The sequence below is a fragment of the Cupriavidus alkaliphilus genome (assembly GCF_900094595.1).
Taxonomy (GTDB): Bacteria; Pseudomonadota; Gammaproteobacteria; order Burkholderiales; family Burkholderiaceae; genus Cupriavidus; species Cupriavidus alkaliphilus.
In genome coordinates this window covers 1-57,073 of the sequence record NZ_FMAD01000013.1, presented here as the reverse complement: position 1 = coordinate 57,073, position 57,073 = coordinate 1, and the positions used below count along the sequence as shown (strand labels likewise).

45 protein-coding genes and 1 pseudogene (1 of these 46 cut by a window edge) are annotated in these 57,073 nt (G+C 70.6%); 25 read left to right on the top strand and 21 right to left on the bottom strand.

Annotated elements, in window-relative coordinates:
- Both egtB and GA0116996_RS23400 read right to left on the bottom strand, forming a co-directional pair.
- Window positions 1–987: the 5' portion of an ergothioneine biosynthesis protein EgtB gene (egtB, locus tag GA0116996_RS23405; protein ID WP_092316368.1), read on the bottom strand. The gene continues 303 nt to the left of window position 1, outside the view; the window shows 987 of its 1,290 coding nt (coding positions 1–987); its start codon is at window positions 985–987; the stop codon falls past the left edge of the window.
- Window positions 988–1,171: 184 nt separating this feature from the next.
- On the bottom strand, window positions 1,172–1,792 hold the full coding sequence (locus GA0116996_RS23400; protein ID WP_092316366.1) for an FMN-dependent NADH-azoreductase: 621 nt from the start codon (window positions 1,790–1,792) through the stop codon (window positions 1,172–1,174).
- Between the two features lie 162 nt (window positions 1,793–1,954).
- On the opposite strand from GA0116996_RS23400, the gene GA0116996_RS23395 reads away from it, so the two are divergent.
- The 3 genes from GA0116996_RS23395 (at window position 1,955) to GA0116996_RS23385 (ending at window position 4,150) form a co-directional block, all read left to right on the top strand.
- Complete coding sequence (locus tag GA0116996_RS23395) at window positions 1,955–2,902, top strand: LysR family transcriptional regulator (RefSeq protein WP_092316364.1); 948 nt, start codon at window positions 1,955–1,957, stop codon at window positions 2,900–2,902.
- A 188-nt stretch (window positions 2,903–3,090) separates the two neighbouring features.
- On the top strand, window positions 3,091–3,510 hold the full coding sequence (locus tag GA0116996_RS23390) for a DoxX family protein (protein ID WP_092316362.1): 420 nt from the start codon (window positions 3,091–3,093) through the stop codon (window positions 3,508–3,510).
- A 49-nt stretch (window positions 3,511–3,559) separates the two neighbouring features.
- Window positions 3,560–4,150, top strand: coding sequence for a DUF4136 domain-containing protein (locus tag GA0116996_RS23385; RefSeq protein ID WP_375790514.1), 591 nt, complete (start codon window positions 3,560–3,562; stop codon window positions 4,148–4,150).
- Between the two features lie 18 nt (window positions 4,151–4,168).
- On the opposite strand, the gene GA0116996_RS23380 is transcribed toward GA0116996_RS23385, so the two are convergent.
- Entirely contained in the window at window positions 4,169–5,392 is a 1,224-nt protein-coding gene (locus GA0116996_RS23380) for an EAL domain-containing response regulator (protein ID WP_092316360.1), read from the bottom strand.
- A 269-nt stretch (window positions 5,393–5,661) separates the two neighbouring features.
- Between GA0116996_RS23380 and GA0116996_RS23375 the strand changes: the two genes are divergently transcribed.
- Window positions 5,662–9,000, top strand: coding sequence for a DNA translocase FtsK 4TM domain-containing protein (locus tag GA0116996_RS23375; protein ID WP_092316358.1), 3,339 nt, complete (start codon window positions 5,662–5,664; stop codon window positions 8,998–9,000).
- A gap of 26 nt (window positions 9,001–9,026) precedes the next feature.
- Window positions 9,027–9,368: a cupin domain-containing protein gene (locus tag GA0116996_RS23370; protein ID WP_092316356.1), complete on the top strand. Its 342-nt coding sequence runs from the start codon at window positions 9,027–9,029 to the stop codon at window positions 9,366–9,368.
- Between the two features lie 90 nt (window positions 9,369–9,458).
- On the opposite strand, the gene GA0116996_RS23365 is transcribed toward GA0116996_RS23370, so the two are convergent.
- The 4 genes from GA0116996_RS23365 to GA0116996_RS23350 are packed head-to-tail and all read right to left on the bottom strand — an operon-like array spanning window position 9,459 to window position 13,114.
- Window positions 9,459–10,055 carry a peroxidase-related enzyme gene (locus tag GA0116996_RS23365; protein ID WP_092316354.1) on the bottom strand — a complete coding sequence of 199 codons (597 nt, stop codon included), beginning with the start codon at window positions 10,053–10,055 and terminating at the stop codon, window positions 9,459–9,461.
- Window positions 10,052–10,582 (bottom strand): CMD domain protein, encoded by a 531-nt coding sequence (locus GA0116996_RS23360; RefSeq protein ID WP_092316352.1) that lies wholly within the window; start codon window positions 10,580–10,582, stop codon window positions 10,052–10,054. Before GA0116996_RS23360 ends, GA0116996_RS23365 begins: the two co-directional genes overlap by 4 nt.
- Before the next feature lie 44 nt (window positions 10,583–10,626).
- Complete coding sequence (locus GA0116996_RS23355) at window positions 10,627–12,102, bottom strand: FAD-dependent oxidoreductase (RefSeq protein WP_092316350.1); 1,476 nt, start codon at window positions 12,100–12,102, stop codon at window positions 10,627–10,629.
- Complete coding sequence (locus GA0116996_RS23350) at window positions 12,095–13,114, bottom strand: LysR family transcriptional regulator (protein WP_092316348.1); 1,020 nt, start codon at window positions 13,112–13,114, stop codon at window positions 12,095–12,097. The genes GA0116996_RS23355 and GA0116996_RS23350 overlap by 8 nt, the downstream gene beginning before the upstream one ends.
- Before the next feature lie 235 nt (window positions 13,115–13,349).
- Between GA0116996_RS23350 and GA0116996_RS23345 the strand changes: the two genes are divergently transcribed.
- Window positions 13,350–14,840, top strand: coding sequence for a glycine betaine ABC transporter substrate-binding protein (locus GA0116996_RS23345; RefSeq protein ID WP_092316346.1), 1,491 nt, complete (start codon window positions 13,350–13,352; stop codon window positions 14,838–14,840).
- Here GA0116996_RS23345 and GA0116996_RS23340 read toward each other — a convergent pair.
- The gene (locus GA0116996_RS23340) at window positions 14,837–16,255 is read right to left on the bottom strand and encodes an aminotransferase-like domain-containing protein (protein ID WP_092316344.1); all 1,419 of its coding nucleotides are present in this window, start codon (window positions 16,253–16,255) and stop codon (window positions 14,837–14,839) included. The two genes, GA0116996_RS23345 and GA0116996_RS23340, sit on opposite strands and share 4 nt — an antisense overlap.
- 156 nt (window positions 16,256–16,411) lie before the next feature.
- On the opposite strand from GA0116996_RS23340, the gene GA0116996_RS23335 reads away from it, so the two are divergent.
- The 3 genes from GA0116996_RS23335 to GA0116996_RS23325 are packed head-to-tail and all read left to right on the top strand — an operon-like array spanning window position 16,412 to window position 19,791.
- The gene (locus tag GA0116996_RS23335; RefSeq protein ID WP_092316343.1) at window positions 16,412–16,597 is read left to right on the top strand and encodes a DUF2970 domain-containing protein; all 186 of its coding nucleotides are present in this window, start codon (window positions 16,412–16,414) and stop codon (window positions 16,595–16,597) included.
- A gap of 13 nt (window positions 16,598–16,610) precedes the next feature.
- Window positions 16,611–17,936, top strand: a complete 1,326-nt coding sequence (locus tag GA0116996_RS23330; RefSeq protein WP_092316341.1) for a c-type cytochrome — start codon at window positions 16,611–16,613, stop codon at window positions 17,934–17,936.
- 7 nt (window positions 17,937–17,943) lie between these two features.
- Complete coding sequence (locus GA0116996_RS23325; RefSeq protein WP_092316339.1) at window positions 17,944–19,791, top strand: NAD(P)/FAD-dependent oxidoreductase; 1,848 nt, start codon at window positions 17,944–17,946, stop codon at window positions 19,789–19,791.
- A 7-nt stretch (window positions 19,792–19,798) separates the two neighbouring features.
- Here GA0116996_RS23325 and GA0116996_RS23320 read toward each other — a convergent pair whose 3' ends face one another.
- Together GA0116996_RS23320 and GA0116996_RS23310 are read right to left on the bottom strand one after the other, a co-directional pair.
- The gene (locus GA0116996_RS23320; RefSeq protein WP_092316337.1) at window positions 19,799–20,701 is read right to left on the bottom strand and encodes an acyltransferase; all 903 of its coding nucleotides are present in this window, start codon (window positions 20,699–20,701) and stop codon (window positions 19,799–19,801) included.
- A gap of 223 nt (window positions 20,702–20,924) precedes the next feature.
- Window positions 20,925–21,881: a SphA family protein gene (locus GA0116996_RS23310; protein WP_092316543.1), complete on the bottom strand. Its 957-nt coding sequence runs from the start codon at window positions 21,879–21,881 to the stop codon at window positions 20,925–20,927.
- 246 nt (window positions 21,882–22,127) lie between these two features.
- Between GA0116996_RS23310 and GA0116996_RS23305 the strand changes: the two genes are divergently transcribed.
- From GA0116996_RS23305 to GA0116996_RS23240, 14 genes are all read left to right on the top strand, one after another.
- Window positions 22,128–22,913: a hypothetical protein gene (locus tag GA0116996_RS23305; RefSeq protein ID WP_092316333.1), complete on the top strand. Its 786-nt coding sequence runs from the start codon at window positions 22,128–22,130 to the stop codon at window positions 22,911–22,913.
- 49 nt (window positions 22,914–22,962) lie between these two features.
- On the top strand, window positions 22,963–24,111 hold the full coding sequence (locus GA0116996_RS23300) for a BamA/TamA family outer membrane protein (protein WP_167355543.1): 1,149 nt from the start codon (window positions 22,963–22,965) through the stop codon (window positions 24,109–24,111).
- Window positions 24,112–24,239: 128 nt separating this feature from the next.
- On the top strand, window positions 24,240–25,484 hold the full coding sequence (locus GA0116996_RS23295) for a formylglycine-generating enzyme family protein (RefSeq protein ID WP_092316329.1): 1,245 nt from the start codon (window positions 24,240–24,242) through the stop codon (window positions 25,482–25,484).
- 58 nt (window positions 25,485–25,542) lie between these two features.
- Window positions 25,543–26,616 (top strand): HAD family hydrolase, encoded by a 1,074-nt coding sequence (locus GA0116996_RS23290; protein ID WP_092316327.1) that lies wholly within the window; start codon window positions 25,543–25,545, stop codon window positions 26,614–26,616.
- A 54-nt stretch (window positions 26,617–26,670) separates the two neighbouring features.
- Window positions 26,671–28,428, top strand: a complete 1,758-nt coding sequence (locus GA0116996_RS23285) for an arylsulfatase (RefSeq protein WP_092316325.1) — start codon at window positions 26,671–26,673, stop codon at window positions 28,426–28,428.
- A 69-nt stretch (window positions 28,429–28,497) separates the two neighbouring features.
- On the top strand, window positions 28,498–31,143 hold the full coding sequence (locus tag GA0116996_RS23280; RefSeq protein WP_092316323.1) for a fused MFS/spermidine synthase: 2,646 nt from the start codon (window positions 28,498–28,500) through the stop codon (window positions 31,141–31,143).
- Window positions 31,140–32,114, top strand: coding sequence for an AAA family ATPase (locus GA0116996_RS23275; RefSeq protein ID WP_092316321.1), 975 nt, complete (start codon window positions 31,140–31,142; stop codon window positions 32,112–32,114). The genes GA0116996_RS23280 and GA0116996_RS23275 overlap by 4 nt, the downstream gene beginning before the upstream one ends.
- A 19-nt stretch (window positions 32,115–32,133) precedes the next feature.
- Complete coding sequence (locus GA0116996_RS23270; protein ID WP_092316319.1) at window positions 32,134–33,156, top strand: DUF58 domain-containing protein; 1,023 nt, start codon at window positions 32,134–32,136, stop codon at window positions 33,154–33,156.
- The gene (locus tag GA0116996_RS23265; RefSeq protein ID WP_092316317.1) at window positions 33,153–33,668 is read left to right on the top strand and encodes a DUF4381 domain-containing protein; all 516 of its coding nucleotides are present in this window, start codon (window positions 33,153–33,155) and stop codon (window positions 33,666–33,668) included. Before GA0116996_RS23270 ends, GA0116996_RS23265 begins: the two co-directional genes overlap by 4 nt.
- Window positions 33,655–34,713 (top strand): VWA domain-containing protein, encoded by a 1,059-nt coding sequence (locus tag GA0116996_RS23260; protein WP_092316315.1) that lies wholly within the window; start codon window positions 33,655–33,657, stop codon window positions 34,711–34,713. The genes GA0116996_RS23265 and GA0116996_RS23260 overlap by 14 nt, the downstream gene beginning before the upstream one ends.
- Complete coding sequence (locus tag GA0116996_RS23255) at window positions 34,713–36,374, top strand: VWA domain-containing protein (RefSeq protein ID WP_092316313.1); 1,662 nt, start codon at window positions 34,713–34,715, stop codon at window positions 36,372–36,374. The genes GA0116996_RS23260 and GA0116996_RS23255 overlap by 1 nt, the downstream gene beginning before the upstream one ends.
- An 11-nt stretch (window positions 36,375–36,385) precedes the next feature.
- Window positions 36,386–37,762: a BatD family protein gene (locus GA0116996_RS23250; RefSeq protein ID WP_092316311.1), complete on the top strand. Its 1,377-nt coding sequence runs from the start codon at window positions 36,386–36,388 to the stop codon at window positions 37,760–37,762.
- A gap of 34 nt (window positions 37,763–37,796) precedes the next feature.
- The gene (gene aspT / locus GA0116996_RS23245; RefSeq protein WP_092316309.1) at window positions 37,797–39,494 is read left to right on the top strand and encodes an aspartate-alanine antiporter; all 1,698 of its coding nucleotides are present in this window, start codon (window positions 37,797–37,799) and stop codon (window positions 39,492–39,494) included.
- 112 nt (window positions 39,495–39,606) lie between these two features.
- Window positions 39,607–40,485, top strand: coding sequence for a class II glutamine amidotransferase (locus GA0116996_RS23240; RefSeq protein ID WP_092316307.1), 879 nt, complete (start codon window positions 39,607–39,609; stop codon window positions 40,483–40,485).
- 30 nt (window positions 40,486–40,515) lie between these two features.
- Here GA0116996_RS23240 and GA0116996_RS23235 read toward each other — a convergent pair whose 3' ends face one another.
- The 11 genes from GA0116996_RS23235 to GA0116996_RS23185 form a co-directional block, all read right to left on the bottom strand.
- Window positions 40,516–42,927, bottom strand: a complete 2,412-nt coding sequence (locus GA0116996_RS23235; RefSeq protein ID WP_092316541.1) for a spermine/spermidine synthase domain-containing protein — start codon at window positions 42,925–42,927, stop codon at window positions 40,516–40,518.
- A gap of 45 nt (window positions 42,928–42,972) precedes the next feature.
- Window positions 42,973–43,755, bottom strand: coding sequence for a protein-L-isoaspartate(D-aspartate) O-methyltransferase (locus GA0116996_RS23230; protein WP_092316305.1), 783 nt, complete (start codon window positions 43,753–43,755; stop codon window positions 42,973–42,975).
- 75 nt (window positions 43,756–43,830) lie between these two features.
- The gene (locus GA0116996_RS23225) at window positions 43,831–46,611 is read right to left on the bottom strand and encodes an Hsp70 family protein (protein ID WP_092316303.1); all 2,781 of its coding nucleotides are present in this window, start codon (window positions 46,609–46,611) and stop codon (window positions 43,831–43,833) included.
- Window positions 46,612–46,627: 16 nt separating this feature from the next.
- Window positions 46,628–48,475 (bottom strand): Hsp70 family protein, encoded by a 1,848-nt coding sequence (locus GA0116996_RS23220; RefSeq protein ID WP_092316301.1) that lies wholly within the window; start codon window positions 48,473–48,475, stop codon window positions 46,628–46,630.
- Window positions 48,472–49,068 carry a DUF2760 domain-containing protein gene (locus tag GA0116996_RS23215; RefSeq protein WP_092316299.1) on the bottom strand — a complete coding sequence of 199 codons (597 nt, stop codon included), beginning with the start codon at window positions 49,066–49,068 and terminating at the stop codon, window positions 48,472–48,474. The genes GA0116996_RS23220 and GA0116996_RS23215 overlap by 4 nt, the downstream gene beginning before the upstream one ends.
- A gap of 37 nt (window positions 49,069–49,105) precedes the next feature.
- On the bottom strand, window positions 49,106–51,073 hold the full coding sequence (rpoD, locus tag GA0116996_RS23210; protein ID WP_092316297.1) for an RNA polymerase sigma factor RpoD: 1,968 nt from the start codon (window positions 51,071–51,073) through the stop codon (window positions 49,106–49,108).
- Between the two features lie 329 nt (window positions 51,074–51,402).
- Window positions 51,403–51,861 (bottom strand): Lrp/AsnC family transcriptional regulator, encoded by a 459-nt coding sequence (locus tag GA0116996_RS23205; protein WP_092316295.1) that lies wholly within the window; start codon window positions 51,859–51,861, stop codon window positions 51,403–51,405.
- Window positions 51,862–51,917: 56 nt separating this feature from the next.
- Window positions 51,918–52,481 carry a cysteine dioxygenase family protein gene (locus GA0116996_RS23200; protein ID WP_092316293.1) on the bottom strand — a complete coding sequence of 188 codons (564 nt, stop codon included), beginning with the start codon at window positions 52,479–52,481 and terminating at the stop codon, window positions 51,918–51,920.
- Window positions 52,482–52,682: 201 nt separating this feature from the next.
- Window positions 52,683–53,447 carry a cell envelope integrity protein TolA gene (tolA, locus tag GA0116996_RS23195; RefSeq protein ID WP_092316291.1) on the bottom strand — a complete coding sequence of 255 codons (765 nt, stop codon included), beginning with the start codon at window positions 53,445–53,447 and terminating at the stop codon, window positions 52,683–52,685.
- Between the two features lie 128 nt (window positions 53,448–53,575).
- Complete coding sequence (locus tag GA0116996_RS23190) at window positions 53,576–53,944, bottom strand: VOC family protein (protein WP_092316289.1); 369 nt, start codon at window positions 53,942–53,944, stop codon at window positions 53,576–53,578.
- A 74-nt stretch (window positions 53,945–54,018) separates the two neighbouring features.
- Window positions 54,019–54,714: a TetR/AcrR family transcriptional regulator gene (locus GA0116996_RS23185; protein WP_092316287.1), complete on the bottom strand. Its 696-nt coding sequence runs from the start codon at window positions 54,712–54,714 to the stop codon at window positions 54,019–54,021.
- A 345-nt stretch (window positions 54,715–55,059) separates the two neighbouring features.
- On the opposite strand from GA0116996_RS23185, the gene GA0116996_RS23180 reads away from it, so the two are divergent.
- Window positions 55,060–56,784 carry an AMP-binding protein gene (locus GA0116996_RS23180; RefSeq protein WP_092316284.1) on the top strand — a complete coding sequence of 575 codons (1,725 nt, stop codon included), beginning with the start codon at window positions 55,060–55,062 and terminating at the stop codon, window positions 56,782–56,784.
- 57 nt (window positions 56,785–56,841) lie between these two features.
- Window positions 56,842–57,073, top strand: a pseudogene (locus tag GA0116996_RS23175) (methylcrotonoyl-CoA carboxylase); the annotation flags it as partial.

Genomic DNA, 57,073 nt, shown 5'->3' with positions numbered 1-57,073 from the left:
CCCGGTGGCCGGCAGGCGGCTGGCCGCGTGCTCCCATTCCGCCTCGGTCGGCAGCCGGCGTTCGGCCCAGCGCGCGAACGCATCGGCCTCATAGAAGCTGACGTGGGTCACCGGGCTGTCGGGGTCGACCGGATGCATGCCGCGCAGCGTCATCTGCCACCAGGTGCCTTCGCGCTCTTCCCAGTAGAGCGGCGCCTGGATGCCTTGCTCGCCGACCCAGCGCCAGCCGTCGGACAGCCACAGCCCGGTGCTCTGGTAGCCGCCATCCTCGATGAACTCGAACCATTGCCGGTTGCTGACCGGGTGCGAGCACAGCGTAAACGGGGCCAGGTAGGTCTTGTGGCGCGGGCCTTCGCAATCGAAGGCGAAGCTCTCGCCACGGTGGCCGACCTCGACCAGTCCGCCATCGAAACCGATCCAGTCCGGCGCAGGCCGCGGGTCGGCAATCACGGGGGCGGGCAGTTCCGGGGCAAAGGCGGGGCGCAGCGGGTTCTGCGCGAACAGGTGCAGCATGTCGGTCAGCAGCAGTTCCTGATGCTGCTGTTCGTGCTGCAGGCCGAGCGTGATCAGCGCCGCCTCGTCGTCGGTCTGGGCGCTGCCCAGCAGCGACAGCATCGCTTCGTCGACAGCCTCGCGGTACGCCAGCACCTCGTCCAGCGACGGGCGCGTCAGCAGCCCGCGCTGCGGCCGCGGATGGCGCGCACCGACCGCTTCATAGTACGAGTTGAAGAGATAGCGGTAGGCCGGGTCCACCGGCTCGTAGTCCGGGATGCGCGCGGCCAGCACGAATTCCTCGAAGAACCATGTGGTGTGCGCCAGGTGCCATTTTGCCGGGCTGGCGTCGTCCATGGACTGCACGGTGGCATCGGCATCGGACAGGTCGGCCACCAGGGTTTCGGTGGCGGCGCGTATATGCCGGTACTGCGAAAGCAGGGCGGGTTCGTGCGGCGGATGGAGGGCGGCTCCTGGCAACAGGGCTGAAGTCATGCGGGCTCCCGGGTTGGATCGGTCGATGACTGCAGGCGGTGCACCGCCGCGGCCAGTGGCCCGCGGCCGCGCGCCGCCCATGGCACGCGGGGCGCCGTAGCGCCCCGAACCATCATAGACCCGATCCGGCCCCGGGGCGAGCCGGCGCCGTCCTACAGCGCCGGCCCCTGGGCACCGGTCGGCTTCAGGCAGCCAGCCGGCTGGCGTCGTTCAGCGCCGCGATCTCGGTGCGGGCGCTGGCCAGCGCGGCCTCGCGGACCTGCGGACCCATTGCCAGGCCGTGGGCGCGCACGTAGGTGATGTCGGTGATGCCCAGGAAGCGGAACACGATGTCGACGGTCTTTTCGTGGAGGTCCAGCTCGCTGGCATCCTGGCGCACCCCGCCGCGCGACGACACCACGATCACGCGCTTGCCGCCGGCCAGGCCCACCGGACCGTTCTCGGTGTACTTGAAGGTGCGGCCGGCCTGCGCGATGCGGTCGATCCAGGCCTTGAGCTGGCTGGGGATGCTGAAGTTGTATTGCGGCACGCCCACCACCAGCACGTCGGCGGCGAGGAACTCGGCCAGCCACTGCTCGGTGCGCTCCAGCTCGGCTTGCTGCACCGCGTTCAGGCCGTCCTTGGGGCCGCCCAGCACCGGCAGCAGGTTGCCCGACAGGTGCGCCGGGGCGTCCTGGTCGAGGTCGCGCACGGTCACGGTGGCGCCGGGGTTGGCGGCGACCAGGTCGGCCACCACGCTGGCGGTCAGGCCGCGCGAAACAGAGTTGTCGCCGAGGACGCTGGAATCGATCTGCAGGATGTTCATGTCTTTCTCCACAAGGATGCGGTTGCGATGGAGGAAAGATAGCGGCTGGCCATTGGTATCGGTAGTGAGGCAAAATGCAAAGGATTGTTCTACCGATGCAACGCCATGCCGGGCGGCATCTCCGCGGGATCGCGGGGCGCCCGCGTGGCTCCGGAGCCACCCATGCAAGACCTCAACGACCTGTCGCTGTTCGCCCAAGTGGTCGAGCACGGCAGTTTTTCCGCGGCCAGCCGAGCCACCGGCGTGCCCAAGTCGCGCCTAAGCCGGCGCATCGCCCAGCTCGAGCGCGATCTCGGCGTGCAACTGCTGCGCCGGACCACGCGCCAGGTGCGCGTGACCCCGCTGGGCGAATCCTTCTACGAACGCTGCCGCGCCATGCTCAACGAGGCCGCGGCGGCGCGCGAGGTCATCGAGCAGGCGCGCGAGCAGCCCGGCGGCACGCTGCGGGTCAGCTGCCCGATCGCCATCGCCCAGATCCTGCTGGCGCCGGCGATCGGCCTCTTCATGCGCGCCAACCCGGCGGTGCGCATCGAACTGGAAACCACCAACCGGCGCGTCGACGTGATCGGCGAGGGCTTCGACCTGGCGCTGCGCGTGCGCGAGGTGATGGAAGACTCCAGCCTGGCGGTGCGCACCTTTGGCGAAAGCGAGCTGATGCTGGTGGCCAGCCCGGCGCTGCTCGACAGCATCGGCCGGCCGCGCACGCCGCAGGCGCTCGACGGCATGCCGGGCGTGGGCCAGCAGCCGCACGACGGCAAGCACGCCTGGACCTTACGCTGCAAGACCGGCGATTCGATCCAGATTGCCTACGATCCGCGCCTGGTCACGGATGAATTCGCGGTGCTGCGCGAGGCCGCCATTGCCGGGGTCGGCGTGGCCATGCTGCCGCGCATGTTCTGCCGCGAGGCGCTCGAGAACGGCGAGCTGGAACTGGTGCTGCCGCAGTACGACATGCCGGTCGGCACGCTGCACGCGGTGTTCCCGTCGCGCAAGGGTGTGACCCCGGCCACCCGGCGCTTCCTCGACTTCCTGGGCGAGGTGTTGCCCGAATGCGCGCACAAGGTCGGCATGCAGCAGCCGCGGCCGCCGTCGATGCACCGGGTGGTGTAGCGCTGCCTGCGCCACGTGCAACGGCGCTGCCGGGCCGTGTTCGGGCCGCGCCCGGGCCGGGGCGCGTCGCGCATTTGCGGCTTTACGTTCACGCCGGCTCGCACTAAGGTACAGGGGCGAACCACGCGCGTGAGGGCTAAGGCGCATGGTTCGATCACCTCTCATAGACAACGGCAAGGAGAATGGCCATGGGTGGCTCTCAGGGTTCCCAGGACTTGGGCAAGGCGCTGCTGCGCATCGTGCTTGGCGTGTTGATCCTGATGCATGGCATCGCCAAGCTGACCGGCGAGTCCGGCATCGGGTTCGTGTCGAAGGTCGTCGCCGATACCGGCTTGCCGGCCTGGGTCGCCTACGGTGTGTACATCGGCGAAGTCGTGGCGCCGATCCTGCTGATCATCGGGCTGTGGAGCCGGCTGGCGGCGCTGGTCGTGGCCATCAACATGCTGTTCGCGGTGGCGCTGGTGCACAGCAAGGAGCTAGCCCTGCTGTCCAAGACCGGCGGCTGGGCCCTCGAGCTGCAGGGCATGTTCCTGGCTGCGGCGCTGGCGGTGGCCCTGCTGGGGGCGGGCAGGTTCAGCGTGGGCGGCATCAACGGCAAGCTCAACTAGCGCCCGAGGCGGCGCGGCAGGGCGCGCCGCCGATCCCTGGAGATGTATCGTGAATGCGTTCCGGCAACTCTTCCCGTTTGCGGCCGGGGCTGCGGCCCCGATGGCGGTCGCGGCGCTGCTGCTGTCGGGCTGCGCCAGCGTGCCCGACATCAAGACCGACTACAACCGCGCCACCGACTTCAGTGCCTACCGCACCTTCGGCTTTGTCGAGCGTCCCGGCACCGACCGCGCGGGCTATGAAAGCCTGACCACCCAGTACTTCAAGACCGCGGTCCAGCGCGAACTGGGCGCGCGCGGCTACCGCTACGCGGCGCAGTCGCCGGACCTGCTGGTCAACTTCAATGCCAGGCTGCAGGAAAAGGTGGAGGTCAGCCCGGCACCCGCGCCGATGATGGGCTACTACGGCTATCGCGGCGGGCTGTACGCGCCGTGGCCGGGCTACGGCTTCTATAACGACGTCTACCGCTACACCGAGGGCACCGTGAACATCGACCTGATCGACCGGCGCCAGATGAAGCTGGTGTGGGAAGGCGTGGCGGTCGGCAGTGTCGACACCAGCGACAAGGCCAGCGCCCAGCAGCGCATCGACAAGACCGTGGCGCAGATCTTCGCCAAGTACCCGTTCCGGGCCGGGCAGTAAGGCCGGCGGCGCTGCCGCTCAGGCCGGCGGCGTTGCCGTCGCGTGCTCGATGGCGTCCGCGACGAAGGCCTCCGCCGGCCTGGGCGCCGACCACAGGTAGCCCTGGCCCAGCGGGCAGCCCAGTGCCGCCAGCGCGGCGCGCTGGGCATCGGTCTCGACGCCCTCGGCCACGCATTCCAGCCCCAGTTCCCGGGCCAGGCCGATCATGCTGCGGCAGATCGTGGCGCGCTGGCCGTGCCCGTCGACTTCGGCGACGAACGACCGGTCCACTTTCAGCTGCGTGAACGGCAGGTCCGCCAGCAGCTTGAGCGTGGCGATGCCCACGCCGAAATCGTCGATCGCCACGCCATAGCCGAGCAGCCGCAGCCGGTTCAGCGCGACCGACAGCGCCAGCGTGTCGGGCACCGGGTAACCCTCGGTCAGCTCCACCGTCAGCGCCTGCCTCGGCACGCCGCTGGCGGCCACCAGCGCCTCGAACGATTCCAGCACGCCCGGCCGGCACAGCGTCTGCGCCGACGCGTTGAGGCCTATCGAGATTCCGACCCCGGCGGCGCGCAGGCGCTGCAGCGCGGCCAGGCACTGGCGCGCGACCAGGAAGAACACCGGGTCGGCAGCGTCCAGCGCCTCGAGCTGCGGGATGAACTGGTCGGGCGGTACCAGGCCATGCTCGGGATGGCGCCAGCGCACCAGTGCTTCGGCCCCGACCAGGCGGCCGCTGGCGATATCGTGCTGGGGCTGCAGCATGACCAGCAGGTCCGTGCCGGCGCGGGTCGCGGCGAGCAGTTCGTCGGCGTCGGGGGTCCAGGCGGGTACGCCCGCCGCGGCATCCTGGCGCACCAGGGCATCGGCCAGGATCACTTCGAGCGCATCGCGCGACAGCGGCTTGCGCAGCGCGTGCACGCGCGGGATGCCGGCGGCATGCGCCAGGCCGCGGTTGGAATCGAGGATGTCTTCGGCCAGCGCCGTGACCCACACCCACACCGGCGGCGCGCCGGCGAAAGCGCGCGGGCCGCGCCGGTGCAGCTCGGCGATCAGCTCGGGGCCATTGCAGCCCGGCATCTCGATATCGCACAGCACCACGTCGAACGGCTCGCGCGCCAGCAGCTCGGCCGCCTGCATGCCGTTGTGCGCGCTGGTCAGGGCCTGCACGCCGACATGGCGCAGCAGGCCCTCGGCGGCGGCGCGCTGGAACGGATGGTCTTCAACGACGAGGATGCGCAGCCTGGCGTAACGGATTGGCATGGAGCGTGAGGAGAAGGGAAGGGCGGCGGGCCGCCGGCATGCGATGCGGCCGGGTTTGCCGAATGGTAGCGCGGCGCGGCTGCGCCAGGCGGCGGCGTGATGGCCTGGTAGTCAGCGTGGCCGTGAATGTGCCCGCGCTCGCCCTGGCATTGTGGCGCAATGGCGTTGATAAAGCGCCGCGTTACGAATATTTGCGCTTTCCGATTCAATCGCCGACTGTCATAACCGCTACAATCGCTGCCCGGTGTTTTGAAGATGGCATGTCGATAATGGGTTTGGGCTGGTTCGGGTTCTCGACTTTCTGGATAGTACCGCTGCTGTGGCGGCTGGTGACGCGCTGGCTGGCCGGCGAGCGCCGCCTGGCCGGGCCCGGCTCGCTGCGCGTGTGGCTGGGCACGCTGGCGGTGCTGTGCGCGAGCGCCTGCCTGGAAGCGCTGACCGGCGGAGACGATCCCGAATCGGGCGCGGGCGGCGCCGCCGGCCGCGCGCTGGCCGGCGGTTTCGGCAACCTGTTCGGCTGGACCGGCGCCTTGCTGCTGATGCTGGGCGTGCTGGCACTGGCCGCGCCGATGGTGTTCGGCGAAACCTGGCGCAGCCTGTTCGCACGCAAGCCGCGCCGCGCCGCCGCGCCCGCCGCGGTGCCCGAGGAGGCGCCGGTGACCTTTGCCGCCACCCAGCCGCTGCGCGAGGCCGAGCGCCGCGATGCACCGGCGGCGGGCAACGCCGGCTGGACCGCGCCCGCGCCGCGCCATCGCAGTTTTGAAGCCGTCTCCGCGCGCCGCCAGCCCGCCTGGCAGCCGCCGCGCCGCACCCGTGAATCGCCGCCGCAGCCGGGCGAGCTCTGGCTGCATCATGCCGACGCGCCGGGCGCGAACAAGCCGGTGCGTGCCCCGCAGCCAGCGCCGGCTCCCGCCGCGCCGGCAACGCGTCCCGCCCAGCCTGCGGCACGCAAGCCGGCCGCCGCTGCCGTGCCCGCACCGGCCCCCGCGCCGCGGCCGGCACAGCCGTTGCGCGGCACCGTGGTCAGCAGCCCGTTCCGCCAGCCGCAGCCGCTGGTCCGTTCGGCGATCACGACGCTGCCGGAAGCGTCCGCGAAGCCCGCCGCCGCATCCGCAGTGCCGACCGCCGCCGCCGCCGTCGCCGCCACCGACACGGCCACCGCTCCGGCCGAGATCGCTGTCGCCGCGCAGGCGGCCGCCAGTGCCGAACGGGATGTCGTCGCACCAGCGCAGGCAATCGCCGTACCCGAGACAGAGCCGACGCCAGGGCCGGAAATCGTGCCGGCCGCGCCGGCCACTGCTTCCGTTCCGGTCGACGACGCTGTTACCGCCGCCCCGGCCGAACCCCTTGCGCTGGATGGCGATGCCCCATCGCTGGCCGCGCTGCGGCAGGAAGCGCTCGACCTGCTCGCCGAGTTGCAGGCCCTGGCGGGCAAGTCCGCGACAGTGCAGTCGGCTGACCCGGCATCGGACCCCTTGCCGGTGGCCATGCCCGAAGCGGCCGCGGATCTGGCCATCGAGGCGAACGCAGCAGAGCCCGACCCGGTTGCGACACCGCCGCTGGCTGACGTCGCGGCGGAAGCCCTCATCGAAGCGCAAGCCGAAGCCCTGTTGGCCGACGTGCCGGACAGCACGGGCGAGACCGCTCGTGAACCCGAAGCAAGCGCGCCGGATCACGACGCCGACGCCGTAGCCCACGCCGTGGCAAGTTCCGCGATGGAGGAGGGCAGCGAGCCCGAGCCCGATGCCATGGCGCTGGTCCCGGCCGAAGACGCCGGCACGGAAAGCACCCTGATGGATGGCAACGATCTGGTCAGCGAAGCCGTTGAGCCGGAGGCGTTGCCGGCCATCGACTTGGCCGATGCAGCCGATGCAGCCGATGCAGTGGAAGCAGTGGAAGCAGTGGAAGCAGTGGAAGCAGCCGAGGCCGTCGAGTCTGCCGCGGCCACCGAACCCCAGGCCCCTGTCGGAGCCGCGGCAGCCACCCTGCCGTCGCCGCCCCCCGCCAAGCCCCGCATCGTGCTGCCCGCCGTGGTCGGGCGTACCGTGCCGCTGGCAGCCGCGACGCAGCCTGCGGCCGCCCCGGCGCCCGCACCAGTGGCGCCACCGCCGCCGCGCCCGGCGGTCGACTACCGCCTGCCGCCGGCGGACTTGCTGGAAAGCGAAGTTGACAGCGCCGAGCAGGTGTCGGAAGAACGCCTGCGCGAAACCGGCGAACTGATTGCCCAGCGGCTGGCCGAGTTCAAGGTGCCGGTCGCCGTGGTCGGCGCCGGCGCCGGCCCGGTGATCACCCGCTTCGAGGTCGAGCCCGCCATGGGCGTGCGCGGCGCGCAGGTGGTGGGACTGATGAAGGACCTGGCGCGCGCGCTGGGCGTGACCTCGATCCGCGTGGTCGAGACCATTCCCGGCAAGACCTGCATGGGGCTGGAGCTGCCCAACGCGCGCCGGCAGATGATCCGGCTGTCCGAGATCGTCAATGCCGCCTCGTTCCAGGCGCATCATTCGCGGCTGGTGCTGGCGATGGGCAAGGACATCACCGGCAATCCCGTCGTGACCGACCTGGCGCGCGCGCCGCACCTGCTGGTGGCCGGCACCACCGGCTCGGGCAAGTCGGTGGCCGTCAACGCCATGATCCTGTCGATGCTGTACAAGGCCACGCCGGAAGACGTGCGCCTGATCATGATCGACCCCAAGATGCTGGAGCTGTCGGTCTACGAGGGCATCCCGCACCTGCTGGCGCCGGTGGTCACCGACATGAAGCAGGCCGCGCACGCGCTCAACTGGTGCGTCGGCGAAATGGAAAAGCGCTACAAGCTGATGTCGGCGCTGGGCGTGCGCAACCTGGCCGGCTACAACCAGAAGATCCGCGCCGCCGAGGCCGCGGGGCAGAAGGTGCCCAACCCGTTCTCGCTGACGCCGGACGCGCCCGAGCCGCTGTCGCGCCTGCCGATGATCGTGGTGGTGATCGACGAGCTGGCCGACCTGATGATGGTCGCCGGCAAGAAGATCGAGGAACTGATCGCGCGCCTGGCGCAGAAGGCGCGCGCCGCCGGCATCCACCTGATCCTGGCCACGCAGCGTCCCTCGGTCGACGTGATCACGGGCCTGATCAAGGCCAATATCCCGACGCGCGTGGCGTTCCAGGTCTCGTCCAAGATCGACTCGCGCACCATCCTCGACCAGATGGGCGCCGAGAGCCTGCTCGGCCAGGGCGACATGCTGTTCCTGCCGCCGGGCACCGGCTATCCGCAGCGGGTGCATGGCGCCTTTGTCGCCGACGACGAAGTGCACCGCGTGGTCGAGCACTGGAAGCAGTTCGGCGAGCCGGACTACGATGACGCCATCCTTGCCGGCGACCCGGCCGAGGCCGGCGGCGCCGACCTGTTCGGTGATGGCGGCGGCGACGGCGAGGCCGACCCGCTCTACGACGAAGCCGCCAGCTTCGTGCTGACCAGCCGCCGTGCGTCGATCTCGGCGGTGCAGCGCCAGCTGCGCATCGGCTACAACCGCGCGGCGCGGCTGATCGAGCAGATGGAAGCGGCCGGGCTGGTGTCGCCGATGGGCCGCAACGGCGCGCGCGACGTGCTGGCGCCCGGGCCGTCGGAATAACGCAACGTTACCTTCGGGAGGCGGTGATGGCGCTCGAGCATGGAAGCTTGCTGGCCGACGTGCCGGTGAACCTGGCGGAGGAAGTGTTCCAGCCGCTGCTGGCGCGGCCTGGCCTGAAGATCGAGCGGATCGTCTCCAACGGGCAGGCCAGTCCGGCAGGGTTCTGGTACAACAGCGCGCAAGCCGAGTGGGTGCTGCTGGTCAGCGGCAGTGCCGCGCTGGAGATCGAGGGTAAAGAAGGCCGGCATGTGATGCGGCCCGGCGACTGGCTGCACTTGCCCGCGCAATGCCGGCATCGCGTGGCGTGGACTGACGAAGGGCAGCCGACGGTCTGGCTGGCGGTGCATTACGAAGGCGTCGGCAACTGAGCTGTCCCTTGCGACAGCGCAGCTTGCATGCCATCGGGGCACACGCTCCCCTCTCCCGCGAAGTGGGAGAGGAGAGCAAACATTCGGCCCTCAGCCCCCGGCCTGATCCGGAAACACCGGCTCCCCAAGATTCAGCATCAACCGGTTCGCCCACGCAAAGATGGCAATCGAGTGGATCAGGTCCAGGATCTCCCCATCGCTCAAACCGGCCTCGCGCAGCGGCTTGAGCTGTTCGGCTGTGACCTCGGCCGGCCGCCCGGTCAGTTCCGCCGAGAACGTGGCGATGGCCCGTTCGCGCGCGGTGGTGCCGGCGGTGTAGGGATCGTCGAAGACCTGGCGGATCACGTCGTTGCGCTTGGCCAGTTGCTCGAACCGCTGCGCATGCACCGATGCGCAATACACGCAGCCGTTGATGCGCGACACCACCGTGGTCGACAGCTCGCGTTCGGCGCGCGGCATGCCGCCGGGCGCGTACATGATGGCGTTGAAGGCGGTCGAGCGCTGGCGCAGGATCTCGGGCTGGTGGACCAGGAAGCGGTAGTAGTCCTGCACCTTGGCCTTGGGGTGGCTTTCCTCGAGCACGGCGATCTGCTCCGGCGTGGCCTGGTCGAGGTCGACCACGTCCAGCCATGCCTTCCAGTCGAGCACTTCGTTGGTGAAGCCGTGGGATTTGATGATTTCGCTCATGCCAGGGCTCCGTTGTCGTTCAAGGCTTTCAGTGCGTCCAGTCCGGCCACCAGCCGCACCTGGTAGGAGAGGAACGCGACCAGCTGCGCCAGCGTGACCACCGCCGGGGTGCTCAGTCCGGCGGCGGGCAGCGCCAGCAGCGCGGCCTGGTCGCCCTCGACCGGTTTCTCGATCAGCTTGCGGGTGAATTCGAGCATGGCGCGCAGGCGCGGCTCGGCGATGTCCGCGGGCGTGCCCTCGGCCGCGGCGCGGACCTGGCTGGCATCGATGCCGAGCTGTTCAAGCCGGCCCCGGTAGTGCGCGGTCAGTGCCGGCGACGGCGTCAGGCGGGCGGCGTACAGCGCCACCAGCAGCCGTTCCGCCAGCGACAGGCCGGGCAGGTCGGGGTCGAACAAAGCGTCGTAGCTGCCCTGGGTGGCAGCCACGACCTTGTCGCGCTGGTGCCGCAGGGCGTGGGTGGCGCTGCCCGGCGCGAGGCCGGTGAGCTGGTCGATCAGGTCGACCGCGGAAGTCGGGGGCTGGGTCATCGGAGGCTCTGGTGGGGTCTTGCGTGAGTTGGGTCGGGGTGGCTTCAGGCCTTGGCGGTGCGCAGCGCCGGCGGCGGCGCCGGCACCCATTCGTCGCCGAAGACTTCGGGCTCGGCATAGGCCTGCAGCGCGGCGTAGTGCAGCTCGATGTCTTCCTGGTACAGCCGCGCGGCAATGCCCTGGCCAAGCCGGCGCGCGCCGTCGCTGATCGCCGGGATGTCGCCGGACACGGTGCCGTGCGACAGCGCCGCCGGATAGCAGAAGCAGTGGATGCGCGTCAGGCCGGGGCAGGCGCCGGGCGTCTTCTCCTGGAATTCGAAGGCTTCGCCGAGATCGGGCGAATCGGACAGCTCGCGGTCTTCCTGGCCAGCGGGCGGCGCATGGCGGTCGCGCCAGAAGCGGATATGCGCGGCGAAGGCGGCGAACTCGGGGCGCGTTTCCAGCGCGATGCGGAAGCCCGTGGAGAAGATCAGGAAGTCCAGTTCGAACTCGCCCTGCGGGGTGCGCACGCGCAGCACGTCGCCCTGCGCCTCGATCGCTTCCAGCGCGGCGCCCAGGTTGAAGTACGCATTGGCATGGCGCGACACGCGCAGCGTGCTGCCACGCGGCGGCGGCACCTGCTGGCTGTTGATGTAATGGCGCAGGCGCCATTTCCAGGCATCGGACAGGCCGTAGTGGCCGAAGGTCAGGCCCGGGTTGCCGGCGCCCTTGCTCTTGTTGACGCGCGGAATGTCGGCACGGCGGATCAGCATCTCGACGCTGGCGGCACCGGCCTCCAGCGCGGTCGCGGCGCTGTCCATGGCCGAGGCGCCGGCCCCGACCACGCCCACGCGCTTGCCGCGCAGCGCGGCGTAGTCCATCTCGTCTGACGAATGCGCCCACAGGTGACGTGGCAGCGCGGCGGCCACCGGCGGCAAGTAGGCGCCGCCGAGGCCGTCGCGGCCGGTGGCCAGCACCACGCGGCGCGCCAGCACCGTGAGCGCGCCGGCCGGGGTCTGCAGCGACAGCGCCACCAGCCCGTCGGGGCGCGGCACGATCCGCTCGACCTGGTGTTCGTTGCGGATATCCAGCGCCAGCACCTGGCGGTACCAGCGCAGGTAATCCATCCATTGCAGGCGCGGGATCTTGTCCAGCGCCTGCCACGCGGCCTCGCCGAACTGGGCCTCGTACCAGGCGCGGAAGGTCAGTGCCGGCAGGCCCAGCGCGGGGCCGGTCAGCTGCTTGGGCGAGCGCAGCGTCTCCATGCGCGCGGTGGTCGCCCACGGGCCTTCATAGCCCGCCGGGGCGCGGTCGAAGGCGCGCACGCGCATACCGAGGTGGGTCAGCGTGGCGCTTGCCGCGAGGCCGGCCATGCCGCCGCCGATCACGGCGACGTCCAGCACCTCCTGCCCGTCGACGCTGCGCGGCATGGTCCAGGCCTTGGCGGGCAGCTCCAGCCAGGACAGGTCCTGGCGCAGCCGGGCTTCGAGGGCGGCCAGGCCCGGGGGCGGGGGAACGGTCGCAACGGTGGGGTCAGTCATGGCTTGTCAGTCGGTAATCTTGGGTGGAGCGGTCCTCGGCAGCGCCGGTGTCGCCGGTGTCGCCATAGAGCGATTGCAGCAGCGCGCCGTGCTCGGCCGGCTCGCGCCGCACCAGGTCAGGCAGCAGGCCGGCAGCCGCGTCGGCCACCGCCTGCACCAGCCCCAGCACGGCGGTGCTGGCAGGGCGTGCCTGCGGCGTGATCACCCCGAAAAAGAACGGGATATCGGCATCGATGGGCCGTACCGCGATATCGGTCAGCGGCAGCCCGCGCGCGGTCACCGGCTCCAGCAGCGCGACGCCCAGCCCCGAGCGCACCAGGGTCAGGGCGCTGATCGAGGTGTTGGTGTCGATCACGCCCGCCGCCGGCACGCCGGCGGCGGCCAGCGCGCGGTCGACGCGGCGGCGCAGCCGGTAGGGGTTGTGCATGGTGATCAGGCGGCGGCCGCGGCAGTCGTGCAGCGCGATGGCGGGCTGCGCCGCCAGCGGGTCGTCGGCACGCAGCGCCGCCACGCAGGCGGACTGGCCGATCCAGTGCACGGTCACGCCGCGGTGCTCCAGCGGCAGGCTGTTCAGGCCGATGTCGGCGGCGCCGGTCAGCACCGCGTGTACCACCTGTTCGGGCGACTGGCTCTGCACCGCCACGCGCGCCGGCGCGCACAGCCCGCGCGCGAACGCCAGCGCCAGCGCCGGCGGCAGCAGGCCCGCGGCCAGTGCGGGGGTGGCGGCAATGCGCAGCGGCCGGCCATCGCCGCGCGCCAGCGCCGCGGCGCGCGTGCGGATCTGCTGCATGCCCGCCAGCGTCTGCTCGACCTCGTCGTAGAGCAAAAAACCCTGCTCGGTCGGGCTCACGCGCGGGCCGCTGCGGGTGAACAGGGCGAAGCCGAGTTCCGCCTCCAGTTCCTGGATCAGCCGCGTGATGGCCGGCTGCGAGCGGCCGAGCAGTCGCCCGGCGGCGGTGACGCTACCGGTGGTGACGACTGCGGCGAAGGCTTCCAGTTGCCGGATTTCCATTGGGCGGTGGTTGGCGTGGGCAATGTATATGTAATCTGGATTCTGACGTGTCCATCATGCAAATGGCAAATACTATTTCGGGATAAGGCTATGCCGCAGCTATGATGTAGAGATGCCGGACGCACACCGGCCCACCAAAAGGACGGATGTGTTTGCCTGGCTCCCCGGCAATTGGCATGACCATGAAAGGCCCACGCTGTGGCGCGTGGCACTTTGGGTGCTGACAACGGCACTTATGATTGCGGAGTCCGCGCAGGCGGCCGACCCGCTGCGCGTCGGCTCCAAGCGCTTTACCGAGTCCTACGTCCTCGGCGAACTGCTGACGCAGGCTGCGGGCCCGCCTGGCACCGCGCAGCACCACCAGGGGCTGGGCAATACCGCGATCGTGTTCGAGGCGCTCAAGGCCGGCAGCATCGACCTCTATCCCGAGTACACCGGCACGCTCGCCGCCGAGATCCTGAAGCTGCCGCCTGGCGCCGGCCTGGAGGACATCCAGCGGGCACTGGCCCCGCTGGGGCTCGGCGCCACGATCCCGCTCGGCTTCGAAAACACCTACGCCCTGGCGGTCTCCGATACCCGCCCGCTCCACCTGCGCCGGCTCAGCGACCTGGCCGCGCAGCCACGGCTGCGGCTGGGCCTGTCGCATGAATTCCTCGGCCGGGCGGACGGCTGGCCCGGTCTTGCCAGCCGCTATGGCCTGCCGCAGCAGCCGGTCGGGCTGGACCACGGCGTTGCCTATGAGGCGCTGGCAGCAGGGCAGGTGGATGCCATCGACATTTATTCGACCGACGCCAAGATCCTCAAGTACCGGCTGCGCGTGCTCGAAGATGACCGCCGCTATTTCCCCCGCTATGACGCCGTGGTGGTGTACCGGCTGGATGTGCCGCAGCGCTTCCCGCAGGCGTGGCAGGCGCTGCAGCGCCTGTCGGGCCGCATCAGCGCGGCCGACATGGTGGCGATGAACGCCGCGGCGGAGATTGACCGGAAGCCGTTCGATCTCGTCGCGCGAGAGTTCCTGGCCCAGGGCTCGTACCCCGGCACAGAAGCCGCCGCAGCGCCGGCATCCGAGGCCGCTGCGGCCGGCACCAGCGGTCGCGGCCTGCTCGGCGCACTGCTGGGGCCCGATACCAACCGGCTGGCGCGGCGCCATGTCGGCCTGGTCGCCGGCGCGGTCGGCGCGGCCACGCTGGCCGGCGTGCCGCTGGGCATCCTGGCCGCGCGCCGCCGGCGCACCGGCCAGGTGGTGCTGGGTGCCGTCAGCGTGCTGCAGACCGTGCCGTCGCTGGCCCTGCTGGCGATGCTGATTCCGCTGCTGGGCCGCATCGGCGTGTGGCCCGCGCTGGTGGCACTGTTCCTGTATGCGTTGCTGCCGATCGTGCGCAACACCGCCACCGGACTGGAGCAGGTGCCAGCGGGCATGCGCGACGCAGCCCGCGCGCTCGGGTTGCGCGGCGGCCAGGTACTGCGCTACGTCGAACTGCCGCTGGCGTTGCCGGTGCTGCTGGCCGGCGTCAAGACCGCGGCCATCATCAGCGTGGGCACGGCCACCATTGCGGCGTTCGTCGGTGCGGGCGGTTTCGGCGAGCGCATCGCCACCGGGCTGGCGCTGAACGACACCACGCTGCTGCTCGCCGGCGCGATCCCGGCCGCGGTGCTGGCGCTGGCGGTGCAGGCCGCGTTCGAGGCGCTGGAGTGGGCGCTGCGCCGCCATCGCGGCGCGCGCTAGCCGGCCGGCTGCTGCGCGATGAGCCGCCCCAGCGTGGCCACCGCGGTCTCTGCCTCGTCGTTCCACAGGTGGCCATAGTTGAGCCGGATGCAGTTGCGGTAGCCTTGCCGCGCCGAAAAAATCGGCCCCGGCGCGATGCCGATACCGGCTTCCAGCGCGGCATGGTGCAAGGCCAGTGCATCGAAGCCGGCCGCGAACTCCACCCACAGGAAATACCCGCCCTCGGGCCGCGACACCCGCACCTGTTCCGGAAAATGCCGGCCGATCGCATCGATCATGCGGCCCTGCTGCATCTCCAGCACGTGGCGCAGCTTGCGCAGGTGCTTGTCGTAGCCGCCATGCTGCAGGTATTCGGCCAGCGCCACCTGCGCGGGCACGCCGGCCGACAGCGTGGTCATCAGCTTGAGCCGCTGGATCGCCTCGCCAAAGCGGCCCGGCGCGACCCAGCCGATGCGGAAGCCCGGCGCCAGGGTCTTGGAGAAGGAGCTGCAATGCATCACCAGCCCTTGCGTATCGAAGGCCTTGGCCGGCAGCGGGCAGCGGTTGCCGAAGTAGAGCTCGCCATAGACGTCGTCCTCGATCAGCGGCACCTGGTGGCGCGCGAGCAAGGCCACCAGCGCCTTCTTCTTGTCCTCCGACATGCTGGCGCCGAGCGGATTCTGGAACTGCGTCATGAACCAGCACGCCTTGACCGGGTGGCGCGACAGCGCCGTGTCGAGCGCGCCCAGGTCGATGCCTTCGGCGGGGTCGACCGGGATCTCGACGGCCTTGAGCCGCAGCCGCTCCAGCGCTTGCAGCGAGGCATAGAAGCCGGGCGATTCGATCGCGACCACGTCGCCCGGCTGCGTCACCGCCATCAGGCACAGGTTCAGCGCCTCGAGCGCGCCGTTGGTGACGACCAGGTCTTCGGCCGGCTGCGGCGCGCCTGCGCCGAGGTAGCGCAGCGCGATCTGGCGGCGCAGCGCGGCATTGCCGGGCGGCAGGTCGTTGACCGAGTACCACGGGTCGAGCGCGCGGCCGGCACGCGCCAGCGACTTGCCCAGCCGCTCCCACGGGAACAGCTCGGGCGACGGAAAGGCCGAGCCGAACTGCACCAGTTCGCGGTCGCGCGCGCCTTCGAGCACGGCGAACACCAGCTTGGAGATGTCCACCTGCGTCGACACCTGCCGCGACGGGCGCGCCTGCGGCTGCGGCAGCTCGCGCCGCGCCGCGCCCGCCACGTAGTAGCCGGAGCGCTCGCGCGCCCGCACCAGCCCGCGCTCTTCCAGCCGGTAATAGGCCTGGAACGCGGTCGACGGGCTGACGCCGTACTGGGCCACGGTCTTGCGGATCGACGGCAGGCGCGTGCCCGGGGGCAGGCTGCCGTTGCGGATGTCGGCGGCCAGGGTTTCGGCCAGGGCTTCGTACCGTTTCATGGTGGGGGCAGGGCGGCGTCGGTCAGGGGATTATCGCCCGGGCGCAACCAACTGATACGTAATTTTTCCAGTTATCTGATGCTGGTATGGCGGGCGGCGCCGGACCATAATCGGCCTCTCAACCCGATACCCGTTGCCGTTGTGCCAGGAGATGCCATGAACCCGTTGAGGCTGTTGCGGACCGTGCTGTGGGGCTTCTTTGGCCTGCGCCAGGGCAGCGAGCACCAGCGCGACCTGGACAACCTGCGCCCGGTGCCGCTGATCGCGACCGGCGTGGCCGTCGCCGCCGCACTGGTGGCCTGCCTGGTGCTGGCGGCCAACTGGGCCGTGTCGGCGGCATGACCTGACCGCACCCATGCGCTTCCCTGTTCACGGGCCGGGCCTGGCTGTGTCCCGCGCGTTGCGCAACCTGGCCGGCCTGGCGCTGGCGCTGCTGCTGCCCGCCGGCCTGGCGCAGGCCGCCGGCGACGCGCAGCAGGTCGAGCGCGGCCGCTACCTGGCCCGCATCGCCAACTGCGCCGCCTGCCATACCAGCGCGGGCGGCAAGCCCTTTGCCGGCGGGCTGCCGATCCGCACCGCGGTCGGCACGCTCTATTCGACCAATATCACGCCCGATGCCGGCACCGGCATCGGCGCCTACACGCTGGCCGAGTTCGACCGCGCCGTGCGTCACGGCGTGGCGCGCGACGGCAAGCGCCTGTATCCGGCCATGCCGTACCCGTCGTATGCGCGCATGCAGGGCGATGACGTGGCGGCCCTGTACGCCTACCTGCGCGCCGAGGTGGCGCCGGTGGCGCAGCGCAACCCCGCGCCGCAGATGCGCTGGCCGTTCGGCATGCGCGGACTGCTGGCGGTGTGGAACGTGCTGTTTCTCGATGACAAACCGGTCCGCAACGAGCCGTCGCGCGACGCCGCCTGGAACCGCGGCGCCTACCTGGTGCAGGCGGTGGCGCATTGCGGCGCCTGCCATACGCCGCGCGGCACGCTGTTCGCCGAGAAGGGCCTGGATGAGCGCAGCCGGCATTTCCTGTCCGGGGCCAGCGTGGAGGGATGGTCCGCCACCAACCTGACCGGCGACCAGCTCACCGGGCTGGGCGCCTGGTCGCGCGCGGACATCGCCGAATTCCTGCGCACCGGGCGCAATGCGCACGCGACCTCGTTCGGGCCGATGTCCACGGTGGTTTCCACCGCCACCCAGTACATGAGCCCGGCCGACCTCGACGCGGTTGCCGCCTACCTCAAGTCCCTGCCGGGCGCGCGCGGCGAAGACAAGCCGTTCCGGCACGATCCCGCCACCGCGCAGCAGCTGCGGCAGGGCCGCTTCGACCTGCCCGGCGCGCGCCAGTACGCGGTGTTCTGCATGCCTTGCCATGGTGCCGACGGCAAGGGCTTCGCCAGGGTATTCCCGCCGCTGGCCGGCAACCCGACCGTGGCCGATCCGGATCCGGCATCGCTGGTCAACCTGCTGCTCGACGGCGCCGTGACTGCACGGGTTGGGACCGCGCCGTCGGACTACCACATGCCTGGCTATGGCTGGACCCTGGACGACCAGGAGCTGGCCAACGTGCTGACCTTTATCCGGGGCAGCTGGGGCAACCGCGCCACGCCCGTGGCAGAGGCCGACGTAGCCGCGCGGCGCCGGGCGCTGGCCGCGCAGCGCCAGGCCGACGCCCAACCATGAGCCGCCGATGACGATCACCCGAAGAGACTTCCTCAATGGCACCGCGCTGGCCATTGCCGCGGGCCTGGCGCCAGCGCAGCTGCTGCACGCGCAGACGCGCGCGGGCGCGCCGGCCGCTGCGTACCCGCCGGCGCTGACCGGGCTGCGCGGCAACCATGCCGGCACCTACACGCTGGCCCACAGCCTGGCGCGCGAAGGCGCGAAATATCCCGCGGTGCTGGCGCGCGAGGCCTTCGACCTGGTGGTGGTGGGCGGCGGCCTCAGCGGCCTGGCGGCGGCGTGGTTCTACCGCCGCCGCTTCGGCGCCAACCGCCGCATCCTGATCCTGGACAACCACGACGATTTCGGCGGCCACGCCAAGCGCAACGAGTTCACGGTGCGCGGCAAGCGGCTGGTGACCTATGGCGGCAGCGCCGAGATGCCGGCAAGCGCGGCCGGCGACGCCGCGGTGCGCGAGCTGCTGGCCGGGCTCGGGCTCGATGCCGCGCGGCCGCCCGCCGCGTCCGCGGACCCGTATGCCGCGCTCGGCATGGGCCGCGCGGTGTTCTTCGATGCCGAGCACTTCGGGCGCGACCAGTGGGTGGCGGGCGACCCCTTCGGCGAAGCGATCGACGCGCGCAGCGGCGCGCGCGCGGGCGGCCCGGACGCGGCGGCGCTGTCGCGCTTTCTGGACCGCGCGCCGTTGCCCGCGGCGGACCGCGCCGCGCTGGCGCGGCTCGCCGCCGGCACCACCGATTACCTGCCGGCGCTGTCGGGCGCCGAACGCAGCGCGGCGCTGCGCACCATGCGCTACGCCGCCTTCCTGCGCGACAGGGCCGGCATCGGCCTGGCCGGGCAGCGCTTCCTGCGCAGCCGCAGTCTCGATGCCTACGCGCTCGATGCCGACGGCATCTCGGTGGCCGACGCCATCGCCATCGGCCTGCCCGCCGGCGCCAACATGCCGGCGCCGGCGGGCAATGCGCGGCTGGGCAAGTCGCCCGGTTCGCGGCTGTGGTTTGCCGATGGCAATGCCTCGCTGGCGCGGCTGCTGGTGCAAAGCCTGATCCCGGGCGTGGCGCGCATGGCCGCGCCGGCGCAGGTGGTATCGGCAGCGTTCGACTACGGCCGCCTGGATCGCGAAGGCGACCCGGTGCGCCTGCGCCTGAACAGCACCGCGATCGCGGTCGAGCCCGACGGCCCGATCACGCGCGTCACCTATGGCTTCAGCGGCAACCTGCATCGGGTCGAGGCGCGCCACGTGGTGCTGGCCGGCTACAACATGATGATCCCGTACCTGCTGCCGTCGCTGCCGGCGCAGCAGAAGGCCATGCTGCACAACGAGGCCAAGGCGCCGCTGGTCTATACCAAGGTGGCGCTGGACCAATGGCAGGCGTTTGCCGCGCTGCGCACGCGCCGCATCCATGCGCCCGCCATGCCCTACACCGATCTCTGGCTGGAGCCGCCCGCGGGCCGGGAACCCTCCGACCCGGCGGTGCTGCACATGCTCTATGTGCCGACCGTGCCCGACAGCGGCATGCCCGCGCGCGACCGCTTCCGCGCCGGCCGCGCCTTGCTGCTGGGCACGCCCTTCGATGCGATGGAGCGCGACATCCGCGCGCAGCTCGACCGCATGCTGGGGCACCAGGGCTTTGCCTCGAAGGACGTGATCCGCGGCATCACCGTCAACCGCTGGGCGCACGGCTACAGCTACATGCCCGACAGCCTGGCCGGCGAGAACGTGGCGCCCGAGGCGGCGTGGCCCGGGCTGGCCGGCGTCGGCAACATCAGCATCGCCAACAGCGACAACGCCGGCAGCCCTTCGCTGACGGCGGCGGTGGCGCAGGGCAAGCGCGCCGTCGAGCGGTTGCCGGGCTAGCCCCGGCTCAGCCCCGGCGCGGCGGCGTCAGCGCGTCGATCTCCGCATCCTTGGCCTCCCATTGGCGTGCCAGCCAGTGGTGAAATTCGGTGCGGAAGGCCTTGTCGCTGCCGTAGTCGGCGTTGCAGAAGGACGGCGGCACCGGCAGCTGGCGCATGCGCACCAGCACCGGGCCCGCCCGCCCGCAGGCCAGGTCCCAGAAGCCCGGCGCGCCTTGCGGGTAGACGATGGTGACATCGATCAGCGAGCGGAACTTGTCGCCCATCGCGTTCAGCGCCACCGCCAGCCCGCCGGCCTTGGGCTTGAGCAGGTGGCGGTAGGGGGAAGCCTGCGCGGCGTGCTTGGCCGCGGTAAAGCGCGTGCCTTCGGCAAACACCATCACGCTGGTCGGCACCAGCGAGAACTTGGCGCAGGCGCGCCGGGCGGTTTCCTGGTCCTGGCGCCGCAAGGCCGGATTGCGGCGCAGCTCGGCCTTGCCGTGGCGCTTCATGAACGGGAAGCCCAGCGCCCACCAGGCCAGGCCGATCACCGGCACATAGATCAGCTGCTGCTTCAGGAAGAACTTCAGCAGCGGGATGCGGCGGTTCAGCGCCCGCTGCAGCACGAAGATATCGGCCCACGACTGGTGGTTGCAGTTGACCAGGTACCAGTCGGCATAGCGCAGCTCCTGGTGGCCCCGGATGTCCCAGGGCTCGCGCTGGATCCACGCGAACCAGCCGGCGTTGCCGGAGATCCAGGCGGTGGCGATGCCATTGAGCAGCGGGTCGATGCGACGCCTGGCCGCGGCGAACGGCAGCGCCAGCTTCAGCAGCGCCAGCGGAAACAGCAGCGCGCACCAGAACAGAGTGCTGGCGATCAGCAGGGTCCAGCTGAGGATGCCGGTGACAAAGGCGAAGCGGCCGCGCGGCACCAGTGCCCGGCGGCGTGGCGGCGCGGCGGGGGCGGCGAAGGCGGGCTGGCTGGTGTCGGCGGAATCGGGGGTGGCGGTGGAAGCGGGGGAAGCGGTGGAAGCGGTGGAAGAAGAGGGCAACGTCGTCATGGGCGCCAGTTTGCAGGCAGGAAAGGAATTGGAGCTTGCGCTTGATCAACGCGGACGCTGACTCGTGGGTATCTCAAGTTGACGCGTGATGCCTTCAGAACACCAGGGTCGCCGTGCCCATAAAGGTGTTGGTACTCTTCAGCCGGTTCTTGCTCGCCACCGAGGGCACCCAGCGCAGGCCCAGCGACAGCAGGCTTTTGGCGCCGACCTTGGTGTCGTAGGTGACGATCGGGCCCACCGCCCAGTCGTGGCCGCGGAAGCCGTTCAGGCGGTCCGCCAGCGGCCCGCTGTCGTCGCCCAGCTGCTGCGTCGTGCCGGCGATCAGGCCCACGCCGGCGCCGTTGGCAAAGCGCTTGAGCAGCATCGTGTCGAGGGTGAACAGCGGCGCGTTCTGGTAGTCGGTGGCGTGGTTGCGGGTGTAGAACTGGATGCCGGCAACGGCGTCGAACTCGAGCCCGTGTTCAGGGAACAGCCTGGTGTAGGCCACCTGCGGAATGAAAGTCCAGTTGTTCAGGCTGGGATTGGCCAGCGCGTTGGGATCGTACTTGCCGGTCGGCGCCCACACGTTCAGGCTCAGCGCCACGTGTTCGGTCCTGGAAAAATGGTAGCCCGCGATGACCGGCGCGAACGAGATGTCGAACAGGTTCGAGGCGGTGTCCTGGGTGCTGGCGCCGCGGCCGCCGACGGCAAGGTTGGCCGTGACCTTGGTCCACACATAGGGCAGGGTAAAGCTGGAGGCGAAGTTCCAGGCGCCGGTGTCGGTGTCCCACACTTTCATCACCGTGGCCAGGGTGAAGGCGATCTTGCCGTCGATGCCGGCCGAGGCCTTGCCTGCGATCGGCACGGTGCGGCTGCCGCCGATCGAGCCGTCGAGGTAGATCTCGCCGACATTGACGATCAGCGCCGGCTCGGGCGACACCACCCCCGCATTGGGGACCACGCTGGTGCCGGTGACGGGACGCCCGAGCGCGCCTTCGGTGGCGTGGGCGCCGGCGCAGGCAAGCAGCAGCGGGGCAGTCATGGCAAGCCGTTGTGCGAAAGTCTTTGGCATGGGCATCAACAGGTAGGACAGGCCTGGCAGCGCGTGCGGGCGGTGCCCGCGCCGGTTCTTCGACATTGCATACTAGCAGCAAACCCCCGCTTCACTGTTGGGGCGAAAACACGCAAAAACTTTCATTACGCCATCGCAAATATTTACTTCACAAGGCCGAAGCCGCTCTGCCATGATGCTCTCGCCATTTTTGAGCGGCGATGGTAGCGATTTCATTGAACGCGGCCTCCGGGGGTAAATGTGTTCATGCAGAAGTCCAGGTGTGTTGCAGTGTGCGTGGCGGCGGTGGCGCCGGTGTTTGCCTTCGCCGCCGGCCCGTCGAGCGACGACATGAATGCGTCGAACAATCCGCTGAGCCCGACCATTACCCTGAACCTGCAGGACCAGTACGTGGGGCGTTATTACGGGCTGGGCGACGAGGACGGCAATAGCGTGCTGCTGCGCGGCACCGTGCCGCACAAGCTGTTCGGGCTGCCGCAGATCGTCCGCTTCACCCTGCCGGTGGTCACCACGCCCGGCGTTGCGCCCGAGGGCAGCAAGACCGGGCTGGGCGACCTGAACCTGTTCAACCTGGTGCTGGTGAAAGGGCTGGGCATGGAGTGGGGCATCGGCCCACAGCTGACCATTCCCACCGCTTCGCGCGACCAGACCGGCACCGGCAAGTGGCAGGCCGGCCTGGCGGCGGTGGGCATCTCGCCGCAGCAATGGGGCCTGCTGGGTGGCCTGGTGACCTGGCAGCATTCCTTTGCCGGAGCGGGCGACCGCCCCACGCAAGATAACCTGAGCGCGCAGCCGTTCGTGATCTACAACCTGCCACAGGGCTGGTACCTGCGCAGCAGCGCGACCTGGAATTTCGATCTCAGGCGTGGCAGCTATTACATCCCGGTCGGCGTTGGCGCCGGCAAGATCTGGAAGATCGGCAAGGACACCTACAACCTGTTCGCCGAACCCCAGTGGACGCTGAAGCATGATGGCAGTGGCGTACCCAAGTTCCAGGTGTTCATGGGGCTGAATATCCAGTTCCCGCTTTAGCGCGAGCGGCGACGCCAAGGCACGACGCATGCCGATGATTCGTCCCGCCATGACAAGACGCCTTGCCGCGCTGTTGTCCGCACTGGCGGTGTGCTGGTGCGGCGGGGCATGGGCGCAGGCCGACGCGGCGGGCGAAAAGAAGCCGCTGTCGTTCTTCGATCCGGAAGACGGCGCGCTGGACATGAGCGACTTTCTGCTCAACCACAAGGGCGCGCTGCCGGTCCCCACCATCATCACGGAACCGGCGGTCGGCTACGGCGCCGGCCTCGGGCTGATGTTCTTCTCGCAATCGATGGCCGACGCGGCCGCCAGCGCCAGGGCCAGCGGCAAGGGGCCGGCGCCGCCCAACATCACCGGCATCGGCGGCGCGTATACCGAGAATGGCACCTGGGGCGCCGGCGTCGCCCATTTCCACACCTGGGACGGCGACCGCTACCGCTATCTCGGCGCACTGGCCAAGGTCGATGCCAACCTCGACTACTACGGCTTGCGCAACCAGCCGCGTGCCTATGAGCTGCGCGGGGTGTTCCTGGTGCAGCAGCTGCTGGTGCGCATCGCCGACACCCGCTGGTACGTGGGCCCGCGCTATGTGTATTTCGATTCGACCGCAACCTTCAAGTTTGGCGATGCCGGCGAGCTCGGCAGCTTCGACCGGACCCAGCGTATCGGCAAGGCCGGCCTGGTGATCGACTACGACTCGCGCGACAACATCTTCTACCCCAGCCGCGGCAGCTATGCCGAACTCGAGGCGCAGTTCGCGCGCGGCGGCTTCGGCAGTACCCAGTCGTTCAACATGTACAACGCACGCGGCTTTACCTGGCTGCCGCTGGCGCGCACCGTGATCCTCGGCCTGCGCGCCGATACGCGCTTTTCCAGCGGCGACGTGCCGTTCTATGCGCGGCCGTTCGTCGACCTGCGCGGCGTGCAGAAGGGGCGCTACCAGGACCGCAATGCACTCGTGGCGGAAATGGAATTGCGCTGGGACGTGACCCCGCGCTGGTCGCTGCTGGGCTTTACCGGTGTCGGCAAGGCCTATGGGCGCTGGCACGATTTTTCGGATGCTTCGACCATCTACAGCGTCGGCGCGGGCTTTCGCTACATGATCGCGCGCAAGCTGGGGGTGTCGATCGGCCTGGATGTGGCCCACAGCAAGGGCCAGAACGCGTTCTATATCCAGGTGGGCAGCGCCTGGCGCTGAGGCGCTGCAGCTGCGAAAAAGCTTAATTCACTGCGCGCTGAAATCATAAAAAGCTGACTTCTGATTGAAGAAGCCATCTGACATCATTGTTTGCGCTGAATCAGAGCGGTTTTTGCAGAGACAATGGAATGAGCGGACAACGTGAAGGTGGCAATCCCGACGCAGGTGCGGGGCGTTCCGGCTCGGCGGCACGGGTGTCAGCATGGCGCGGCGCAAGGCGGGTGTGGCTGCTGGCCCTGCTGGGTGCCGGGCTGGCCGCCGGCCTGGGCGGCAGCTACTGGTATCTGAAGGGCCGTACGCCGGCGGCGCCGGCTATCGTCGTCGGCGATGGCAAGAACGGTCCCGCCGGCATGGTGCGCGTGCCGGGCGGCGAATTCCTGATGGGCAGCGACAGCAAGATGGCGCAGCCCAATGAAAAGCCGGCGCACAAGGTGCGCGTGCAAGCGTTCTGGATGGACCGGCACCACGTCACCAACGCGGAATTCCGCAAGTTCGTCGAGGCTACCGGTTATGTCACCACTGCCGAGCGCGTGCCCGACTGGGAAACGCTGCGCGTGCAGCTGCCGCCCGGCACGCCGCGCCCGCCCGACAGCGCCATGGTCGCGGGCGGCATGGTCTTCGTCGGCACGCCGCGGCCGGTGCCGCTGCAGGATTACTCGCGCTGGTGGCGCTATGTGCCCGGCGCCGACTGGCGCCATCCGGCCGGCCCCGGCAGCTCGATCGAGGGCAAGGACAACCACCCGGTGGTGCAGGTCTCGTACGAAGACGCACAGGCCTATGCCAGGTGGGCCGGCAAGCGGCTGCCGACCGAGGCGGAATGGGAGTTCGCCGCGCGCGGCGGACTGGAGCAGGCAACCTATGCCTGGGGCGAGCAGTTCGCCCCCGATGGCAGGCAGATGGCCAACGTCTGGCAGGGCCAGCAGAACCAGCCGTTCCCGGTGGTCAGCCCCAAGGCGGGCGGGGCGCTTGGCACCAGCCCGGTCGGCACCTTCCCGCCCAACGGCTATGGCCTCGCCGACATGACCGGCAATGCCTGGCAGTGGGTGGCGGACTGGTACCGCGCCGACCAGTTCCGGCGCGAAGCCGGCAAGGCGCAGCCGATTGAAAACCCGATGGGCCCGCTGGTGTCCTGGGACCCGTCCGAACCCGGCGTGCCGGTCAACGCGCCCAAGCGCGTCACGCGCGGCGGCTCGTTCCTGTGCAACGAGGACTTTTGCCTGAGCTACCGCCCCAGCGCCCGGCGCGGCACCGACCCCTTCAACAGCATGTCGCACCTCGGCTTCCGGCTGGTGATGGATGAAGGCCGCTGGGCGGAAATGCAGCGGCGGCCGCCGGTGGCGATGGCCGGACCCGCCAACCCGGCAGCGCGCTGACGATGCGCGTGGACCACGATTCTTTCCGGCAGGACAACACGCGTCAGGAGCGAGCAATATGACCATGGCAGCGCCCCCCGCAATCCTTGCCAGCCACACGCGCAAGGCTATCGCCGCGCTGGCGCTGGCCGGCCTGGCGCTGGCCGGCTGCTCGACCTCCGCCACCGCGCCTGCCGCGCAGGATGAGGCCGCGCAGTCGGTGCAGACCGCGGCCACGGCGCTGCCGTCGTGGCGCGACGGTGCGGCCCGGCAGGCGCTGCTGAAATTCGTCGCCGACGTGACGCGGCCGGGTTCGCCCGGCTTCGTGCCGCCCGAGGAGCGCGTCGCCGTGTTCGACAACGACGGCACGCTGTGGAGCGAGCAGCCGCTGTACTTCCAGTTCTTCTTCCTGCTCGACCAGATCCGCGCCGCGGCGCCACAGCATCCGGAGTGGCGCAGCAACCCGGCCTTCAAGGCGCTGATGGCCAACGACATGCAAGGCCTGATGCGCAACGAAAAGGCGCTGGCCGCGCTGGTTGCCAAGGCCAACAGCGGCATGACCGTGGACGAGTACGACCGCACCATCCGCGACTGGCTGGCGAAGGCGCGGCATCCCAGGTTCAACCGGCCCTACACCGAACTGGTGTACCAGCCGCAGCTGGAACTGCTGTCCTACCTGCGCGCCAACGGCTTCAAGACCTACATCGTCTCGGGCGGCACCATCGATTTCATGCGGCCGTGGAGCCAGGCCATCTACGGCATCCCGCCCGAACAGGTGATCGGCTCCTCGCAGGCGGTGCGCTACCAGGTGCGCGACGGCAAGCCGGTGCTGGTGCGCGACCCCAAGCTGGATTTCATCGATGACGGGCCGGGCAAGCCGGTCGGCATCTACCGCCATATCGGCCGCCGGCCCATCCTCGCCGTGGGCAACTCCGACGGCGACCTGCAGATGCTGGAATACACCACGGGCGGCGACGGCCCGCGCCTGGCCGTGCTGGTGCATCACGACGATGCCGAGCGCGAGTTCGCCTATGACCGCCAGTCCAAGGTCGGCAAGCTCGACAAGGCCCTTGACGCGGCCCGCGCCAAGGGCTGGACGGTGGTGAGCATGAAGCGGGACTGGCAGCAGGTCTATCCGGCCGGCAAGCCATGACCACACGTATCAGCAGCAAACCGACCGTAACGGGTCAATGAGCGGAGGCGGGACATGCACAGAGTTGAAGAACGCATAGTCAGAGGGCGGAGTTCCAGGCTGGCGATGCTGGCCGTGGGCGCCGTGGTGGTCGCGCTGGCAGGCTGCGACAAGAAGGAAACCCCGCCCAAGGCGCAGCAGCCGGCGGCGCAGGCGCCTGCCCCGGCGCAGGGGCCGGCAGCGGCCGCACCGGCACCTGCCCGGGAAAATCCACCGGTCGCGACCAGTGCACCAGTTGCGGCGGCATCCGCGCCCGCGCTGGCGGCGCCGGCGGCGTCCAGCAAGAAGCCCAACATCCTGGTCATTTTTGGCGATGACGTCGGCCAGACCAACATCAGCGCCTACAGCCACGGCGTGGTGGGCTACCGCACCCCGAACATCGACCGCATCGCGCAGGAAGGGATGCTCTTCACCGACTACTACGGCGAGAACAGCTGCACCGCGGGGCGTTCCACCTTCATCACCGGCGAAGTGGGGCTGCGCACCGGCCTGCTCAAGGTCGGCGTGCCGGGTGCGCCGGTGGGCCTGCAGGCGCAAAACGTGACCATTGCCCAGGCGCTGAAGCCGCTTGGCTATGCCACCGGCCAGTTCGGCAAGAACCACCTCGGCGACCGCAACGAGTACCTGCCCACCGCGCACGGCTTCGACGAGTTCTTCGGCAACCTCTATCACCTGAACGCGGAAGAGGAGCCGGAGCGTCCGTACTACCCGAAGAACGACCAGGCCTGGGTCAAGGCCAACGCCCCGCGCGGCGTGATTCACTCCTTTGCCGACGGCAAGGTCCAGGACACCGGGCCGCTGAACCGCAAACGCATGGAGACCATCGACGACGAGACCACGGCGGCGGCGATCGGCTTCATGGACAAGCAGGTGAAGGCCGACAAGCCGTTCTTCGTGTGGATGAATACCACGCGCATGCACATGTTCACCCACGTGCGCGAATCCATGCGGGGGCAGAGCGGCATGCCCGGCAACGAGTATGCCGACGGCATGCTCGAGCACGACGGCCACGTCGGCAAGCTGCTCAAGGCGCTCGACGACCTGAAGGTGGCCGACAACACCATCGTGATCTACAGCACCGACAACGGCCCCAACCAGTTCAGCTGGCCCGATGCCGCGACCACGCCGTTCCGCAGCGAAAAGGACACCAACTGGGAAGGCGCGTTCCGGGTGCCGGCGATCATCCGCTGGCCGGGCCGGATCAAGCCCAATACGGTGTCCACCACGATGATCTCCGGGCTCGACTGGTTCCCGACGCTGCTGGCCGCGGCCGGCGATACCGATATCAAGGATCGCCTGCTCAAGGGCACCAGCATCGGCGGCAAATCGTTCAAGGTGCATCTCGACGGCTACAACTTCCTGCCGTACCTGACCGGGCAGAGCAATACCGGGCCGCGCCAGGACTTCTACTACTTCAACGATGACGGCGTGCTGGTGGCCATGCGCCACAACGACTGGAAGTTCGTGTTCTGCGAGCAGCGCCAGCCGGGGGGCTTCCAGGTCTGGGCCAACCCGTTCACCTGCCTGCGCGTGCCCAAGGCATTCAACCTGCGCATGGATCCGTATGAGCGGGCGGATGTCGTCTCCGACCAGTATTACGACTGGACCGCGAAGAACGCGTACATGATCAGTTATGCGTCTTCCCGCGTTGCGCCGTTCCTGCAGTCCTTCAAGGACTACCCGCCCAGCCAGCGCCCCGCGAGCTTCACCATCGACCAGATGACCGAGGCGGTGATGTCGTCGCTCGACAAGGGCGCGGCCGGCGCCAAGTAGCCTCCGGCATGACCGGCCAGCCGGCTCCCGCTGCAGGGGCTGGCTGGCCCATTCCACAGGGATCGCACCATGGTAGAAGCGCGCGCCGGCGCAAGCTCCGGCAAGGATAAGGTGCGGTACGCGACGGCCACCAACGGGCATGAAGCCCGGGCCGCGCAGGCGGGGCAGGATCGGCTGGCATGGCATGGCGCCGCGCTGGTGCCTGCCCTGCTGCTTTTTGCCTCGGGCAGCGCGGGGCTGGTGTTCCAGGTGCTCTGGATCAGGCAGCTTGCGCTGGTGGTGGGCGTCGAGGTGCACGCCGTCACCACCGCCGTGAGCGCGTTCTTCGGCGGCCTGGCCTTGGGCGGCTGGGTCTTCGGCCGCCTCGCCGACCGCCACGGCGATCCGCTGCGGCTGTACGCGTGGCTGGAAATCGCGGTGCTGGTGCTGGGCGTCGGCGCGACGCTGGCCCTGGCGCGGGCCGCCGCGCCGTTTGCCTGGCTGGAGAGCCGGGTGGGCCTGCTGGCGTGGGCGTTGCCGTTCCTGCTGGTGATCCTGCCGGCCGCCGCGATGGGCGGCACGCTGCCGGTGCTGATGCGCGTGCTGGGGTCGCGCCCGGACCGCGTTGGCACCCACGGCGGGCGGCTCTATGCCGCCAACACCGCCGGCGCGATCGCCGGCACGCTGCTGGCGGGCTTTGTGCTGGTGCCCGGGCTTGGCATCCTCGGCAGTGCCATCGCGGCGGGCGCGCTCAACGGCGTCGCGGCACTGGCGGCCTGGTGGCTGTCCGCGCGCACGCGGACCGCGCCCGTTGCAGGCGCGCCCGGCATGGCACGTGCCGCGGCTGCCGCCGGCGACGTCGCCAACGGCCGGCTCGCGCTGCTGCTTTACGCCGCCGCCGGCGGCATCGCACTGGGCTACGAGGTGGTCTGGTCGCAGGCCATCGTGCAGTTCCTCAGCACGCGCACCTTCGCTTTCACCGTGGTGCTGGCCACCTACCTGGCCGGGCTCGCCATCGGCAGCGCGCTGGCCGCGCGCCATGCCGACCGCGTGCGCGACCCGTGGGGCGCGTTCGGGCTGCTGGTGGCGGCGGCCGGGCTGGTGGCTTTGCTGGAATTCGTGCTGCTGGGCGAATGGCTGCTGCGCGCACAGGGCAGCCTGTCGGCGTGGGTGCAGGCGCTGACCGCCAGCCCGCTGCTGGCGGCCTGCGCGCGCTTTGCGCTGGCCGCGCTGACGGTGGTGTTCGTGCCGACGCTGCTGCTGGGCGCGGCGTTTCCGTTCGTGCTGCGCGTCAGTGTCGACAGCCGGCGCATCGGCGCGGGCGTGGGCAGCGTGATCGCGCTCAACACGCTCGGCGGCATCGCCGGCACGGCGCTGGCCGGCTTCGTGCTGGTGCCGTACCTGGGCCTGGTGCGCACGCTGTCGCTGCTGGCGGTCGCGGCGGCGGTGGTTGGCGTGGTGGCGGTGGCGCTGGGCAGCGGGGTGCGGCCCGCGGCGCGCTGGGCGGTGCCGATGCTGGGCGTGCTCGCGGTGATCGCCGCCGCGCTGGCGCCGCCCGACCGGCTCGCCACGCTGCTGGCGCGGGCGCGTGGCGGCGAACTGGTGTTCTACGAGGAAGGGCGCGGCGCCACCGTGGCGGTGGTCGAGCAAAGCTCCGCCACCAACCGTTTCCGGCGCCTCTACATCCAGGGCGTGTCCAATTCCGGCGATGCCATGACCTCGCAGCGCTATATGCGGCTGCAGGCGCTGCTGCCGTTGATCGTGCACAACGGCACGCCGAAGTCGGCGCTGGTGATCGGGCTGGGCACCGGCATCACGGCGGGCGCGACGCTGGCGTGGCCGGGGCTGGAGCGGCGCGTGGTGGCGGAGCTGTTGCCGCCGGTCGCGCGCGCGGTGCCCAGCTTCAAGGGGAATTTCGGCGTTGCCACCGACCCGCGCGTGGAGATCCGGCTGCGCGACGGCCGGCGCGAGTTGCTGCAGAGCCCGCAGCAGTACGACCTGGTCACGCTGGAGCCGCCGCCGCCGTCGGCCGCCGGGGTTGCCAACCTGTATTCGACCGATTTCTACCGGCTCGCGGCGGCGCGGCTGCAAGCCGGCGGGCTGGTGGCGCAGTGGCTGCCGCTGCCGACGCAGAACGACGAAGACACGCGCATGCTGGTGCGCAGTTTCCTGGACGTGTTCCCGCACGCCACGCTATGGACCACCGAGCTGCACGAGATGCTGCTGGTCGGCTCGATGTCGCCGCTGGCGCTGGATGTGGCGCAGGTCCGTGCACGCTTTGCGCAGCCCGAGGTCGCCGCGGCGCTGCAGGCGGTGGGCGTGCGCTCGGCGGCGGCGCTGCTGGCCACCTGGGTCACCGACCGGGCCGGGCTGGACTGGTATGCGGCCGACGCCCCGGCCGTGAGCGACGACCGCCCGCGCATCGAGTACGCCGGCTGGGTCCGTGCCGATGCCTTCCCGCAATCGTTGTCCAGGCTGCTGGCGCTGCAAAGCGACCCGCCGCTGGCGGGCGCCGACGATGCCTTCTGGCGCGAGCTGCGCCACGAGCGCGAGATCCTGCACACGTTCTACCGCGCCGGCCTCGATGCCTACCGCGGCGACCGCGAAGCATGGGCCAGCCATATCACGCAGGCCATGCGCGCCGATCCCGACAATCCCTACTACGCATGGTTCGTCGGCGGCCAGGCCCGCCGCGCCCCGGCCGCACCAGGGAACGCACCAAGGAACGCCCCATGAGCACACGCGACGACGTCCTGGCCCTGCAGCAGCGCATGGGCGAATCGATCGTGGGCCAGCAGCGCATGATCGAGCGCCTGCTGCTGGGCCTGCTGGCCGACGGCCACCTGCTGGTGGAAGGCCTGCCGGGGCTGGCCAAGACCCGCGCCATCAAGATGCTGGCGCGCAACCTCGATGCGCGGCTGTCGCGCATCCAGTTCACCCCGGACCTGCTGCCGGCGGACATCACCGGCTCGGAGATCTACTTCAGCGAAGGCGGCAAGGGCGAGTTCCGCTTCCAGCCCGGCCCGGTGTTCGCCAACCTGGTGCTGGCCGACGAGGTCAACCGCTCGCCGGCCAAGGTCCAGGCGGCGCTGCTGGAGGCGATGGAAGAGCGCCAGGTCACCGTCGGCGGCACCACCCACAAGCTCGAGCCGCTGTTCCTGGTGATGGCGACGCAGAACCCGATCGAGCAGGAGGGCACCTACCCGCTGCCCGAGGCGCAGATGGACCGCTTCCTGATGCATGTCAGCGTGGGCTATCCCGAAGCGCAGGCCGAGGCCGACATCGTCAGGCTGGCGCGCGCGGAAGAGGCGGGCGGCGCGGCGGCTGGCGCGAGCGCCGCGGTGCGGCTCTCGCCCGAGGCCATCTTCGCCGCGCGCGCGGCCATCCATGGCATCCACGTCAGCGAGGCGGTCGAGCGCTACATCGTCGCGCTGGTGCAGGCCACGCGCGCGCCCAAGCCCGTCGACGACGACCTCGACCAGTGGATCCAGGTGGGCGTGAGCCCGCGCGGCTCGATCGGGCTGGACAAGGTGGCGCGCGCGCATGCGTGGCTGCACGGGCGCGACTTCGTCACGCCCGAGGATGTGCAGGCCGTGGTCGGCGATGTGTTCCGCCACCGGCTGATCCTGTCGTACGAGGCGCATGCCGCCGGCGTCAGCGCCGATGCCGTGATCGAGCGCCTGGTGCAGCAGGTGGCGGTGGCCTGAACGACCGCGAGGGCTTCCCATGCGCCTGCCGTTCCGCGCCATCGCCCGCGCCGCCCCGGCGGCGGCGCACCCACCGTCTTCGCAGGCGGTGCCCGGTGTCAGCGTCGATGCCGCGGCGCTGGCCCGGCTCGAGGTGGCCGCGCGCGACTTCCATTTCCTGCCGCGACAGCCGGTGCACAGCGTGCTGGCCGGGCGCCATGCCTCGCGCGTGCGCGGGCGCGGGCTGACCTTCGAGGAATTGCGCCTGTACCTGCCCGGCGACGATATCCGCAGCATGGACTGGCGCGTGACCGCGCGCACCGGCCGGCCCCATGTGCGCGTCTACACCGAGGAAAAGGACCGTCCGGTGCTGCTGGTGGTGGACCAGCGCATCAACATGTTCTTCGGCAGCCGGCGCGCGATGAAATCGGTCAGCGCGGCCGAGGCGGCGGCGCTGGCCGCGTGGCGCGTGCTCGCCGAAGGCGACCGCGTCGGCGGCGTGGTGCTGGGCGACGACCGCATCGAAGCGTTTGCGCCGCGCCGCAGCCGCGACGCGGTGCAGCAGCTGCTGGGCGGCATCGCGCGCTTCAACCAGGCCCTGCGCGCCGACGCGCCGGCGCGCCGCGCCGCGGGGCAGCTCAACGCGGCGCTGGAGCGCACCGCGCGCATGGCGCGCCACGACTGCCTGGTGATCGTCGTCAGCGATTTCGACGGCCATGACACCCGCACCCGCGACCTGATGCTGGCGCTGGCGACGCACAACGATGTGCTGACCATCCTGGTCCACGACCCGTTCCTCGGCGCGCTGCCGGGTTCGGGGCAGCTGGTGGTCAGCGACGGCGAGCTGCAGGTCGAGCTGGGCTTCGGCCACGCCGCCACGCGGCGCGGCATTGCCGGGTTTGCCGATGCCCGCGCCAGGTCGTTGCTGGACTGGCACCATGCCATGGGCGTGCCGCTGCTGCCGCTGTCCGCCGCCGAGGAGACCGCGCCGCAGTTGCGGCGGCTGCTGGGCCGGCCGCTGCAGCAGGCGCCGGTGCGGCAACGCGCGGGGGTGGCGCCATGAGCCTCACGCACAGCGCCGCCCCGGCGACCCTGGCAACGCTGGCCGACCTCGCCGTGCCGCCGCCGCCGTCGTGGACACCGCAGACCATCGGCTGGCCGATCGCCGGCGGCGTGCTGCTGCTGGCGCTGGCCTGGGCCGGCTGGCGCGCGTGGCGGCGCTACCGCGCCAACCGCTACCGGCGCGAGGCGCTGGCCGAACTGGCGGCGCTGCCGCGGGACCCGGACCCCGCACACCGCGCCGCGGCCTTGCGCGCGATGGCGGCGCTGCTCAAGCGCACCGCGCTGGCGGCGTGGCCGCGCGCGCAGGTGGCCAGCCTGGCCGGCGGCGGCTGGGCCGAGTTCCTGCGGGCGCATGCGGGGCGGGCACAGGATGTCGCGCCGCAGCTGGCGGCCCTGGTGCAAGACGCCGAGTACCGCGGCGACGCCGCGCTGGCGCAATGGCCCGACACCGAGGTGCGCGCCGTGGCCGCGGCATGCCGACGCTGGATCGCGGAGCACCATGTACCAGTTTGAATATCCCTGGCTGTTCGCGCTGCTGCCGCTGCCCCTGCTGCTGTGGTGGTGGCTGCCGCCGTACCGCGAGGAAAGCCCGTCGGTACGGCTGCCGTTCTTTGGCGAGGTCGCCAGTGCCGCCGGGCTGACGCCGGCCGCCGGCGCCGTGGTGCCGCGCCGCAACCGGCTGCAATGGGTGCTGGCGCCGCTGGCGTGGGTGCTGGTGGTGACGGCGCTGGCGCGGCCGCAGTACCTCGAGGCGCCGCTGCAGAAGGTGCAGCCCGCGCGCGACCTGCTGCTGGCGCTGGACCTGTCGCAGTCGATGGACACGCGCGACTTCCGCGATCCGTCCGGCGCGCTGATCCCGCGCGTGCAGGCGGTCCGGCAGGTGGTCAGCAATTTCGTGGCGCGGCGCCCGGGCGACCGCATCGGCCTGGTGGTGTTTGGCGACGCGCCATACCCGCTGGCGCCGTTCACGCTGGACCACCAGCTGGTGCAGACGCTGATTGCCGGCCTGCTGCCCGGCATGGCGGGGCCGAGCACGGCGCTGGGCGATGCCATCGGGCTCGGCATCAAGATGTTCGGGCACAGCGAAGCGCCGCAGCGCGTGATGATCGTGCTGACCGACGGCAACGACACCGCCAGCCGGATGCCGCCCGAGCGCGCCGGCGGCATCGCGCGCGAGCGCAAGGTGGTGGTGCATACCATCGGCATCGGCGACCCCAACGCCGCGGGCGAGCAGAAGGTCGACCTCGAGGTGCTGCAGCGGCTGGCGGCGCAGACCGGCGGGCGCTATTTCTTCGGCGCCGACCAGGCCGCCCTGGAGAGCATCTACGCGACCCTCGACCGGATCACGCCGCATGACCAGAAGACGCTGTCCTGGCGGCCGCGGCGCGAGCTGTTCATGTGGCCGCTGGGCACGGCGCTGGCGCTGGTGCTGGCGTACCAGCTGCTGATGTTCGGCTATTCGGCGTGGGTGGCGCGGCCCAGGCCACCCCGGGCCGAGGTGGCGGACGCGGCGGAAGCTCCAGGCGCGATGGCGGATGCCACCGGAGGCGGGCGCTGATGCCGGCCTGGCTCGACACGCTCGCTCACTTCCATTTCCTGCGCCCGTGGTGGCTGCTGGGGCTGCTGCCGGCCGCGCTGCTGGTGTGGGCGGTGCGGCGCCGCGGCGACGTGCGGCGGCGCTGGCGCGACACCATCGCGCCGCACCTGCTCGACGCCCTGATGCTCGGCGAACGCCGCCGCCTGGCGCTGCGCCCGGTGCACCTGACCGCACTGCTGCTGGCGCTGGGCACGGTGGCGCTGGCGGGCCCGAGCTGGCGCCAGGAGCGCCCGCCGTTCCTCGACGACAAGGCGCCGCTGGCGATTGCCGTGGACCTGTCGCACAGCATGGACGCCATCGACGTCACGCCCACGCGGCTGGAGCGCGCCAAGCTCAAGATCAAGGCGCTGCTGGCGCGCCGCGACGGCGGCCGCACCGCCATCTACGCCTATGCCGGCTCGACCCACCTGGTGCTGCCGCTGACCGATGACGCCAGCCTGCTGCAGACCTTCGCCGAGGCGCTGCAGACCCGCATCATGCCGGTCCCCGGGCGCGACATGGCGCAGGCGCTGCGCGTGATCGACGCCGACCTGAAGCATGAGCCAGTGCCCGGCACCATCCTGTTCCTGACCGATGGCGTCGACCCCGCCGCCGCGACGGCGTTCCGCGCCCAGGCCGACAGCGGCCGCAGCCAGCCGGTGGTGCTGGCGCTGGGCACCGAGCAGGGCGGGCCGCTGCGCAATGGCGCGGGCGGCTTGGTCGAGCAGGACGGAGCGCGCGTGTTTGCGCGGCTGGACGTGGCGGCGCTGGAGCGCTTCGGCGATGACAGCGGCGTGCCGGTGGCGACCTTCACGCCGGACAGCGACGACGACGTGGCCTGGGTGCAGCGCCACGTGCAGTCGCATCTCGAGCAGGTGCAGGCCGGGGACCGTACGCGCTGGAAGGATGAAGGCTGGTGGCTGGTGCCGCCGCTGGCGCTGCTGGCGATGCTGTGGTTCCGCAAGGGCTGGACCGTGCGCTGGAGCGCCGGCCTGCTGCTGGCGCTGGCGCTTGCCGCGCCGCCCGAGGCGCGTGCGCAGTCATCCGCGCCAGCCCCGCAAGCCAGCGCGGTACGCCCATGGCGCTTTGTCGACCTGTGGCTGACGCACGACCAGCAGGGCCGGCGCGCCTTCGAGCAGGGCGACTTTGCCCGCGCCGCGACCCTGTTCGACGACCCGATGTGGCGTGGCATCGCCCAGTATCGCGCCGGCCAGTACGCGCAGGCGGTGCAGAGCTTCGCGCGGGTCGATTCCGCGCAGGCGGACTACAACCAGGGCAATGCGCTGGCGCGGCAGGGCCAGTACCGGCAGGCCGCCGCGCGCTACCGCCAGGCGCTCAGGCGCCAGCCGCAGTGGCCAGCGGCAAGCGCCAACCTGGCGCTGATGGAAAAGCTGCTGGCGCAGCAGTTGCCGCAGGAAAAGCCGGATCCCGACGACGGCGAAGAGCCGCCCGACCTGCCGCCGGACCAGGTCAAGTACGACGCCGCGAAGCCGTCGGCGCCCGGCGGCAAGTCACTGCAGGTTGTCCTGACGCAGGACGCCGAGATGTGGATGCGCGCGATCCAGACCACGCCGACCGACCTGCTGCAGCGCAAGTTCGCGCTGCAGCACGGCCAGGCGGCGCCTGCACAGGACGCGCGATGAGGCGCCACGCCATGCCGCCTAGCGCGTGGCTGCGGCGCGCCGCGCCGCTGGTGCTGCTGCTGGCGGCGTGGCTGTGGCCGTGGCTGGCGCATGCGGCCGCCGCGCCCACCGTGCGCGTGGAGGTAAGCGCGCGCCAGCCGGTGCTGGTGGGCCAGCAGGTCGGCATCGATGTCACCATCCTGGCGCCCAACTACTTCCTGTCGGCGCCCGCGTTCCCGGCGCTCGAGGTACCGGGCGCGGTGGTCACCCAGCCCGACACGCGCGCGGTCAATTCCACGGAGACCATCGACGGCGTGACCTATGCCGGCATCCGCAAGAGCTACGCCTTTACCGCGGAGCAGGATGGCGAGTTCCGGCTGCCGGACGCGACCATCCGTTTTACCTACGCCGGCGATGACGGCGCGCCGCGCGAAGGCAGCGTCACCTTGCCCGTCACCACGATCCGGGCCGGCACGGGAGGCACGGGCACCGCGGCGGCGGGCGCCGCCTCCGGCCGGCGGTTGCTGCCGGTGGCGCGGCTCAGCGTGACGCAGACGCTGGACCATGACCCTGACCACGGCGTGGTCCGGCTGCATGCGGGCGATGCGCTGGTGCGCACCGTCACCACCTTTGCGCCGCAGACCCAGGCGATGATGATCGTGCCGCCGCATGCCGCGGCGCCGCGCGGCGTGCGCATGTTCCGCGCCGATGCGCGGCTGTCCGACCAGGCCCGCGACGCGCCGGGACCGGGCGGCACGCGCATCGATACGCTGACCTATGTCTTCGAGCGGCCCGGCACCTATACGCTGCCGGCGGTCACGGCGGACTGGGTCGATCCCGCCACGCGGCAGCCGGCCAGGTCCGAAGTGCCGGCGGTGAAGGTCGAGGTGGCGGCCGCACGCCATGCCGGGGCGCTGGCGCCGGGCGGGCCGCCGGCCGGCGCGCTGCCGGGCGAGGGCGGGCTGCCGTGGCGCACGCTGCTGTGGGCCGCGGGCGCGCTGCTCGGCGCCGCAGCGCTGGCGCTGCTGTGGCGGCGGCTGCGGCCGCGCCTGGCGCGCCTGCAGCAACGCCGCGCCGAGCGCCGCCGCGCCCGCGCCGAAGGCGCCGATGCACGGCTGGCGGCCACGTTGCGGGCCTGCCGCGCGGGCGATGCGGACGGCGCCAGCCAGGCGCTGGGCGGCTGGACCCGGGCCGCCCACGGCACCACGCCCGCGGCCTGGGCCGAAGCTGCCGGCGATGCCGCGCTGGCCGACGCCGTCACCGGCCTGCAGCGCTACCTCTACGGCGCGGCGCCGGCCCCGTCCGCCTGGGACGGCAACCCGCTCGCCCAGGCGCTGGGCCGCCACGCCAGGCCCGCGCCGCGACGCCGGCACCGGGTCGCGTCGGCGCTGCCACCGCTCAATCCCTGATCCCGCCGATTTCCACGAACCCAACCCGCGCCCCATGACCTGTACCGTTGAGCTCTTTGCCGCCAACCCGTTGCTGGTGCTGTTCATCACCGTCGGACTCGGCTACTTCGTCGGCAAGGCACGGGTCGGACCGATCCAGCTGGGGGGCGTGTGCGGCACGCTGATCGTCGCGCTGTTCATGGGGCAGACCGGCTGCCAGATGCATGGCGAACTGAAGGACATGGCCTTCGCCCTGTTTATCTTCGCCATGGGCTATTCCGGCGGGCCGCAGTTCTTCGCCAACCTGAACCGCTCGAGCCTGCGCTATATGGTGCTGCCGGTGGTGGAGGCGGTGGTGGTGCTGGCGATCGCGCTCGCTGCGGCGGCCTACCTGGGCTTCGATCCGGGTACCGCCGCCGGGCTGGCCGCCGGCGCCGCGACCGAGTCGGCGGTGGTGGGCACCGCCGCCGAAGCGCTCAAGCACCTGGGCCTGGATGCCGCCACCGTGGGCCGCTACGAGGCCAATATCGCCACCGCGTATACGCTGACCTACCTGGTCGGGCTGATCAGCATCGTGTTCTTCACCAGCCAGATCGCGCCGGCACTGCTCGGCATCGACCTGCGCAAGGCCGCGCGCGAGGTCGCGGCGCGCATGGAGGCCGCATCCGACGATGACGTCGCCACCCAGCCGGCGCTGCCGCGGCTGATCGGGCGCGCCTACTCGGTGCAGCAGGCCGCCGGCATGACGGTCAGCCAGCTGCAGCACCAGGTCGGCGGCCGGGCTTCGGTGGTCAAGGTGCTGCGGGGCGGGGCCAGCATCGAGCTGGGCGATGACGACGCCGTGCAGGCCGGCGATATCCTCGCCATGGTCGGCATCCGCAGCAACCTGCTGAAGGCCGCCGCGCTGATCGGCCCGGAAGTGCTGCTGCCCGAGGCGCACACCGATGCCATCCAGCTGGTGGAAAAGCAGGTGGTGGTGAACAAGCGCCGCGTCAACGGCAAGACCCTCGGCGAGCTGGCGCGCCTGGCCGGCGCGCGGCGGCTGCGCGAGGTCTGGGTGCTGGAAGTGCGCCGCTCGGGACTGTCGCTGCCGATCACGCGCTCGACGCCGCTGCAGCTGGGCGACGTGATCACCATCGTCGGGCTGGAGCCCTCGCTGTCCGAGGCCATCGGCGGCATCGGCGTGGAGGCCAGGGCCGCCGAGGTCACCGACCTGGTGTTCCTGTGCGTGGGCATCCTGGCCGGCCTGCTGGTGGGCACGCTGAGCGTGAGCGTGGGCGGCATGCACATCTCGCTGGGCAGCGGCGGCGGGGCGCTGCTGAGCGGGCTGGTGTTCGGTTGGCTCCAGTCGCGCAAGCCGTCGCTGGGCACCTTTCCGGCGTCGGCGGTGCAGATCCTGAAGGACCTCGGGCTGGCGGTGTTCGTCGCCTGCGTCGGGCTGTCGGCCGGGCCGGATGCGATCGCGCTGATCCGCGAGCACGGCGCGGTGCTGCCGCTGATCGGGCTGGCGGTGTCGCTCGGACCGGCGTGCCTGTCCTTGTGGATCGGGCACAAGCTGCTCAGGATCGAAGGCCCGCTGCTGGTCGGCGCGATTGCCGGACAGCATGTCAGCACCCCGGCGATCAGCGCGATCCTGGCCGCCAGCCAGAGCTCGGTGCCGCTGCTGGGCTACACCATCACCTATGCCATCGCCAACGTGCTGCTGCCGGTGCTGGGGCCGGTCATCGTCTCGCTGGCCTACCGCTTCACCTGAGCCACGGGTGCCTGACGGACCATTTCTTTGCCGTTCGCGCCGCGCCGTCCTACAACTGGAGTGGGTGGCGGAGGGCACCGCACCGCACCCGCACAGGACAAGGAGGAGCATCATGTGCCGCTGGCTGGCTTATTCGGGCAGATCCGTTGCATTGGAAACGGTGCTGTTCCAGCCGGAACACTCGCTGATCGACCAGAGCCTGAATTCCCGGCTCGGCCATACCACCACCAACGGCGACGGCTTCGGCGTCGGCTGGTACGGGCGCCATGCCGAGGTGCCGTTCCGCTACCGCTGCCTGCACCCGGCGTGGAGCGACACCAACCTGCGCGAGACCGCCAGGGCGGTGCGCGCGCCGATGTTCGTCGCCCACGTGCGCGCCGCCACCGGCACGCCGACGCAGGAAACCAACTGCCATCCGTTCCGCTTCGGCCGCTGGCTGTTCGTCCACAACGGCCTGATCCGCGACTATCCGCTGGTGCGGCGCGACCTGATGATGGCGGTGGCGCCGCACCTGTTCCGCTGGATCGAGGGCTCGACCGATTCCGAGGTGATGTTCTTCCTGGCGCTGACCTTCGGGCTGGAGCGCGACCCGGTCGGCGCGCTCGAGCAGATGGCCGGGCTGATCGAGGACGTCGGCCAGCGCCACGACGTGCAGTTCCCGCTCAACATGACGGTGTGCGTGACCGACGGCCGGCAGATCGTGGCGGTGCGCTATTCGAGCGAGACCAACTCGCGCTCGCTGTTCCACAGCACCTCGTTCCGGCAGCTGCGCGAACTCTATCCGGATGACCCACGCATCGCCGCCGCGGGCGACGACGCCTTCCTGGTGCTGTCGGAGCCGCTGATCGACGTGCAGGGCGTGTGGGAGGAGATTCCCGAGGGCACCATCCTGGTGGCGCGCGGCGGCCAGATCGAGCGCCACCGCTTCGTGCCGCGCCTGCCGAGCCAGCCGGCAGTGCACGCCGCCCAGCGCAACGCGGCCGCGGGCTGAGGCCGCGGGTTCGGCGGCACCACGCAAGCCTCAGGGGCAGGCCAGCGCGGCGCCGGCATACAGCAGCAGCGCCACCAGCACCACCACGGTAAAGCCGGCGTGGATCGCCAGCAGCGTGGCCAGCACCGCTGCCACCACCGAGGCACAGGCGTTGATGCCCCAGGCCCACGGCACCAGCGTGTGGTCGCGCGCCGCGAGCCCGGACAGGCCGAGCGGGAACGGCATCCCCATCAGGAAGGCGAGCGGCGCGATCAGCGCCACCGCGATGGCGACCCGGACGGGATCCGGCCAGGCAATCAGCAGCGGGAACACCTCAGGCAGCGCTACCAGGTAGAGCAGCGCCACGGCGCACACGCCGCCGATCGCCAGCGCCACCTGGCGCCGGCCGCGCCCGGGGCCGGCGCGCGCGGGCATGCGCGGGGCAAAGCGGCTGCCCAGCCCGGCAAAGCACAGGAACGCGCACAGCACCACCGCCACGGCATAGAGCGGATGGCTCAGGAACAGGATGAATTTCTGGATAAAGGCGATCTCGACGAACATGAAGCCAAGGCCGACCGCGACGAAGTAGAAGCCAGTGCGCGCTGCCGGCACCCGTGACGCTGGCGCGCGCCGCCGCAGTACCCGCAGCGGCACGCCGATCAGCAGCAGCGCCGCGGCCGTGGCCTGCAGCAGCGTGGCCACCAGCACCGGATAGCCCCAGTCCAGCAAGGGCAGCCCGCCCTGCGCCTTCAGCGAGATCAGCTCCGGCAGCGTGCGCCATTTGAAGAAGTGGAAGAAGTAAGGCCGGTCGTCGGTGGCGGGCCGCACGTCGAACTTGTAGCGCGACAGGAAAAGCTCGCGCTCGGGGCCGAGCAGCGCCTGCGCGGCGGCGAAGAAGTCCGGCTGGTCGAGCACGTTGTAGCGGTTGGCCGCGCCGGGCCGGATGCCGGGATGGTATTCCACGTCGAACGAGCGGGCCCGGCCGAAGTCGAGCAGCGCGGCGATTTCCGCGGGCTCGAAGTCGCCGTGCTTGACCACCAGCGTGGCCGTCTTCCAGCCGCGCAGCAGCACCAGCCGGCGCGACGGATCGGGCACGCCCGCGCGCGCCATCGCCGCCACGGCCGTGGCGAACAGTTTCGGGATATCGCGCGGCGGCAGCGAGACCCAGCGCGTGATCGCCAGCAGGCCGCCGGGCCGCAGGTGGCGCAGGTAGGCCTCGAACGCTTCCACGGTATAGAGGTAGCTTTCGGAGAGCGCATACAGGCCCGCCGACGAGGTGCTGAAGGAATCCAGCAGCGCCACCTGGATCAGGTCGTAGCGCTGCCGGCTGGCCGCCAGGAAGCCGCGCGCCTCCCCGACATGCACCTGCACCCCGGCCGCGCTGTACGGCTTGCCCGAAAACGCGCCGAAGCGGTCCTGCACCAGGGCGATCACCTGGGGATTCAGCTCGACGGCATCGACCGCGCCGGCGCCGTGGTAGAGCGCCTGCAGCACGTCGGCGCCGGCACCGCTGCCCAGCACCAGCACGCGCGGCGCCTGCAGCAGGTGATACGGCAGCGCCGAGGTCAGGTCGCCCAGGTAGGCCAGCGGCTCGGGCCGGCCGTCATAGCGGTTGAGCGCGCTCAGGCCATCGCCGTCGGTAAACACGGCAAGCTGCGGCGGCGGTTCCGCGGTGGCATTCAGGCTGAGCCCGGGCGCATGGCGCAGCGGGATCGACGGACTCTCGAGCACCGTGACCTGGCCGAGGGGACTCGAGCGCTGCGCCACCACGCGCGCGTCGCCGATGCGCAGGGCCTGGCTCAGTTCCTTGTACTCCGACGGCCGCAACGCCATCCAGCCGGCCGGGATGGCAGCCGGCACGGCTGCGGCCGCCAGCAGCAGCGCCGGCAGCCAGGGGCGATGCGAGCGGCATTCCAGGCAGGCCAGGGCGGCCGCGGCCATGCCCGCCATGCTGACCAGGCGCAGGGCATCGACCGGAGCGAGCACGAACAGCGCTGCGATGATGCCCAGCGAACCCAGCCCGGCGCCGAGGATATCGAAGCTGTAGAGCCGGGGCACCTGCAGCGGGAAGCGGGCAAAGCCCAGGCACACGCTGGTGGCCGCGCACAGGAAGGGCACGAACAGCAGCAGGTAGATCGCCACCAGGCGCAGCGGCTGCGTGGGCTCCCAGAGGATTTCCAGCGGGTTGAAGCCGACGCGCTGCGCGAGTTCGAAGCAGACCAGGGCGCTGATGCCGAACAGCAGCGCGCCGCCGGCAAACACCGGCACGAAATGCCGCACCAGCGCCGGCTGCGCCAGTGCCACCAGCGCCCCCGCGGCGCCGTAGCCGAGCAGGGCCACGCTGATCATCATGTAGGCGAAGTGATGCCACAGGATGATCGAAAGCAGCCGCATCAGCAGGATTTCATAGCCCAGCGCGGCGGCGGAGAGCAGAGCCAGGGCAAACAGCGGCGGACGTGGCAGCGCGGGCATCGCCTGATATCGACTAAGCCGGCCGGGCGCCGCGCCTCAGTGCTTGCCGACCAGCGGCACGAAGCGCACCGGCAGGATCTGCCGGGTGCTGACGCTGCCGTCCGCGGACTTTTCGACCAGCAGCAGGTACTGCGTCAGGAACTGCGCGCCCACCGGGATCACCATGCGCCCGCCCGGCTTGAGCTGCCGGATCAGCGGCGGCGGCACGTGGCTGGCCGCGGCGGTGACGACGATGGCGTCGTAGGGGGCATGCTCGTCCCAGCCATAGTAGCCGTCGCCGACCTTGCACGCCACCTGCCGGTAGGCCAGCCGCTGCAGGCGCTCGCAGGCCTGGCGCCCGAGCGGCTCGATGATCTCGATGGTGTAGACCGCGCGCGCCAGCTTGCTCAGCACCGCGGCCTGGTAGCCGGAGCCGGTGCCGATCTCGAGCACGCTGTCGCCGGGCTGGACCTGCAGCAGGTCGGTCATCAGCGCCACGATATATGGTTGCGAAATGGTCTGGCCATGGCCGATCGGCAACGGCCGGTTCTCATAGGCGTGCGGCTTCTGCGGGTCCGGCACGAACTCATGGCGGGGCACCTGGCCCATCACGGCCAACACGCCCGGCGCGATGCCATGGCTGCGGCCAGGCACCCCGGCGCCGGCGTCGATCGCGGCAATCTCGCTGACCATCTCCGCGCGCTGCTTCATCCGTGCATCGTCGGCCGCGCGGCACAGCCCCGCCGATGCCATGGCGCTAGCGGCGAGCAAGGCGAGCAAGGCGATAAAGGGATGGCGGGTGGACGGCTGCACGATGGACCCCTGGGAGCCTACCGTCATCGTAGGTCATCGGCCGCGCCGGCGCCGGCAAGTGACAATCAAGGCGCTTGCCGGCGCGCGCCGGCCCCGGGCGGGCTAGCCCGCAATCAGCTTCAGGCCGGCCGGCAGCGCCTCGCCGAATACCCGTCCTTCGTCCGCGGCATCCAGCGCCACCACCTCCCGCACCATCGCGATCCAGCCCGGCGGCGCGTTGGCGGCTTCCAGCCGGCGCACCACGTTCGCGCGCGGTTCGTCGGGCAGGTCGCGGGTGCGGTCGCCGGTCATGCGCGCGATCTGCACCGCGGCGAACGCGGCCGGTTCGACCTTTTTCCAGTCGAGCGCCAGGATGGCGTCCAGCCACTGGCCGGCGGTGTCGGCCGGCACCACGCTGTGCGCGCTGCCGTAGAACGGCATGCGCGCGCCGATGCGGCCCACCGCCCACCAGCCCTGGTTGTTCTCTGACGGCTTGCGCAGCCGGGTCAGCAGCCAGTCGGCCAGCTCGGTCTTGGCGTCGACGGGCAGGCGCTCGAGCGAGCCGGCCAGCCGCACCATGTCGGCATAGCCGCCACGGGTGGGCCCGGACGGTTTCTTGAAGCGCGCGCTGCCCGGCGGCTGCAGGTAGAAGGCCATGTCTTCGAGCAGGCGCAGCTGCGCGCTTTCGTCCAGCCCGCCGGCGGCGCGCCGCCACAGCGTCCACCATTCCGACCAGTTCTGGCTTTCGTTGACGTACTGGATGCCCTGGTCGTACTGCGACCAGAGCTGCGCGACGCGCCATTCGTCGAGCGGGTAACCAAAGCCGGGGCGCACGCAATAGCCCGCCAGGTTCAGCCACAGGCGCTCATGGTCCGCCGTGCGGCGACGGCGCCTGGCGCGCTCCCACAAGGCGCCGAACAGCTCGCGCAGCAGCGCGCTGTCCCACTGCTCGCGCGCGCCCAGGATCTGCTCCAGCTGCGCGCGCAGGCGCTTGACCTCCTTCGGCCCGACCTCCTGCGAACGCGCGCCGAAGGTGCGGTCGATCAACTCCAGGGCCTGCGGCAGCGAGGGGTGGGCCGTTGGCGTCGGCGCGGCCGCCGCGGCGTCGTTGCCGCGCAGCTGGAACTCGAGGCGCCAGCGCTGCGCGGCATCGCCGGTGTTGATGCAGTGGACTTCGAGCGTGCCGACCTCGGTCAGCGACGTGGTGATCTGCACCGGCGTTTCGCGCGGGCCGCCGGCGCCGCGCGTCGGCACCACGGTGGCGATCGGCGGCAGGCGCACGAAGTCGCCGCCGGACAGGTCGGTCAGCGCGCCGGGCTGGTAAGGCGTCTCGGCCACCGACGACACCAGGTGGAACTGCACCGGGTGGCCCAGCCGCAAGGCGAAGGTGCGGTCGCTGAGCGGGATCTCGTGGCCTTCTTCGGTGCCGCGCGGCAGCAGGCAGATGCCTTGCCGGCCCGCGGCGCCGTCGTCCAGCACCAGGAAATAGCTGCGCGCCGAGCCGCCGCCAATGCGCGGTGCCTGGCCGGCGCGTGCGCGCGCATACGCGACCGCGCCGCGTGCCACGGCAATGTCGGGATCGGCGTTGTGCAGCACCTGCAGCGGCGCGGCGCGCCAGCCGCTAAGCGTGTCGGCGATGCGGTCCGCCAGCGCCTGCGCGCGGAACACGCCGCCGTTGAGCAGCAGGGTGTCGGGCACCGGGAGCGCGTCGTCGGGCGCGTCCACCATGCCGAGCGCGGCACGGGCCTGCGCCGCGTGCTGGCCGAGGAAGGCGGCCACGTGGCGGGTCACCGCGGGATCGGCGGCATAGGGCAGGCCGAACTCGACGATGGCGCCGCGCGCGCGCCGCGGCCGTTCGCTGGGCGGCACCCTGGGGAAGAAGCCGTCGACCACCAGCTGCTCGACCTCCTGTCGCGTCACCTGCACCGAGCGCGCGCCACCGACCAGGCGGGAGCCCGCGCCGAGCAGCGTCACGTTGACGGCATCGGGCGCGTGCGCGCCCAGCAGCTGCTCCTTGGCGGCGCGGCAGCGCGCCACCAGTTGCGACAGGCTCGCGGCCGACAGGCGGGGCTGCGCCGGCGCGCCGTCGCCCAGGCGCGCTTCGACCTGATGCGCCAGCCCCAGGTCCATGTTGTCGCCGCCGAGCATCAGGTGGTTGCCCACGCCGATGCGTGTCAGTTGCGGCTGCCCGTCCTGCATCGCCACGCGGATCAGGGTGAGGTCGGTGGTGCCGCCGCCGACGTCGCAGATCAGCACCAGGCGGGTTTGCGCAAGGTCCTGGTCCAGCGTGTGGCGATGGTGGAACAGCCAGTCGTAGAGCGCGGCCTGCGGCTCTTCCAGCAGCCGCAGCGCGGGCAGGCCCGCGAGGCGCGCGGCTTCGAGCGTCAGCGCGCGCGCGCCCTCGTCGAACGAGGCCGGCACGGTCAGCACCACGTCCTGCTGTTCGAGCGGCGCGTCGGGGAAGTGGTGGTTCCAGGCGGCGCAGACGTAGCCGAGATAGCTCGCGCTGGCGACGACAGGCGAAATCTTGTCGAGATCCTCCTCGCCGCCCCACGGCAGGATCGGCGCGGTGCGGTCGACCGAGGCATGCGACAGCCAGCTCTTGGCGCTGGCCACCAGCCGGCCCGGCACCTGCGCGCCCAGCGTCGCCGCGAGGCGCCCGAACACGGTGCGGCGCGCGGCGGCGCTTGCGGCCGACTGCCAGGGCAGCTGCAGGTCATCGCCATTGAGCTCGCCCGGCGCCGCGTGATAGCGCACCGAGGGCAGCAGGGGGCGGGCCGCGACCTCGCCCGGCGCGACCAGCTGGTCGATGTCGAACACGCGGATATCGTCGGAACCGGCCCGGGCGTAGGCCACCACCGTGTTGCTGGTGCCAAGGTCGATGCCGACGATGTACTGCTTCATTGCCGCTGCCGCGGGATCAGGCATCGGCGTTGCCGCGCACGTCGAATTGCACCTTCCAGCGCTCGCCGCTGGCGCGCGGCACGGCCTCGAGTTCCAGCGTGCCGGCCTCGGTCACGCGCGCATGCAGCCTGACCGGCACCACTTCGCCGGCGGTGCGGCCTTCGGCGGGCAGCGTTGCCTGGATTTCTTCCAGTTCCTGCAGTTCCTCCGGCCCCCAGAAGTCGAGCAGGGTGCCGACCTGGTCCTGGCGCCGCACCGACGAGCCGAAGAAGCGGAAGTGCACCGGTTCGCCGACCACCAGGCCGAATTCCTGCGGCGGCAACTCGGCCTCGGTGCCTTCTTCCATGCCGAACGGGGCCACGCACAGCGCCTGGATCGGCGGCTCGAAGCCCGGCACGGCGGGCATCGACGATTCCACCGCGACGTAGTAGGCGCGCGCGGTGCCGCCGCGGATGCGCACGCCCTTGCCGCGCCGCACATAGCCGTAATAGGCGGCGCCGCGCGCCACCGCCAGGTCCAGCTCGGCGCCGTCGAGCAGGCGCGCCGGCGCCGCGCCCTCGGCAGCGAGCCAGCCGTTGAGCGTCTGCAGGATGCGCTCGACCAGCAGGCCCGACTTGAACACGCCGCCGTTGAACAGCACGGCGGTGGGGCGCAGGAAGCTGGCGCCATCCGGCTGCATGGCCTGCAGGCCTTCGATCTCGGCCAGCGCTCCCGCTTGCCGGCCCAGGAACGCTGCCAGGTGGCGCGTGATGGCCGCGTCCTGCGCGTACGGCAGGCCCAGCTGCGTCAGGCCGGCGCGGGCCCGGGTCACCGGGCGCGCCGCGGCGTCGACTTGCGGGAAGAACCCTTCGAGGATGGTCTGGGTCAGTTCGGCGCGGGTCAGCTCGGTGCGGATCGAGCCGCCGATCAGCTTCGCGCCGCGGCTGGGCACGACCAGCGGCACGCTCTCGGTGGCCGGGTCGGTCAGCAGCGTTTCCTTGGCGGCGCGGCAGGCGTAGGTCAGCGCGCGCAGCTGCCACGGATCGGCCTGCGTGCCCTGTGCCGCCAGCTTGCGCGCCACCACGTGCGCCAGCGCCAGGTCCATGTTGTCGCCGCCCAGCAGGATGTGGTCGCCGACCGCGATGCGATGCAGCTCCAGGTTGCCGTCGCGCTCGATCACGGCGATCAGCGACAGGTCAGTGGTGCCGCCGCCGACATCGACCACCAGGATGATGTCGCCGACCTTGACCTGCTTGCGCCACTGGCCGGCGCTCTTCTGGATCCAGCTGTAGAGGGCGGCCTGCGGCTCCTCCAGCAGGGTCATGCGGGCATAGCCGGCCGCCGCGGCGGCTTCGGCGGTGAGCTCGCGCGCGGCGGGATCGAACGAGGCCGGGATCGTCACGGTGACGTCCTGCTCGCCGAACGGTGCGTCGGGGTGGGCCTGGTCCCACGCTTCGCGCAAGTGCGTCAGGTAGCGCACCGAAGCCTCCAGCGGCGATACGCGCGGCACTTCCGGCGGGGCGTCGGCGGGCAGGATCGCCGCGCGGCGGTCGACGCCGGCATGGCACAGCCAGCTCTTGGCGCTGGACACCAGCCGGATCGGCGTGCCCGCGCCGCGGCTGCGCGCCATCTCGCCGACCGCGAAGTCGCGCGCGGCGCTCCACGGCAGGTTCAGGTCGCCCGGGGCCAGTTCGCTGGCGTGCGGCAGGTACAGGAACGAGGGCAGCAGGTCGAGGTCCTCGACCGCGCCGGGCGCGGTCAGCTGCGCGATCGGCAGCACGCGCTGGCTGGTCTTCTCGCCATCGCTGGCGGCCAGGTCGACGTAGGAGACCGCGCTGTGGGTCGTGCCCAGGTCGATGCCGATGGCATAGCGGGCCTCGCTCATAGCTCCACCTCGGCGGGGGCGATCACGCTGGCGTCGTGGCGTTCGGCCAGGCGCGGCAGGCGCACTTCCTCGACCTTCCAGCCGCGATGGCTGATGGCGCCATGGAACGGCGCGCTGCCGACCACGTTGCCGGTCAGGCGGATCGCGCTGGCGTCGAAGCCATCGGCCAGCGTCACGCGGCTGCCCTCGGCTTCCTCGCGCACCGGGCGGATGGTGAAATGCTCGCGCAGCACCGCGCGGCAGCCGTCGTGAACCAGGCGCGCGGCGGCGCCGATCTCGGCGTCGGCATAGCGCGCGATGTCTTCCTCGACGAAGTCGACGAAGCGGGCGTCGCGCTGCAGCAGCCCGAGCAATTGCAGCGCGGCCACCGGGCTGGCTTCCTTCAGCGCGGGCGCGGGCGCGGGCTCGGCAACCGGCGCGGCAACCGGCGCCGGGGCGGGCGCCGTCACCGGTGCCGGCGCCGCCTGCGCGGCGGTTTCGCCCGTGCGCAGGCGCTTGATGCCGGCGGCCAGCTCGCGGTTGCCAAGGATGGCGAAGAACGTGCCCATGGCAAGCGAGAGCCTGCCAAAGAAAGAGAGGTTCGGGTCAGGCATGGATAACACTCCTCTGTGCGCGGAGGCGGAGGACCGCTCAGGCGTCGCGCAGATAGGTGATCAACTGGTCCGCGCGGCTGGGATGCCGCAGCTTCTTCATCGCCTTGCTTTCGATCTGGCGGATCCGCTCGCGCGTGACATCGAACTGCTTGCCGACTTCTTCCAGCGTGTAGTCGGTCGACATGTCGATGCCGAAGCGCATGCGCAGCACCTTGGCTTCGCGCGGCGACAGTTCGTCGAGCATCTCGCGCACCACCGCGCGCAGGCCGGCCTGCAGGGCGGCGTCGGCGGGCGTGGCGGTGTCCGAGTCGGCGATCATGTCGCCCAGGCTGGTGTCGCCGTCCTCGCCCACCGGGGTCTCCATCGACACCGGCTCCTTGGCGATCTTCATGATCGAACGGACCTTGTCCTCGGTCATGTCCAGGCGCTCGGCCAGCACCGCCGGATCGGGCTCCTTGCCGGTCTGCTGCATGATCTCGCGCGACAGGCGGTTGAGCTTGTTGATCTGCTCGATCATGTGCACCGGCACGCGGATGGTGCGGGCCTGGTCGGCGATGGCGCGCGTGACCGCCTGGCGCACCCACCAGGTGGCGTAGGTGGAGAATTTCCAGCCGCGGCGGTATTCGAACTTGTCGACCGCCTTCATCAGGCCGATGTTGCCTTCCTGGATCAGGTCCAGGAACTGCATGCCGCGGTTGGTGTATTTCTTGGCGATCGAGATCACCAGGCGCAGGTTGGCCTGCGTCATCTCGTGCTTGGCCTGGCGCATCTGGCGCTCGGCGGCCAGCATCTTGCGGTTGACCGCCTTCAGTTCGGCCAGCGACAGCGCCGCGCGGGCCTGGATGTCGATCAGCTTCTGCTGGTGGGCTTCCAGGTCCGGCAGCGCGCGCGCGACCGCGGCGCTGCAGGGGCGCCCTTCGGCGGCCAGGCCCTGGCCCCAGGCCAGGTTGGTCTCGTTGCCGGGGAAGCGCGCGATGACGTCCTCGCGCTCCATGCCGCAGCGCTCGACCAGCAGCTGCACCACCTGGCGCTCGATCGCGCGCACCTCGTCGACCATGGACTGGACGTTGGCGCACAGGCGCTCGATGGTGCGGGCGGTAAAGCGGATCGTGCGCAGCTCCTCGCGCACCGCGTCGCGCGCGGCGGCAAAGGCCGGTGCGGCCGCGCGGCCGGCTTCGCTTTCGGCGCGCATGCGCTCGAACTGCTCGGCGACGCGCGCGAAGCGCTTCATGCACTCTTCGCGCAGCCGCGCCAGGTCGGCTTCGGCGCTTTGCTGGCCGCTGCTGCCTTCATCGGCGCTGTCGTCGTCGTCTTCATCGGACTCGTCGGCGCTGTCGAGGCTGCTGTCGTCGGCGTCATCCGCGGCGGCGGCGGCCGGCTCGGCGATGGTCTCGTCGCTGAGGCCGTCGACCACGTCGTCGATGCCGATCTCGTTGGCGGCGACCTTGGCCGACAGCTCGAGGATCGTGGCGACGGTGAACGGGCACGCCGAGATCGCGTGCACCATGTTGTTCAGGCCTTCCTCGATGCGCTTGGCGATCTCGACTTCCTGCTTGCGCGTCAGCAGCGTGGCCGAGCTCATTTCGCGCATGTACATGCGCACCGGGTCGGTGGTGCGGCCGAACTCGGAATCGACGGTGGCCAGCGCGACCTCGGCTTCCTCTTCGGCCTGCTCGTCGGAGGCCACCACCGGGCCGTCGCTGAGCAGCAGGGTCTCGGCGTCCGGGGTCTGCTCGTAGATCTTCACGCCCATCTCGGCGAAGGTGCCGACGATGCTTTCCATCGCGGCCGTGTCCGTGAAGTTTTCGGGCAGGTGGTCGCTGATGTCCGCGTGCGTCAGGTAGCCGCGCTGCCTGCCGAGCTGGATCAGCGCACGCAGCTGCTGGCTGCGCGCGGCGGCTTCGGCCGTCGGATCAGTGTGTGCCGCGGCCGGGCTGGCCTGGCCGGTGTCCTTGACTGCTGCTGCTCGTGTTTTGGCTGCCGTTCGTTGTGCGCCACTTGTCATTGACTGCTGTTTCCTTCGTGCATCGCGTTTCGACGGCAGTGCGCACGAGGGCGCGCGTGATTCCAACCTGCTGTCAAGGCTCGCGTGGGGTTCGGCGGGGGCGGGACGGATAGCCGTTCGCCGCGGCCGTTTGAATAGGGGCCGCATATTCTACAGCCATTGCTGCGTCGCAGCAGGTTCCGGGCCCGGAATGCGTGGCGGCTAGTCTGCCGGAATGCGTGATATTTGCAACAGAATGCGCTGAAAAGCGCGGCAGAAGCCGCTGCCGTGGCGGGAATTGCGAGTACCGGCCGGACCGGACGCTGCGCTACGGCCGGCCAAGTGCCGCCTCAGGCATAGTCAAGCGGCAGCGCGGTGGTGTACTTGATCTGCTCCATCGCGAAGCTGGAGCTGACATCGGCCAGCTCGGCGCCCTGGATCAGCTTCTTGTAGACGCGGTCGTAGGCGGCGATATCGGGCACCACCACGCGAAGCAGATAGTCGGTGTCGCCCGCCATGCGATAGAACTCGGTCACTTCCGGGATCGACGACACTAATCCGTGGAACTGCTTGAGCCATTTCACGTTGTGCTGGCTGGTGCGGATGGAGACGAACACGGTGACACCGGCATTGAGCTTGCCGGCGTCGAGCAGCGCCACGCGCTTGCGGATCAGGCCGGCTTCCTCCAGCTTCTGGATGCGGCGCCAGCACGGCGTCGAGCTCAGGCCGACCCGCTCGCCGATTTCCGCCACCGGCAAGGTGGCGTCTTCCTGCAGCAGGGCGAGGATCTGTTTGTCGTAGCGGTCCATGGCGCGTGGCGGTCAGGTGGAGAGGGCGCGCCCGCACCAGGCGCGGAACGGGGCGGCTAGGCGTCGGCGGGCACCAGCAGGTTGACGCCGGTCGCAATATGGTCGCGGCTGACCCCGTAGAGATGCAGGGAAACCGCGATCTCGTCGCTGGTGTTGCCGAGCGCGTGGATATGCTGCAGGCCGCCCGGCACGCTGAAGGTATCGCCCGCGCCGCGCGTGACGGTGTTGGCGTGGCGCGCATGCCGGCTGGCGGGGTCCCATCGGTAGTGCTGCTCGGTCAGCGTGCCGCGCAGCACGCGGTAGGCGCACCAGGTGCGGTGGCCATGCACCGGGCTGGCCTGCCCCGGGCGCCAGACCAGCACCATGGCCGAGAAGCGTTCCAGCGGATCGCCGTAGACCAGGTGCCGGGCATAGGTGTCGGCCGAGCCCAGCAGGGCCCCCGGCGGCAACGCCGCCAGCAGCGTTTCGGTGTCGGGCAGGTGCTGTGCGATGTGGCTGGCAACCAGGCGCGCGCTGTTGCTGAAGATGTCGGCGAGGTCTAGCGCCAGCCGGTCGAGCGGGGCGCCGGCCGGCCGGGTGGCGGCAAGAGGGGAGGCGGTAACGGGAGAGGCGGTCGTCATGGCGGGCTTCGTCGGCTTGTTCTTGTCTATTCATGATATGGACCGGCGGTAGCACAGGCATGCGATTTGTCCTTCCAGGCAGGCTGGAATTGTAATCCTATTCCGAAAAAGCGCGTCTTATTGGAATTTGGTTCTATCGGGTCGCCGTTGCTGCGATAACGCACGCTACGGGATGCGGGCGCGGCCTGGGGCGGCGAGGGCCTAGCCGCCCTCGTCCTTGGGCCAGAACGTGATCAGGATGTTGGACGGCGCCACGCCGTTGCTGTCGCGCGGCAATGGGTCCGAGCGCTGCACCGCCCGCAGCACCGCGTTGTCCCAGCCGGCATTGCCGCTGGACCTGGCAAGCCGCGTCGACAGCAGCGAGCCATCGGGCGCCATGTGCACGGCGACCACCGCCGCCGGATTGCCGGGGACGTCCTCGTTGAAGATGATGTTGGGCTTGACCCGCTGGCGCACGCGCTCGGCATAGCCCGACGATGGCCTGGCCGACGATCCGGAACCGGCCCCGCTGTTGGCCGTGGCGCCGGCGCCGCCCGCCTGCGCGCGCAGGCGCGCCAGTTCGGCCTGGCGCTCGGCATTGCTGGCCTGGCGCTGCGCTTCCATGGCCTTGCGTTGGGCCTCCTTGCGCGCCGCTTCGGCAAGGGCCTGGCTTTCGCGCTGCCGCCGCTGTTCTGCCTCGCGTTCGGCCTCCCTGGCCTTGCGCTGCTTTTCCTGCAGCGAGATATCGGCGTCTTCCTCCTCGACGGGCCGCGGCGTCGGCGCCGGCCTGACGGCAGGCTCGGGCGCGGTGGCCGCAGGGACGGGCTCCCACAGTTCTGCCGCGACCCCGGTGGGCACGGCATTGCGCCAGCGCACGCCGTAGTACAGCAGGGCCCCCAGCAGCAGGTGCATGAGCAGGGCCAGCAGGAAGCAGGTCAGCGTGCGCCGCTCGCGCACGGGCTGGTAGGGAGAGGCGGCGGTCTGCATGGTCCTTGGATGCGGCGGAAACCAGGCCATTTCATTCTATGAGGCGCAACCGCATCAACCAAGTGCAGGACGGTACCGACGGGCGGCTGCCGGTGTCTCGCCAAAGGCTCGGCAAGGCCGCGTCGGCCTCAGCCCCTGGTGAAGATCTCGAGGAAGTGCTTGCTGGGATCCTCGAAATAGATGCGCCGGCCACCGTCATCGGTATTGACCTCGCCGGGGCGGCGCCGGTACGGGTCGGCCCAGTACGTGAGCCGGTGCGCGCGGACCCGGGCAAACCCGTGGTCGAACTCGGCGTCGCTGACCAGGAAGGCATAGTGCTGCATGGCGATCTCGCCCTGCGCGTCCATGAAGTCGAGCGTCACGCCGTTGTCGAGCGCCACGCCGAGGAAGGGCCCGAACGGCTCGGCCGGCGGGCGGCCCAGGACCTCGCACAGGAAGTCGGCTGAGGCCTGCTTGTCGTGAGAGAAGACGATGGTGTGGTTGAGCTGGATGGCCATGTCGCAATCTCCGTGCTGGGAACAACGCTGCCTCCAGCGTACAAGGATTTTGCGCGCGACGCCCGGCGCGCCGGTCAGGCGCCGTCCAGCTTCCTCAGCGCCGCGCCGACTTCGCCATGGAAGGCGCGCAGCGCCTCCAGCTCGATATTCGCCGGCTGCAGCGCGGGCCACAGCAGGGCCACCATGCCCGCGGCGGTCTTGTCGATATCGACCTCGCGTTCGCGCGCGATGGCATCCCACAGGATATGCTCCATCGGCCCCAGGATGGCGGAGCGCAACAGGCTCAGCGGCAGGTCGGCGCGAATCTCGCCATGTTCGCGGCCGCGCGCCAGCAGCTCCATCAGCGGCGCCGTATAGCGGCGCTGCAGCGGCACGAACTCCTGCCCCAGCTCCGGCCCCTTGGCCCGTCCTTCCGACAGCACCAGCGCGCACAGCCCCGTGCCCTGGATCAGGAACAGGCGCAGGTGCGTCTTCACGTAGAACGCCAGCTGGGCCTTGGTGCTCTGGTCGCGCGGCATGCCGCGCTCGACCGCGTCGATGATTTCGTCGTACCAGTCCTCGATGACCCGCACGCACAGCTTGCGCTTGCTTTGGAAATACGTGAACACCGTGGCCTCGGACACGCCCAGGCGCTGGGCGATCTCGGTGGTGGTGGTCTTGTCGTAGCCCAGTTCGGCGAACACCTCGCGGCTGACGCGCAGGATGTCGCGGATGCGTTGTTCCGCCCTGGCGCCGGACGGGATCCGGCGGGCGGCGGCGTTGTCTTCCATGGTGGCGGTTCCCGGCAGGCGAAAGCGCGAATGATAGGCCGTACCCCGTTTGGAGGCGCGGAACTGCGGCAGCGCGGACCAGGCGGTCGCCGCGCAATGCCGTCACATCGTACTCCATTTTGGCGTGAAGTTGAGTAAGCCTCAAATTAAGGTTGAATTTTCCCGTCCGCCCGTATACCTTTTGGTCATTCCGATGTGACGAGACCGGACATCCCATTCAGATCCGGCGGCACAGGCAGCAGCTTCGATGGGGTTAACCCTGAATTCCGGGGGATCCCCGGTGAGATTCGCGATCTTGAGTTGCACTCAATTCAAGTCGAAACCCGACGCGCTTTGGAGACAATGATGAAGATGCAGGGAGAGCCGCTTCCCACCATTCTGCCGGCAGGCGGGCTATCGCATGTCCGTGGCGACACCAGTATTGCGCTGTCCGAGCAGACCGTGCCGGCACTGCTGGCACAGACCGTGGCAGCGTTCCCGGAACGCGAGGCCGTGGTCTTTCGCGAGCAGGGCGTGCGCTGGACCTGGCGGGAGTTTGCCGACGCCATCGATGCGCTGGCCTGCGGCCTGCATGCGCTCGGCCTGGCCCGGGGCGATCGGGTCGGCATCTGGGCGCCGAACCGGGTGGAGTGGCTGGTGACGCAGTTCGCCACCGCGCGGCTGGGCCTGGTGCTGGTCAACATCAATCCGGCGTACCGGCTGGCGGAGCTGGAGTACGCGCTGAACAAGGTCGGCGTCAAGGCCATCGTCGCCGCCGAGGCTTTCAAGACCTCGCGCTACCTCGACATGCTGCAAGCGCTGGCGCCGGAGCTGGCCACCAGCGCGCCGGGCGCGCTGCAGGCCGCGCGGCTGCCGTCGCTGCGCTGGGTGATCCGCATGGGCGAGGGCGAGACCCCCGGCATGATCCGCTATGCCGAGGTGCTGGCGCGCGGCACTGGCGTGGCGCGCGCGGAACTCGACCGCATCACCGCGCAGCTCGATCGCCATGACGCGATCAACGTCCAGTTCACCAGCGGCACCACCGGCGCGCCCAAGGGCGCCACGCTGACGCATCGCAATATCGTCAATAACGCGCGCTTTATCGCCATGGCGATGCGCTTCTCGGAGCAGGACAAGCTGTGCATTCCGGTGCCGTTCTACCACTGCTTCGGCATGGTGCTGTCGGTGCTGGCGTGCGTGTCGACCGGCGCGGCGATGGTGTTCCCGGGCGAGGCCTTCGATCCCGAGGCCACCATGCGCGCGGTGAGCGAAGAACGCTGCACGGCGCTGCATGGCGTGCCGACGATGTTTATCGCGCAGCTGGACCATCCGCGTTTCGCCGACTACGACTTCTCCTCGCTGCGCACCGGCATCATGGCCGGATCGCCGTGCCCGATCGAAACCATGAAGCGGGTGGTGGCGCAGATGCATATGTCCGAGGTGACCATCGCCTACGGCATGACCGAGACCAGCCCGGTGTCGTTCCAGAGCAGCACCGCCGATCCGCTCGACAAGCGCACCACCACCGTGGGCCGGATCCAGCCGCACCTGGAAGTCAAGATCGTCGACGCCAGCGGCGCCACCGTGCCGGTGGGCGAGAAGGGCGAGCTGTGCACGCGCGGCTATTCGGTGATGCTCGGCTACTGGGACGACGAGGCCCGCACCGCCGAGGCCATCCGCGACGGCTGGATGCACACCGGCGACCTGGCCACTCTGGACGCCGAGGGCTACTGCAATATCGTCGGCCGCGTGAAGGACATGCTGATCCGCGGCGGCGAGAACATCTACCCGCGCGAGATCGAGGAATTCCTGTTCCGCCATCCCAAGGTGCAGGCGGTGCAGGTGTTCGGCGTGCCCGATCCCAGGTACGGGGAGGAGGTGTGCGCGTGGATCGTGCTGAAGCCGGGCGAAAGCGCCACCGAAGACGAGATCCGCGCGTTCTGCCGCGACCAGATCGCGCACTACAAGATTCCGCGCTACATCCGCTTTGTCGACGAGATGCCCCTGACCGTGACCGGCAAGGTGCAGAAGTTCGTGATGCGCGACCAGATGGTGCGTGAACTGAACCTCGATGAATCCAGGACGGCCTGAGCGCCGGGCCCGAAAGACAAATCCCACCCAACCGATAACCGACTGCCCGAGGCCCCTATGGCGGTAATTGAAACCAAGCTGAACGCCCGCTCCGAGGCGTTCAGGACCAATGCGCAGGCAATGCAGGATCTGGTTGCCGACCTGCAGGAAAAGATCGCGAAGCTGGCCGAAGGCGGCGGCGCGGCCGCCCGGGACAAGCACCTGGCGCGCGGCAAGCTGCTGCCGCGCGAGCGCGTGCAGCAGCTGCTCGACCCCGGCACGCCGTTCCTGGAGCTGTCGCAGCTGGCCG

Bases quoted from the DNA above. Each gene is read 5' to 3' on its own strand.
- GA0116996_RS23400 (WP_092316366.1), bottom strand. From the start codon at position 1,792: ATGAACATCCTGCAGATCGATTCCAGCGTCCTCGGCGACAACTCTGTT.
- GA0116996_RS23395 (WP_092316364.1), top strand. From the start codon at position 1,955: ATGCAAGACCTCAACGACCTGTCGCTGTTCGCCCAAGTGGTCGAGCAC.
- GA0116996_RS23390 (WP_092316362.1), top strand. From the start codon at position 3,091: ATGGGTGGCTCTCAGGGTTCCCAGGACTTGGGCAAGGCGCTGCTGCGC.
- GA0116996_RS23380 (WP_092316360.1), bottom strand. From the start codon at position 5,392: ATGCCAATCCGTTACGCCAGGCTGCGCATCCTCGTCGTTGAAGACCAT.
- GA0116996_RS23375 (WP_092316358.1), top strand. From the start codon at position 5,662: ATGGGTTTGGGCTGGTTCGGGTTCTCGACTTTCTGGATAGTACCGCTG.
- GA0116996_RS23370 (WP_092316356.1), top strand. From the start codon at position 9,027: ATGGCGCTCGAGCATGGAAGCTTGCTGGCCGACGTGCCGGTGAACCTG.
- GA0116996_RS23365 (WP_092316354.1), bottom strand. From the start codon at position 10,055: ATGAGCGAAATCATCAAATCCCACGGCTTCACCAACGAAGTGCTCGAC.
- GA0116996_RS23360 (WP_092316352.1), bottom strand. From the start codon at position 10,582: ATGACCCAGCCCCCGACTTCCGCGGTCGACCTGATCGACCAGCTCACC.
- GA0116996_RS23355 (WP_092316350.1), bottom strand. From the start codon at position 12,102: ATGACTGACCCCACCGTTGCGACCGTTCCCCCGCCCCCGGGCCTGGCC.
- GA0116996_RS23350 (WP_092316348.1), bottom strand. From the start codon at position 13,114: ATGGAAATCCGGCAACTGGAAGCCTTCGCCGCAGTCGTCACCACCGGT.
- GA0116996_RS23345 (WP_092316346.1), top strand. From the start codon at position 13,350: ATGATTGCGGAGTCCGCGCAGGCGGCCGACCCGCTGCGCGTCGGCTCC.
- GA0116996_RS23340 (WP_092316344.1), bottom strand. From the start codon at position 16,255: ATGAAACGGTACGAAGCCCTGGCCGAAACCCTGGCCGCCGACATCCGC.
- GA0116996_RS23335 (WP_092316343.1), top strand. From the start codon at position 16,412: ATGAACCCGTTGAGGCTGTTGCGGACCGTGCTGTGGGGCTTCTTTGGC.
- GA0116996_RS23330 (WP_092316341.1), top strand. From the start codon at position 16,611: ATGCGCTTCCCTGTTCACGGGCCGGGCCTGGCTGTGTCCCGCGCGTTG.
- GA0116996_RS23325 (WP_092316339.1), top strand. From the start codon at position 17,944: ATGACGATCACCCGAAGAGACTTCCTCAATGGCACCGCGCTGGCCATT.
- GA0116996_RS23310 (WP_092316543.1), bottom strand. From the start codon at position 21,881: ATGCCAAAGACTTTCGCACAACGGCTTGCCATGACTGCCCCGCTGCTG.
- GA0116996_RS23305 (WP_092316333.1), top strand. From the start codon at position 22,128: ATGCAGAAGTCCAGGTGTGTTGCAGTGTGCGTGGCGGCGGTGGCGCCG.
- GA0116996_RS23300 (WP_167355543.1), top strand. From the start codon at position 22,963: ATGACAAGACGCCTTGCCGCGCTGTTGTCCGCACTGGCGGTGTGCTGG.
- GA0116996_RS23295 (WP_092316329.1), top strand. From the start codon at position 24,240: ATGAGCGGACAACGTGAAGGTGGCAATCCCGACGCAGGTGCGGGGCGT.
- GA0116996_RS23290 (WP_092316327.1), top strand. From the start codon at position 25,543: ATGACCATGGCAGCGCCCCCCGCAATCCTTGCCAGCCACACGCGCAAG.
- GA0116996_RS23285 (WP_092316325.1), top strand. From the start codon at position 26,671: ATGCACAGAGTTGAAGAACGCATAGTCAGAGGGCGGAGTTCCAGGCTG.
- GA0116996_RS23280 (WP_092316323.1), top strand. From the start codon at position 28,498: ATGGTAGAAGCGCGCGCCGGCGCAAGCTCCGGCAAGGATAAGGTGCGG.
- GA0116996_RS23275 (WP_092316321.1), top strand. From the start codon at position 31,140: ATGAGCACACGCGACGACGTCCTGGCCCTGCAGCAGCGCATGGGCGAA.
- GA0116996_RS23270 (WP_092316319.1), top strand. From the start codon at position 32,134: ATGCGCCTGCCGTTCCGCGCCATCGCCCGCGCCGCCCCGGCGGCGGCG.
- GA0116996_RS23265 (WP_092316317.1), top strand. From the start codon at position 33,153: ATGAGCCTCACGCACAGCGCCGCCCCGGCGACCCTGGCAACGCTGGCC.
- GA0116996_RS23260 (WP_092316315.1), top strand. From the start codon at position 33,655: ATGTACCAGTTTGAATATCCCTGGCTGTTCGCGCTGCTGCCGCTGCCC.
- GA0116996_RS23255 (WP_092316313.1), top strand. From the start codon at position 34,713: ATGCCGGCCTGGCTCGACACGCTCGCTCACTTCCATTTCCTGCGCCCG.
- GA0116996_RS23250 (WP_092316311.1), top strand. From the start codon at position 36,386: ATGCCGCCTAGCGCGTGGCTGCGGCGCGCCGCGCCGCTGGTGCTGCTG.
- aspT (WP_092316309.1), top strand. From the start codon at position 37,797: ATGACCTGTACCGTTGAGCTCTTTGCCGCCAACCCGTTGCTGGTGCTG.
- GA0116996_RS23240 (WP_092316307.1), top strand. From the start codon at position 39,607: ATGTGCCGCTGGCTGGCTTATTCGGGCAGATCCGTTGCATTGGAAACG.
- GA0116996_RS23230 (WP_092316305.1), bottom strand. From the start codon at position 43,755: ATGACGGTAGGCTCCCAGGGGTCCATCGTGCAGCCGTCCACCCGCCAT.
- GA0116996_RS23225 (WP_092316303.1), bottom strand. From the start codon at position 46,611: ATGAAGCAGTACATCGTCGGCATCGACCTTGGCACCAGCAACACGGTG.
- GA0116996_RS23220 (WP_092316301.1), bottom strand. From the start codon at position 48,475: ATGAGCGAGGCCCGCTATGCCATCGGCATCGACCTGGGCACGACCCAC.
- GA0116996_RS23215 (WP_092316299.1), bottom strand. From the start codon at position 49,068: ATGCCTGACCCGAACCTCTCTTTCTTTGGCAGGCTCTCGCTTGCCATG.
- rpoD (WP_092316297.1), bottom strand. From the start codon at position 51,073: ATGACAAGTGGCGCACAACGAACGGCAGCCAAAACACGAGCAGCAGCA.
- GA0116996_RS23205 (WP_092316295.1), bottom strand. From the start codon at position 51,861: ATGGACCGCTACGACAAACAGATCCTCGCCCTGCTGCAGGAAGACGCC.
- GA0116996_RS23200 (WP_092316293.1), bottom strand. From the start codon at position 52,481: ATGACGACCGCCTCTCCCGTTACCGCCTCCCCTCTTGCCGCCACCCGG.
- tolA (WP_092316291.1), bottom strand. From the start codon at position 53,447: ATGCAGACCGCCGCCTCTCCCTACCAGCCCGTGCGCGAGCGGCGCACG.
- GA0116996_RS23190 (WP_092316289.1), bottom strand. From the start codon at position 53,944: ATGGCCATCCAGCTCAACCACACCATCGTCTTCTCTCACGACAAGCAG.
- GA0116996_RS23185 (WP_092316287.1), bottom strand. From the start codon at position 54,714: ATGGAAGACAACGCCGCCGCCCGCCGGATCCCGTCCGGCGCCAGGGCG.
- GA0116996_RS23180 (WP_092316284.1), top strand. From the start codon at position 55,060: ATGAAGATGCAGGGAGAGCCGCTTCCCACCATTCTGCCGGCAGGCGGG.